Source organism: Streptomyces africanus, assembly GCF_030816955.1.
GTDB classification, from domain to species: domain Bacteria; phylum Actinomycetota; class Actinomycetes; order Streptomycetales; family Streptomycetaceae; genus Streptomyces; species Streptomyces africanus.
In genome coordinates this window covers 7,049,876-7,107,546 of sequence record NZ_JAUSYP010000001.1, presented here as the reverse complement: position 1 = coordinate 7,107,546, position 57,671 = coordinate 7,049,876, and the positions used below count along the sequence as shown (strand labels likewise).

Below are 57,671 nucleotides of genomic sequence, written 5' to 3'. Positions count from 1 at the left end.
GCCCTGGGCCAGATCTGGAAGCTCACCGGGAACGGCTCCTCCTGGGCCGTGAAGGAGCTGCTCTTCGGCTGCGACGAGGCGCAGGTCCGCCGCGAGGCCGCGCTCCGGGACTCCGCGGCGGACCTGGGCATCGCCTCGCCCCGGCTCCACCCGAACCGGGAGGGCGCGCACGTCTCCCGGCTCGGCCCGGGCGAGTCGTACGTGAAGCTGTACGACTGGGTCGACGGCACCCGCGCGGACGCGTCCGACCCGGACGTCCTGGACTGGTTCGGCCGGACCATGGCGCTGCTGCACCGGGCCGGTGAGGGCGCCGCCGAGACGCCCGGCGACTGGTACGAGCGGTGCCCCGACGACGCCGACTGGGAGGACGTCCTCAAGAAGGTGCGGGACGCCCGCCTGCCGTGGTCGCAGGAGCTGGGCCGGTTCGTCGCCACGTCCGCGCCCCGGCTGGCGTACTGGGTGACGCCGTCGGACCCCGGCGGCCTCGTGACCTCGCACCTAGACCTGCAGCCCCAGAACGTCCTGGTCGGTCCCGGCGGGCCGGTCCTCCTCGACTGGGACAACGCCGGGCCGGTCTCGGCGGAACGGGAGTTCGCGCGCGCCCTGTACGTGTGGTCGGGCCGGGGCGAGGTGGACATCGCGGCCGCCCGGCGGCTGGCCCGGGCCTACCGCGAGGCCGGGGGCGGGGCCCGGGTCACCGGCCCGGAGTCGTTCTCGATGCTCTTCGCCACGGACCTGAACTACATCCGTGTGCAGGCCGAGTGCGCCGTCGATCCGGCGGTGACCGCGGCGCAGCGCGAGTTCGCGGGCCGGCAGGTCGTCACCTGCCTGGGGAGCCTGCCGGACCTCGCTGCCGTGTCGCTGCTGGTCGCCGCGCTCGACACCTGACGCGGCGGCCTACCGCGGTGCGACCTGTCGGGCCACCTCCTCGTACGACGGTGTCGGCCCCGCCGGGGTCCGGCCGGCCCGGATCTCCGCCACCGCCTCCAGGGCCGCGCCCAGCGCCCGCCGGTACAGCAGCGAGCCGAGGCTGATCCGGCGTACGCCGGCGTCGGCGAGGTGGGAGACGGCGGGGCCGGCCGGTGAGTAGAGGATGTTGAGGGGTGCGTGCGTGTGGCGCACCAGGGCGGTGATCTGCCGCAGGTCGGTGAGGCCCGGGACGAACACGCCGTCCGCGCCCGCCTCCTGGTAGGCGTCGAGCCGGGCGAACGTGTCCGTGGCGTCGCCGTCGCCGAGCCAGTGGGTGTCGGTGCGGGCGTTGACGAAGAGGCCGGGCGGGTCGCCGCCGCGCCGTCGGGCAGTCCCGCGGCGGCGACGCCCAGGCTCGTCGTCCCGATCGCCCGGAACCGTTCCTGAAGACTGAGCAGGAGTGAGTCTGATCAGCCGCACGCCCCGAACGGTCTTGGGCGCACTGGTCCCCGGCGTACTCGACCCCAGGGCGGCGACACGCATCCTGTGCGTGGTCCGATCCTGGGAGGCCAGTTCCCTGCGCGACCTGGTCCGGTGGGTACGGCCAGTGGCGACGGGGAGGCCCCGAACCATCCTCTGGTGGAGCGGGGGCCCCGCACGCCGGCGCCGTACCCGACGTCCCAGATCGCACGATCACGTTAACCCGGTCGGCCCAGAGTGGCGCAAGCCAGCGAGCCGACCATCACACGATCGAGCTAACTCGACCTCCTGCACACTCGCCTGCGAGCAGCTACCAACCCCTGCCCGGCCAGGGCCCGCGCGGACGCGCAGTCCCAGGCGTTGGGCAGCAGGAGGGGCTCCGCGGCGTGGTGAAGGGCGGCGAAGGCGGAGAGTGCCCCCGCGGCCGGTGTCTGCTTCGGATCAACGGTCATGGGGCCACGCTAACGAGCGGTCAGGAAAGGATCTCGACGTACCCGTCGGTCCCGTGCACGCGGATCCGCTGCCCGTCCCGGATCAGCCGGGTGGCCTGGTCCACGCCCACCACGGCCGGCAAGCCGTACTCCCGGGCGATCACCGCGCCATGGGTCATCAGGCCGCCCACCTCCGTCACCAGGCCCGCGACGGAGACGAACAGCGGTGACCAACTGGGGTCCGTGTAGGTCGTGACCAGGATGTCGCCCTCCTGGAGATCCGCCTCCGCCATGTCGAGGATGACGCGGGCCCTCCCCTCGACGGTCCCGGCGGACACCGGCAGGCCGACCAGGGCACCGGCCGGCACGTCGTCGCGCCGGTACGCCCCCGTGACGGCCTCACCGTCCGAGGTCAGCACGCGGGGCGGTGTGAGCGCCTCGTACGACCGGAACGCCTCCTTGCGCTGCTGGACGAGCCGGTCGTCCACCTGGTGCGAGCGCACGACGTCGTGGAATTCCTGGAACGTGAGGTAGAAGATGTCCTCCTTCTCGGCGAGCACGCCCGCCCGCACGAGGCGCTCGGCCTCCCTCATCAGGGCCTGCTTGTAGACGAAGTAACGGCTGACGATGCCGTACTTCGGGTACTCCCGGTATCCGATGAAGGTTCGGACCCGGTCGATCATCCGCTTGGTCTCGTCGGCTTTGCGCTCCCCGTCCGGCAGGGCCCGCAAGCGTGACAGCACGTCCTGTTCCTGCTTGAGCGCTTTCTGCCGGCCTTCCTCGAAGCGGCGCTCGGCGGCGCCCGGCTCGAAGTGCCTGACGTTGTCGAGGATCACGGGCACGAGCGTGCTGGGGCGCTCGCGCCAGCGCGGCCTCGTGATGTCGATCTCGCCGACGCAGCGCATGCCGTACCGGTCGAGGTAGGTCTCGATGGCGTCGCGCGCTTCGGCCCCGCCCGGGAGCTTCACCAGCTCGTCCAGGAAGCCGTCGTCCTCGACGCCCTCCAGGAACGCCACCACCTCCGGATGAGGGCGGATCACGTCCGCGACGTCGAGCAGCGCCAGTCCCATCTCCGAGGTGATGTTGTCGGGGGCGGACAGGGTGAGCGTGTCAGCCGCGTTCTTCTCGCCCAGCCACTCCTGCAGCTTGTCGTTGAGCCACCACGTGGCCTCCATCCCCGCCATGATCACCTGCATGCTCAGCGGATCACCGAGGACGCGCTTGTGCTCCTCGAAGGCCTCCAGCAGGAAGTCGAACAGCGCCGGTCCGGCCTTCGTCCGGATGTCGCGCTCCAGGGCGGCGATGGACGCCCGGCTGCGCTCGATCAGCTCGGTGACGATGGCCGGATCGGTCTCGATCGGAGCGGGCGCGCGGCCGGGAGGCGGCCCGCCGGGGTCCGCGTCGGGGAGCGACGGGACGAAGTCGTCACGGTCGAGGACGGTTTCCAGCGCGTCCCTGACCAGCGGATCGCCTCGTCCCACGAGGTCGAGGAGACCGGCGCGGCTCGCGGGCGAGGCCAGGCGGCGGGTGACGTCGACGAACAGCCTCCCGCCGGCCTCGTGCATCGGGGCCATGGCCGTCAGCCGCCACATGGAGAGCCCCAGGGGCTTCATGGGGTCGGTCATCATCTGCTGATGACCGACGGAGACGTAGACGTGGTTCTCCTGGTCGCCGGTCTCGGGGACGGGGAACAGCGTCGTGATCGGCCGGCTCTGGACGATGTGGACGTCATCGCCGTCCAGGCACCATTCGATGTCCTGCGGGCGGCCGAAGTGCGCTTCGATCCGCCGCCCGAGCCGCACGAGCCGCACGACCTGCTCATCCGTCAGCGCCGGCTGCTCCTGCCGCTGCGCGTCGATCGCCACTTCCCGCGTACCGCCGCCCGGCAGGGCGTGAAGGGCACGCTGTTTGGCGGCGATCGTCCTGGCGACGACCTGGCCGTCGCGCACCGTGAAGACGTCCGGGTTCACCAGGCCGGAGACCAGGGCCTCGCCGAGGCCGAGGCCGGCGTCCACGGTGGCGACCTTCCGGTTGCCCGTGACGGGGTCGGCCGTGAACAGGACGCCGGCCGCCTGCGGGAAGACCATCTTCTGCACGACCACGGCCATGTGGACCGTACGGTGGTCGATGCCGCCGCGCCGGCGGTAGGTCACGGCCCGTTCGGTGAACAGCGAGGCCCAGCACCGGCTGACGTGCTGGAGGACCGCTGTCGGCCCCACGACGTTCAGGTAGGTGTCCTGCTGGCCGGCGAAGGAGGCCGTCGGCAGGTCCTCCGCCGTCGCGCTGGAGCGGACGGCGTAGGCGGCCTGTTCGCCGTGCCGGGCGAGGGCGCCGGTGATCGCCGCGGCGAGATCGCCCGGGATGGCGATCTCCTCGATGGTCCGGCGGATCCGCGCGCTGAGTGTGCGGACCGCCTCCCGGTCGTCCGGGTCCAGGCGTGACAACTGATCGAGCAGATCGTCCGTCGACGGCGCTTCCGCCAGGATCCGCCGGAAGGCCTCCGTCGTCACGCAGAAGCCGGCCGGCACGCGGACGCTCTCGATCCGCGAAAGCCCGCCCAGGTGCGCGCCCTTGCCGCCGACGATCGCGACCTGTGTCTCGTCGATCTCTTGAAGATCCCGCACGTAGTGCTCAGCCATCCGACGCGTTCCCCATTTCCGCAGTGTGTGGCACGGGTCGACGATTCTGCGCTGTGACCGGGGCCTTGCGGCAAGCCCCCCTGTGCGCTATACGTTGAGAGTGGCAAGGAGAGTTCTCTCCTTGCCTTTGCCATGTCGTCGGCGGTTTCGCCGGGTCAGCGCGTCACGTGAGCGGCGCTACCTCCGCTCCCGCGTCGTCCAGCCGGACCCGCGCCCCGTCCCCGTCCCCGTCGCTCCAGCGGACCTCGACCGCCCCCCTCTCGTCCACCCGCACGGAGACCAGTTCCGCCAGCGGGACCGGGTCCGGCTCCCCCGTGAGCCGGGCCAGGGCGACGAAGAGCGTGGCGCCCTCGCCGGTGACGCCGCTCAGGGTGTCGTCGAGACCCGCCGCGGGCAGGAGTTCGGCCCGCAGGCCCTCTCCTGCCGACCAGCCGGTGATCCGCACCGGTGTCCCGGGCTCCGTCCCTGTCACCCGATGCGCCCGCACCTCCGCCGCCCCGTGTGCCAGCACCACGCTCGTCACCCGGGCTCCCCCGCCCGCGGTGTGCCGCGAGGCCGCCCAGCCCTCGCCGACGCCCAGCGGTTCGATGCCGGTGCGGCTCGGGTCGTCGCCGAGGAGCACGCTGTTGTCGTAGGACGAGGACGACGAGGAGGGAGTCGTCACGGTCGAGTAGGCCAGGCGCGTATAGTACGGGTCGTAGCGGACGTCCTCGCTGCCGTGGTTGTGCAGGCGGACCACGCCGTCGGAACGGGTGGACTGCAGCAGCCAGTTGGGAGGCCCGACGGGGGTGACCGAGTCCGCGCGTTCGGCCGGGGCAGGTTCCTCCGCCGCCGTCCACACCTCGTGGTCGGGCGGCAGGAGCAGGCCGAGGAAGCCCTTGCTCGCCCAGTAGGGGGAGGCCGGGCCCGAGTAGCCCTGGAGGACCGACTCGTCGGGGCCGTGCCAGCCCAGGGACAGCAGGCCCCGGTCGTCGACCGCGCCCCGGTCGAGGAAGTAGCGCAGTGCTCCCGAGGCCAGGCGCCGGGTCTCGCCCGGGGAGAGCGGCGTACGGCCGGTCAGGGCGCCCAGCCACAGCGGTGCCGTCGTCGCGAAGCGGTACGTCAGGGAACGGCCCTGGTGCATGGGCGCGCCGTCACCGCCGAACAGGCGGGCGTAGTCGGAGAGGTGGCGTTCGAGACGCGTCCCGTACAGGTCCAGCAGGCGCTCGTCGCGCTCCAGCCAGGCGTGCAGCACCGGGTAGAGGTGCATCGCCCAGCCGTTGTAGTAGTCGAACTTGCGGCCGTCGCCGTCGGTGTACCAGCCGTCGCCCAGGTACCACTGCTCGATGCGCTCCAGGCCGCGGTCGATCGCCGCGCGGGACGCGTCCGGCTCGTGGCCGATCTCCGCCAGGAAGCCGCCCACCGTGACCGGGAACAGCTCCCAGTTGCACGGCCACGCCTCGGCGGTGAGCGCGTCGCCGAGCCAGGCCGCCGCCCGCTGGCGTACTCCGTCGTCCAGCCGGTCCCACAGCTGCTCCCGGGTCAGCCGCAGGGCGAGTGCGATCGACGCCGCCTCCACCAGGGGCTGGCTGCGGTGCTCGATGCGGGGCCAGACGCCCGAGACCCCGGCGGCCAGCCCGTCGGCGTAGCGCTCCAGGGCCTTCTCGTCGCGGCGGAAGGCGGCCAGCAGCAGCGTGCGGGCGTAGCCCTCCAGGCCGTCGGAGAGGCGGCCGGACCAGCTGGTGCGGTCGCCCGGCAGGTGGTAGAGCGCGCGGTCCTCGGTCGCGTACGGCTCGACGGCGGTGAGCAGGGCGTCGGCCGCCGCCTCCCAGTGGGCGCGGGTGTAGCCGGTGATCGAGGAGGCCGTGCGGTCGGCGGGAGGCAGCTGCATCGCGTCTCTTTCGTGCTGGGGCAGGTCGGAACCGGCGAACGGGCTGGACCTGGAGCGCCCCGGTTCCGGTCGGGGCGCCCCAGGGGTTCATCCCACCCGCACCTTGCCCTTCGGCACCAGATGCCGGGTGACGAGTTCGTCGCGGACCAGGCCCGCGTAGGCCGTCGCACCGCGCACGGAGGTGTGCGTGTTGTCCCGCTTCTCGTTGTAGAGGTAGAGGGCCTTGGAACCCTCCACGCCCAGGGACTCGACGAGCGCCTTCGTCTTGGCCGTGAGGTCGATCAGCGGCACGTCCTGCGCGGCGGCGACGGAGCGGGTGACCGCCGGGTGGTCGACGCCCAGGCCGTTGACCAGGAGTGCGGTTCCGTTGTTCAGCGTGCCGTCGGTGTTGAACCAGCGCCGCACGATGGGAGTGACAAGGACCGGCTGTCCGCCCCGCTCCCGGACTCCCGCCACCAGGGCCTCCAGGTTGGCCCGGTAGGTGGCCTCGTCCGTGGTCTTGTCGTTGTGGGCGAGCTGGACGAGGACCAGGTCGCCGGGGCGGATCAGGGGCCGTACGGTGGCCCACAGCCGCGGGTTCCCCAGATACGTGACCGTACTCTCGCCGGAATCGGCGTAGTTGGCGACGGACACGCCCTGGCGGAGGTACTGGGGCAGCTGCTGGCCCCAGCCGGAGTACGGGTCGCCGGGCTGGTCGCAGACGGTGGAGTCGCCGACCAGGAAGATCTGGCGGGCGTGCCGGGCCGGGGTGACCTCGATGCCGGCCAGGGCGGGGGCGGAACCGCCGATGCGCAGGTCGAGGCCGGGGGTTCCGTCGGGGCCGGTGGGCTCGCCCTCGGGGGTGCGGACGTTCACGGTGAAACTGCGGGTGACGCGCTCGCCCGCCGGTGCGGCCGTCTCCGGCAGCAGGGACCGGCGGGTCTCGCCGCTGACGCTGGTGGCGGACGCGGCCTTTCCGCCGAGCACGACCCGCACGTCGTACGTGCCGGGCGGGACGTCGAAGTGGCAGGCGTCGGCGGCGCAGTGCGCGAGGCCCGGCCGTCCGCCGGCCTCGCCCGCGTGGGCGGGTACGGCGGACAGGGCGGTGCTCAGCGTCACGGCCGCCAGCACGGCGATGTTGAAACGTCTCACTCGCAACTCCTCCGTCACGGTGACAAGACCTGGCGGCTGAACGTATCGCCTCTGGCAAGCGCTTTCTAGACCTCGGCCTGATTTCGCAAAGATGCTTCCCCCAGACATGTGAAAGCCCTTTCGCGAAATCGATTCAACTGTCACTCTCGCTCTCGCCCGCACCCCCCACCTCCCGAAGGAGGCACCCCCATGCCCGGATCTGCGAACAGACCGGTCGGCCGCCGCGCCTTCGTCCTCGGCGCCACCGCCGCCGCCGGCACGGCCCTGACCGGCACGGCACACGCAGCCGGCTTCGGCTGGAGCGACGACGGCTCGAACTACGTCGTCGACACCGGTGCCCAACTGGTCTTCAAGGTGAGCAAGTCCACCGGCGACCTGACCTCCCTGGTCTACCGGGGCACGGAGTACCAGGGCTACGGCGGCATGAACTCGCACATCGAGTCCGGCCTCGGCGCCTCAACCGTGAGCATCAGACAGTCCGGCTCGACGATCCTGGTCTCGGTCACGCACGGCACCCTCAGGCACTACTACGCGGCCCGCAGCGGCGAGAACAACGTCTACCTGTGGACCAACAAGGCCGACACGTCCGTCTCCGCGACCCGGTACATCGTGCGCGTGAAGAAGGGCGCGTTCCTCAACGACGAGCCCGACTCGTACACGTACGCGCCCACCACCATCGAGGCCTCGGACGTGTTCCGGAAGTCCGACGGGCAGACCCGCTCCAAGCACTACTCCAAGCGGCGCGTCATGGACTACGACCACATCGGCTGGTCCGCCGGCGGCGTCGGTCTGTGGATGGTGCGCAGCAACCACGAGAAGGCCTCCGGCGGGCCCTTCTACCGCTCGCTGCTGCGCCACCAGAGCGCGGACGGCGGCGGCCTGTACGAGATCCTCTACTACGGCCAGAACCAGACCGAGGACCAGCGGTTCGGCCTCCAGGGCCCGTACGTCATCGCCTTCACGGACGGCGGGGCACCCTCCTCGGCGCTGTTCCCGGGCACGCTGACGACGCCGTGGGCCGACTCGCTCGGCATCGCCGGGTACGTGCCGGCGAGCGGCCGGGGCAAGGTGGCGGGGGTGGGGATATCCGGGCGGAACACGGCGTACCCGTACACCGTCGGTCTTGCCAACGCGGCGGCGCAGTACTGGGGTTCGGCGCGTTCCTCGGACGGTTTCTTCTCCGTTCCGGGTGTGCTGCCGGGGACGTACACGCTGACCGTCTACAAGGGCGAGCTGGCGGTGTACACCACGTCGGTGAGCGTGTCGGCGGGCGGCACGACCACCCTGAACACGATCGCGATCCCGTCCTCCAACGACCCCTCCCACGCGAGCGCGATCTGGCGGATCGGCGACTGGAACGGCACGCCGGGCGGGTTCAAGAACGCGGATCTGATGACGTACGCGCATCCGTCCGACGTACGGGCCGCGTCCTGGACGGGGAACGTCGTCATCGGCGACGGCGAGACCGCGGCCTTCCCGTGCTACCTCTGGAAGGACGTCAACAGCGGCATCCTCGTGTACTTCAGGCTCACCGCCGCCCAGGCCGCCGCGGCCCACACCCTGCGCATCGGCGTGACGACGGCGTACGCGAACGGCCGGCCCCAGGTCACCGTCAACGACACCTGGACCTCGGCCGTCCCCTCCCCGCCCACCCAGCCGAACACCCGGTCACTGACCAACGGTTCGTACCGCGGCAACAACCACACGTTCACGTACAGCGTCCCGGCGTCCGCCTGGAAGACGGACCCGAGCCAGTACAACGTGCTCAGGATCGACGTGGTGAGCGGGTCGGGGACGACCGGCTTCCTCAGTGCCGGGACGGCTGTCGACGCGATCGACCTGCTGGCCTGAGCCGGGTCAGGTGCCGCGCGTCCACTGCTGGTTGGTGCCGCCGTTGCACGTGTACGTGATGAGCGCGGCGCCGTTGGCGGTGGACGCACCGTTCACGTCCAGGCACTCGCCTGACGCGCGGGACTTCACGTTGACGTACGAGCCGGTGGTGGTCAGCGACCACTGCTGGCTCGTCGCGGAGGAGCAGTTCTCCTGCGTGACCGTGCTCGCGTTCTCCTGCACGCACAGGGAGCTGTTCCTGACCATCAGCTGGTAGTAACCGCTTCCGACGGACTTGAACCAGTACTTCTGGTTGCTGCCGCCGTTGCAGTCGTACTGCTTGAGCTGGGCGCCCGCCCAGAGCGACTGGCTGGTGACGTCCGCGCACTTGGAGGAGTGGCGGGCGACGAGGGTGTTGTACGTGGCGCTCGTGCCGGAGACGGTCCCGGCGGCCGTGTCGACGGTGACCTCCGGTGACCAGTTCATGGCCATCGTGGTCGAGTTGGAGAAGGTCAGCGGCAGCCAGACGTACCGCGAGTCGTTGACGGTCCCGCCGAAGGAGTTGCCCCAGCGGTCGCCCAGGTAAAGGTACGAGGTGCCCGAACTGCCCTGTACCGGAAGGACGTAGGCGGTCTGCGAACCGAACGCCGTCGAGTCGCCGATGTTCTTCATGGCCGACCAGGGCCCGGCGAGGTTCGTGGCTGTGGCGTACTGCTGCTGGTTGGGGTTCCAGCCCGTGGCGCCCGAGGTCAGCATGAAGTACACGCCGTTCCGCTTGAACAGGGCCGGAGCCTCGCGGTGGCCGCCCGGCCAGGGGTTGGCGACCAGACTCGCGATACCGGTGTAGTCGGCGGTGAGGCGGTAGATCTGGAGGTCGTAGTTCTCGCGGGCGGCGGAGACCATGTACCCGGCGCCGTCGGTGTCGACGAAGACCGTGATGTCGCGGGACATGTGCTGGCCGAGCGGGCGGAAACTGCCCTTCCAGGTGTAGTTGCCGTCGACGGTGTCGGAGACGGCGACGGCGGCACGGGCCTCGCTGTAGTCGGTGCCGTTCTCCTTGTGCATCCACATCACGTACTTGCCGGTGGACGCGTTGTACATGACCTTCGGCCGCTCGATGTTGGCGGTCGCCAGCTCGGGGTCGCTGGCCTCGGTCAGGACGTGGTTGCGGAACTCCCAGTTCTTCAGGTCGGTCGAGCGGTAGGCGTCGACGTACCGGAAGGTGTTGTCGGCGTTGCGGTGCTCGCCGAACCAGTAGTAGTAGGAGCCGACCTTGAGGACCCCGCCGCCGTGCGCGTGGACGGGGTTGCCCGAGGTGTCCTTGAACTGGGTGCCGTTGGGGATGGTCTGGGGCGCGGCCTGGGCGGGGCCGGCGGTGGCGAGGGCGCCGAACACGCCCAGGCACAGGGCGAGGAGGACCGCGTACGCGCGTCTCATCTCACTCCCCCGCCTTCACGGTGTCGGCCACCGGGATGCCGAAGTCCGGGGTGCCGTCCGGCTTCCAGCCGAGCTTCTGGACGCGGGTGTGCCGGTTGGGGTCGTTCAGCGGGTCGCCGTTGATCTCCTTGTACTGGCGGGCGTGGTAGACGAGGACGTCGGTGCGGCCGTCCTCGGCGACGGTGAAGCAGTTGTGGCCGGGGCCGTACTGCTTGGTGGTGTCGTTGCTGGTGAAGACCGGGGTCGGCGACTTGGACCAGCTCATGGGGTCCAGGAGGTGGCTGTCGGCGTCGGCGGTCAGCAGGCCCATGCAGTAGTTGAAGTCGGTGGCGCTGGCCGAGTAGGTCATGAAGAGGCGGCCGTTGCGCTTGAGGACGTACGGGCCCTCGTTGACCTTGAAGCCGATGCACTCCCAGTCGTACTCCGGGGTGGAGAGCCGGACCTGAGGGCCCTTCAGGGTCCACGGGTTCGCCATCTCGGACAGGAAGATGCCGGTGTTGTTGTCCAGCCCGGGCTCGTGCTGCGCCCAGGCGAGGTAACGCTTGCCCCGGTGGGTGAAGGTGGTGGCGTCCAGGGAGAAGGTTTCCCAGGCCGTCTTCACCTGGCCCTTCTCCACCCAGGTGCCCTTGAAGGGGTTGGGATGGGCGTTCTCCAGCACCCATATGCGGATCGCCCACACGTCCTCGGCGGGCGCGGAGGCGAAGTAGATGTACCACTTGCCGCCGATGCGGTGCAGTTCGGGCGCCCAGATGTGCGCGCCCATGTTGCCGGTGGGGTGGGCGCGCCAGATCACGGACTCGGCGGCCGTGCCCAGGCCGTTCAGGGTCCGGGAGCGGCGCAGGATGATGCGGTCGTACTCGGGGGCGGTGGCGGTGAAGTAGTAGAAGCCGTCCTTGTGCCGGTTGATGTGCGGGTCGGCGCGGTTGCGGACGAGCGGGTTCACGAAGGGAGCCGGCTTCGGCCTGGCCGGGGTGGCGGCCTGGGCCACACCGGGGACGGCGGCCAGGGCACCGGCGGCTGCGGCGCCCTTCAGCAGCAGTCTGCGGCTGGGGGGTTCGGGCAGAGCGTGGTCGCGGTCGCGGCTCATGCGGAGGGGCCTGCCTCTCACTGGGGGACACACGGCGTCGTCCGATCCGTCGTCTGACATTTCGAACGCCATCTGTCATTACGAACGCCGAAAAGGTAAGGGTGTGCCACCAGGAGGTCAACGGGTCTGACGGGACGACTCACCGGCAACCTTTCCGGTCCCGGCGACGACTGGTGGGGTGAAAGCGCGCATCCTCCTGAACTCCTGGACTTCTGAACTCCCGAACCACGTAAGGACTCACCCGTGGCAGCCCGTTCTCACCGCCGTCCCCTGCGCAAGCGACGCAGTGCCCTCGTCTTTGCCGTCGGCGTGGCGGCGGTGGGACTTCTGCTGTCCCTGGTGATGGTGCTTCGCCCCGACGGCGAGCCGGACACCGTGCGATCCGCTGCCGAGCCCGCCGCCGGCCCCCGGTCGAGCGCCACGCCCACGACTCCGGCACGGAAGCCCGAACCGAAGCCGAAGCAGAAGCAGAAGCCCAAACCGTCCAAGGCGTCCCCGCCACCGAGCGCGACCACCCCGTCGGCGCGGCCCTCGCCCGCCGGCACCCCGCGCTCCTCACCGCGGCCGGTGTCCGGCACGGCACCGCTGGCGGGACGTATCCAGCCCCAGGTCACCTACGAGGGGGTCGCCACCCACTACGACGCCGCGGACGGCGACGGCGCCTGCCTGTACGGCCCGAGCCCCGATCTCATGGTCGCGGCGATGAACCACACCGACTACGAGACGTCCAAGGCGTGCGGGGCGTACATCCTGGTCCGGGCGGGGAACGGCGCCTCCGTCACGGTCCGGATCACCAACGAATGCCCGCTGCCCTGCGCCCCCGGGCAGCTCGACCTCAGCAAGGAGGCCTTCGCCAAGCTCGCCGGCCTCTCCGCCGGCCGGATCCCGGTGACCTGGAGCCTGCTGAGCCCCGGCACGTCCGACACCGTCTCCCTCCGCTACAAGACCGGCTCCAGCAGCCACTGGTGCGGCATCCAGGCGCTCGGCCACCGCAACCCGCTGGCCCGGCTGGAGGTCAGGACCGGCAGCGGATGGAGCCGGCTGACCCGGACCGAGTACAACTACTTCCTCTCCCCCGACGGCACCGGCTGCGGCGGCCCCCTGAGGCTCACCGACATCTACGGCGAACAACTCACCGTCGAGGGCATCGCGGTCCGCCCGGACGTCAAACAGGCGACCCGGGTGCAGTTCGCGCGGCACTGAGCGGTCGCGCGGTGAGACAGCCGGACGCGGTCCTCGGGGAAGCGAGGACTCATGCCGGGTCCGGCAGGTCCATCCGCGCGAGCTCGGCCGGGTCGATCACGACCGTGATGCCGGTGATCCGGCCGTCGACGACGGTGAACGCGAGGACCGAGAGCGGGGTGCCGTCCTCGTGCCAGGAAACGAACCCCGGGAGGCCGTCGACGAGCACGGCCCGCCCCTGTGCGGCCGCGCCGGCGGACAGTTGCGCGCCGGCTGCGACCTTGGTGGCCCCGAGGGTGACGACCACCCCGGACGGGGTGTCGACGGTCAGTTCCACCTCGGGGTGGAGCACCCGCAGCAACTCCTCGAAGTCGCCGCGGCGAGCCGCCGCCAGGAAGGCCCGGACCACCTCTCGCTGTTCCCGTCCGACACCGGCCGGCCGCTTCGTCGCCCGCACCTTCCTGCGGGCGCGGCTGGCGAGCATCTTGGCGGCGGCGGTGGACTTGCCGAGGATCTGGCCGATCTCGTCGAACGGCACCGCGAACAGGTCGTGCAGCACGAACGCCAGCCGCTCGCTCGGCCCGAGCGACTCCAGGACGACGAGCAGCGCGAGCCCGACCGAGTCGGCGAGCACCGCGTCGTCCTCGGGAGCGGGCCCGTCGTCGAGCGTCACCACGAGCTCGGACGCGCTGTCGTCGTAGAACGCCTCCGGGCGGGCCTGGCGCGACCGCAGGACGTCGAGGCTGATCCGGCCGACCACCGTGGTCAGCCAGCCGCCGAGGTTGTGGATGGTCGCCGCGTCCTGGCGGGAGAGACGCAGCCAGGCCTCCTGGACCACGTCCTCGGCGTCGGCACGCGATCCGAGCATGCGGTAGGCGACCGCGCGCAGCCGGTCACGCTGGGCCTCGAACGCCTCGGCCATCGGGTCCGCCGGACTGGTGTCGGACATGTTGTTACCTTCCTCGGCTCTGCTCCGTCACGGACATGACGGGCCCGAACGGGCTCAGGTAACCGATGAAGGAGCAGCATCGATGGAAGCACGCGTGAACGGAACGCCGAACCCCGACATGATCACGGGGATCCGGCACCTCTACAAGGCGATTCACGCCGGGGGCGTCGACCAGCGCCTGCTGTCACTGGTCCATCTGCGGACCAGCCAGATCAACGGCTGCAGCCCCTGCGTCTTCGCCTCGGTCGCGTCGGCGAAGAAGGCGGGCGAGACGGACGAGCGGCTGCACCACGTGGCCGCGTGGCGTGAGACGCCCTTCTACACCGAGGAGGAGCGGGCGGCCCTCGCCCTGACCGAGGCCGCCACCCGGCTCCAGGACGGCGCACCGGGTGTGACCGACGAGATCTGGGACGCCGCCGCCGGCCACTTCGGCGAGGAGCCGCTGAACGCGATCATCCTGGAGATCGCGATGACCAACTTCTTCAACCGCATCAACCGCACGATCCGGGAGCAGGCCGGCAAGACCTGGTGAGCCGGGCGGGGCACGGGCGGCCTGCGGCAGTGACCGTCGTATCACCGGAACCGTCGTATCACCGGAAAACGGCAACCGCCGATTTTCTGTTATCGGCCGACCGCCGCCCGCGTCTCCCCTCCCGTGCGCAGTCTCACCCACACCACAGCAGCGGCCGCCGGAGTCCTCGCGGCGGTCGCCTCGCTCCTCGCCGCTCCCCCGGCGGTGGCGGCCGGCCCCCGGGACGTCACCGCCGACGTACTGGCCGACCGGGACGTGACACTCACAGGCGACACGGTCGTCACCGTCCCGCCGGGGACGACGACGTACGACGGCGTGTTCCGCGGCGAGGGCACGCTCACCGTGCGCGGCAGCGGGACCCTGGTCCTCACCCGGGACAGCGACTTCACGCTCCCCGAGTCCCGGCGGCGGCAGCGGGTGCGGACGGCGGGCGGGAACCACCCGTACGTCACCGTCACCCGCCCCGACCCGCCGGCGGTCACGGTGGAGCGCGGCGCGACGCTCCAGTACGGCGACGGCGGTACGACGGGACTGATCGGCCGCTTCCCGTACAACACCCCGGCGTTCCGCCTCAACCAGGACAACATCCGGGTGGACGGCACGCTGCGGCTGTCGCTGACGAGCGCGTACAACCTGGGCACCATCAGCGGCTCCGGGCTGATCACCCAGCCGAGGTTCCTCTGGGGCACCTGGGACCTGTCGGGCACGCACTCCTTCTCCGGGGTGATCGACAACGGCACGCAGCTCAACGCCGGCCGCCCGGAGTACGCGACCTCGCTCCCGAACGTCCGCAAGGTCCTCAACCAGGGCACCTGGACCGTCGACACGCCGCTCGGCCGGACCGTCACGATGGGCATGGACTTCTACCAGCGCGAGTACGGCAGCGACATCAACGTCCAGTCGCGGCCCGGCGGCAAGGTGGTCCTCACCGGCCAGTACAGCTGGTCGGACCGGGGCGGCGACAGGGACCCGTCAATCAGCGACCCGGCCCTCAACTGGACGCCCGCCCGCAAGAACGTCAACAAACGCGGCACCAACATCAAGGGCGCGAACGTCCAGTGGGGCGACGGCACGACGAACGCGATCTTCATGCCGGGCACCGCCGAGACGGTCTACATCAACCTCCTGGCCGCCCGCTCCCGTTCCCGCCTCACCTTCGACTACAACGGCCCGGTGACGCTCGGCGCCCCCATCGGCGGCGGCAGATTCCACGACACCCTCTCGGCCCCCGGCGCCGGCGACATCGTCATCGCCGGCACGCCCGGCAACGACGTGACCTTCGCGGCCGTCCAGTACTACGACGGCTCCACGACGGTGGAGAAGGGGGCGGTGCTGCGCCTGGGCAGCGGGAAGCGCGGCGGCGACGGCGGACTGTACACGGCAGGGGCCCGCTCCAGGGTCGTCAGCGACGGCTCACTCGTCCTGCGCAACACGGAACGGCCTCTCACCCTCTCCCGCATCGGCGGCAGCGGCTCGCTCACCCAGTCGGGAGCCGCCACGACGACCCTGACGGGGCCCGCGGTCACGTACACCGGGACGACCACCGTCTCCAAAGGCACGCTGGCCCTGCGCAAGGGCGCCACGCTCACGCACAGCAGGGCCGTACGGCTCACGGCGGCCGGGACCCGGCTGGACGCGGGCCCGGCGGGCCTGCGCGTCGCGACCGCGCTCACCGGCAAGGGCACGGTCGCGGGAGCGGTGAGGAACGACGGTGCCGTCACGACCGGCCTCACGGTGCACGGCGCCTACACGCAGGGTCCGAAGGGGGCACTGGTGCTGAGGGACGGTCCGTTGAAGGTGACGGGGGGCGTGCGGCTGGCCGGGGACCTCGACGTGTCGGCGGCAGGAGGCCCGGGCCGGGCCGCTCGCGAGATCAGCGTCCTCGATCACCAGGGCGACGGCAGGATCTCGGGAACGTTCGAGGGGCTGCGGCAGGGCGCCCGTCTGAAGCTCGGCGACACCACCTACCACATCGACTACCGGGCCGGGGACGGGAACGACGTCGCCCTGAAGGCCGGAACCACCCCGAGCCCCTCCCCCACCGCGCCCGGGGCGTCCGCGTCCGGGGCCGTGGCGCCCCGGAGCGCCGGCGCGTCGGAGGACGTCGGCTTCGGCTGGTGGCCGTACGCGCTCGGGCTGGCCCTCGTCGTCAGCCTCGCCGTGCCGATGGCGACGCGACGCGGCCGGCGCCACCGCGGCGGCGGCCGGCATGCGGCCCGCCTACGGCAGTGAGGCTCACAGCTCGGACTCGCCCCACGACCTGACGACCGCGTCGTCGCCGACGGACACCCTGCCGGGCCGCAGCACGGCGAACTTCGCGCCGAAGGCGACGCCGCCCTCGGAGGCCCGCCGGTACCCGGCGAGGGTGCGCAGGGGTTCCGGGCCCGCCCTGGTCCCGGACTCCTGCTCGACCAGGGTGACGGCGCAGCGGATGGCGAGCTTGGCATAGCCCAGTTCGGTGTCGCCGATGCGGAGGTGGCGGACGCGGTCCTCGGTGTGCGGTTCGTCCCAGCCGTGGCGGTCGTCCCCGCCGTCGAGTGCGTCCCCGCCGTCGAGCACGATGTTGGGGCGGAAGCGGTTCATGGGCAGCGGGCTCCCACCGCGTTCGCTCAGTTTCCGGTTGAACAGGTCCAGGGTGGAGCGCGAGATGATGTGCAGCGCGCAGCTGTCGGCGTAGCCGGAGGTGCCGCGGGTCATGCCGTCGGTCACCCGGTCGTGTTCCGGCGGTACGCGCACCAGCCGGCTCGGGGTGCGCAGGACCTCCGAGAGCCAGTCGGCTGCCGGGTCGCCCTGGTCGATGCCCTGGTAAGCGGTTCCGAACAGGTCCACTTTCCGTCGGGTGCCGGTGGTGTCCACCCGGAGGTGCAGGTCCTCCGTTCCCGGCGCGCTGAGCGTGAGGCGCTCGCCGTCGGCGGTGACGGCGGGCCGGATGACGGCCAGCCCGGGGTCCCGGCGCTGGGTCCGGTACACGCCCTCCTCGCTGACGACCATGAAGCTGCGGTCGTGCGCCAGTCCGGTGGGGGTCAGCAGTGCCTCGGTCGCCGATGTCCCGGCGCATCCCTTGACGGGGTAGTACGACAACTCGACGACGCGGGCCATGCTCTTCCCTTCTCGCGACGGTGCGTTTCGGCGTCCGGTGTCAGCTGCCGCTCGGTGCCTTGGGAAAGCCCAGCTGGGGCGCCAGCAGCCGGGCCTCGGCCGCCCAGTCGGCGAGGAAGGCGAGGACCAGGCCGCGTTCGCGGTAACGGAGTTCAGCGGGGACGGAGCCCCGGCCGCCGTAGGCCGGCTGCTCGTCGTCCGCCCGGGCGAGCATCAGCGCCGTGAGCCAGTCGTACTTCACGGCGGAGGCGCACACGCCGAGCCGGACGAGCCGTTCGTCGCCGCGCCAGCCGCTCTCGCGCAGGCCGTGCAGGTAGGCGTCGTACGCCTCCTTGGCCAGGCCGGGCAGGTCGGCGGCGGGGACGAACAGGTCGAAGACGGAGTCGGGGAGGTAGTTGCCGAGATCCTCGCCGAGCGCGCCGTCCCCGGCGAACGCCCAGTCGAGGACGACACTGCCGCGGCCGTCGGAGCGGACGTTGGCCGGCCACTGGTCGAGGTGGCAGAAGGCGCGCGGCAGGGACTCCATGACGGTGAGGAACCACTCGCGGTCGTGGTGGAGGCGGACCATGTCCGCGCGCAGGCCCGCCGGGAAGTGCTCCCGGACCAGGGGGTGTTGCCAGGCCTCGTCGTCGTCGAGCAGGTCCTGGCCCGTCGTCTTGCCGGCCGTGTAGTCGCGCAGGAAGCGCTGCGACAGCCACGGCCGGTCCTCTCCCGCCCCCACCGCGCCCTGCGCGGCCCCGAGCCGGTGCGCGTGCTCGACGTGCCGGGCGAGCGGCCAGGCCGTCGCCGGTTCGCCCGGCACGTCTTCCAGCCACAACGCCAGGTCACCGTCGGGGCGTTCGGCGCAGGCCAGCAGCCGGGGCGCGCGCAGGCCCTGCGGCTGCCAGACCTGGGCGAGCCCCGACTGGTAGACGTACGCCTCGCGGCGCCAGAAGTTCCAGTGCCGGGGGTCGTTGGAGGCGGCCCAGGTGACGCTCGTCTCCTTGGTCCGCGTCAGCACCTTCAGTACGGCCGAACGTCCGTCGGCGGTGACCCGCCACACCCCGGCCGTGACGCCGTTCCACGGGTTGTGCGTGAGCGGCTCGAACACCGCCTTGTTCGCCGGGACTCCCAGGACCTCACGTACTTCGGCATCAGCGACAGCGACCTCGGGCATGCCCCGATGCTATGCCGCCGCCTCCGCCTTGTCCGTCGCCTCCGCCTTGTCCTTGCGTCCCCGCAGCCACACGTACACCGGGATCCCGGCGAAGAGGAACAGCACGCCCTGGTAGACGGCCGCGTATCCGGCGCCCGCGATCAGCCAGAACGAGAAGCCGAAGGAGAGGACGGCGACGATCAGGTCGCGGACCAGCCCGGCGGGGCGATGGGGGTCCCTCCCGCTCGAGCGCAGCCGAGAGTGGGGGAGGTCGCGGGTGCCGCGGGCCAGCCAGTACAGCTGGGCCGCCGCCGACAGCAGGTACGGCACGCAGCCGGTGAACGTGGTGATCAGGACGAGGACGCGGAACGTCGTGTCCGGGCCCGCCGTGTAGTTGAGGGCGATGAGGAGCGTGCCGAGGACCGCGCAGGCCCAGACGCCGAAGCCGGGGACGCCGCCCTTGCCGACCCGGGCGAAGGGCGCGGGGAAGAGACCGTCGCGCGCGGCGGCGTACGGCATCTGCGCGGCCATGAGGATCCAGCCGTTGAGGCAGCCGGTGATCGAGACGACGGCGACCAGGGCGATGGCCGTGCCGCCCCAGGAGCTGCCGGTGAGGGCGTTGACCGCGTCGGCGAACGGGGCGCCCGAGTCGGCGAGCCGGCCGTGCGGGACGAGGCCGAACACGGCGACCGTGCCCAGGATGTAGACCAGGGCCGAGGCCAGCGTGCCGAGGACGCTCGCCCGGGCGACGGTGCGCTCGGGGTCGCGGACCTCGCCCGCGCTGACCGCGGCCGACTCGACCCCGAGGAAGCTGTACAGCAGCAGCGCGGCGGAGGCGGCCAGCGCGCCGGAGACGCTCTGGCCGGAGGCGTTGAACGGGCCGAAGTTGTCCGCGTCGACGAAGAACAGGCCGATGGTGGCGAGCAGGAGCAGCGGCACGAACTTCAGGACGGTGGAGACGACCTGCACCGCGCCGACCCAGCGGGTGCCCGCGAAGTTGGCGGCGGCGGGCAGCCAGAGAGCGGCCATGGCGACGGCGGCCTGGAGGACGTGGTTGCCGTGCAGGGGTATCAGGACGTCGACGTAGCCGACGACGGCGACGGCCAGGGCGGCGATGCTGACCCAGCACATCGTCCAGTACGACCAGGCCGACAGGAACCCGGCGAAATCGCCGAACGCGTCCCTCGGGTACACGTACAGCCCGCCCGTGACCGGGCTGCGCCGCGCCAGCTTGCCGAAGAGCAGCGCGAGGGCGACCGCGCCGACCGAGAGCACGACGAAGGCGAGCAGGCTGATCGTGCCGTAGGGGGCGACGGTGGCGGGCAGGGCGAAGATGCCGCCGCCGATGATGTTGCCCATGACCAGGGCCGTGGCGGCGGCCAGGCCGAAGGTGCGGCGGGGCGGGGGCGCCGGGGCCGGCTCGGCGGGTTCGGCGGTCTCGGCGGGGCTGGGGACGGTCATGGGCGTTCCTGACGAGCGGAGGGGGGAGGGTCGTGATCGTAACCCGCTGTCCCACATGTTGGGCGACCTGTTCATGGACTGGACACAATCGGCTGGGGTCCGCCGCCGGGTCTCGACTACGGTCGTCCCTATGACCAGCACCCTCACCCTCGCCGAAGCCCTCACCGCCGGGACGGTCGTCCTCGACGGCGGCCTGTCCAACCAGCTCGAGTCGGCCGGGCACGACCTGAGCGACGAGCTGTGGTCGGCGCGGCTTCTGGAGGAACAGCCGGAGGCGATCACCGAGGCGCACCTCGCGTACTTCCGGGCGGGCGCGGACGTGGCGATCACGGCCAGCTACCAGGCCACGTTCGAGGGCTTCGCCAAGCGCGGCACCGACCACGACCGGGCGGCCGAACTCATGGCGCTCAGCGTCGAGTTGGCGCGGGACGCGGCCCGGCTCGCCCGCGTCTCCCGCCCGCTGTGGGTGGCGGCCTCGGCCGGCCCGTACGGGGCGATGCTCGCGGACGGCTCCGAGTACCGGGGGCGCTACGGCCTCACGGTCGACGAGCTGGAGCGCTTCCACCGTCCCCGCCTGGAGGTGCTGGCCGCCGCCCGTCCCGACGTCCTCGCCCTGGAGACGGTCCCCGACGCCGAGGAGGCCACGGCCCTGCTGCGGGCGGTGCGCGGGCTCGGGGTGCCGGCCTGGCTGACGTACTCCGTCGCCGGTGGCCGCACGCGCGCCGGACAGCCGTTGGAGGAGGCCTTCGCCCTGGCCGCCGGCGCGGACGAGGTGATCGCGGTCGGCGTGAACTGCTGCGCGCCCGAGGACGCGGACACCGCGGCCGCGATCGCTGCCCGGGTCACCGGCAAGCCGGTCGTCGTCTACCCCAACAGCGGTGAGACCTGGGACGCCGACGCCCGCGCCTGGACCGGCCGCGCCACCTTCACCGCCGGCCAGGTGAAGGGCTGGCAGCAGTCCGGCGCCCGTCTGATCGGAGGCTGCTGCCGGGTCGGCCCGGAGGCGATCGCGGGCATCGCGGGGACGCTGGGGGCGGCATAGGAGCGAGGTGCTCCCCACCGGGCCACCGGTCCGCCCGACCACGGGGTCACCAGTCCGCGCACACCCCTCCTCGCCTCCCCTCCCCACTGCTAGCCTCCGTCGGGGAACCGGTTGCCATGGCGTTGCCGCAGTTCCCGAGGGGTGGGCGCGGACCGGCGCCCGGGAGAGACGAGGCAGTCATGACGAGGAAGAGCGGGGACGCGAGCCGCAGCACCATCCGGGACGTGGCGGCTCGCGCGGGGGTTTCGGCGTCGACGGTGTCCCGGGTGCTCGGCGGTGTGTACCCGGTGAGCGCGGCGACGCGCGGGCGTGTGATGCGGGCGGTCCGCGAACTGGACTACGTCGCGGACGCGCGGGCGAAGGCGGTCGCGGGCGTCGGCACGCCCACGCTGGCGTTCGTGCTGGAGGACATCACCGGCCCGTCGTTCGCGCACATGGCCCACGGCGTCGAGCGCGAGGCGACCCGCCTCGGCCATCTCTGCCTGGTGTGCAGCACGGAGGGGGACGTGCAGCACGAGCTGGAGTTCGTCGAGATGATGCGCGCCCAGCGCGCCGCCGCCGTGATCCTGGTCGGCGGCACCGCCGACACCCCCGAGTACCGCGAACGCACCCACCGCATGGCCGACTCCCTCGCCTCGGCCGGCTCCCGCCTGGTCCTGTGCGGCAGGCCGCCGCTGGACCCCGGCGCCCCGGTGACGGTCATCGAGTACGACAACGAGGGCGGCGCCTACACCCTGGTCTCCCACGTCCTCACCCAGGGCCACCGCCGGGTGCTGTTCCTCGGCGGCCGGGCGGACCACACCACGGCCCTGGGCCGTGAACGCGGCTATCTCGCCGCCCACCGGGCCCGGGGCCTCACCCCGGACCCGGCCCTCCTCCTGCACGGCGACTTCACCCGCGACGCGGGCCACCGCCTGATGCGGCAAGCCCTCAAGGACGACCTCGACTTCACGGCCGTCGTAGCCGCCACCGACATGGTCGCGGCCGGCGCCCTCACCGCCCTGCACGAGGCGGGCCTGACCGTCCCCGGCGACGTCTCCCTCGCCGGCTACGACGACATCCCCTTCGCCCGCGACCTGCACCCCGCCCTGACGACGGTCCACGTCCCCTACGAGGAACTCGGCCGCCTCGCCGTCCGCACGGCCCTGGACCACACGCCGGGCGCGCCGGACGAACACCTGCTGCTGGGCACGCATGTGGTGGTGCGGGACTCGGTGGGGGCGCCGCCGTCCCGGTAGGCGCTGACGCCGCCGTAGGGGATCCGGCCAATCTGCCTCTCACACCTCCCGCGGCCCGCCGTTCCGCTTCACAGGATCTTCACAGGTCACCTGGTGGTGCGCTCTTCCTCCGGATGCCCGGGCGAGCAGGGCTCGTTATTTGCCATGCCCAGATCAAGCCATGTTGCTGGTGATCGCATTGTGCCTAGAGTGACCGGGCGCTCGGGGCGGATTGGGCCAGACCACCCAGTTCCACAGCCCCTCAGCCGTGATTTCGGGGACCGCGTCCACGTCAGCACGCGGATTCACTCAATCGTCGTTGCCTGCTGAACCGACCTTCGCTGCCTGCTGAACCGGACACGGCAGGTTCAGCGGGCTGCCATCAGTCATCAAACGGGAGGAATGAAGTGATACGAAGTCAGCTGTCCGCTGTTCTTCTGGCCACCGCCACCGGCACAGCGCTCCTGGTCGCCGCCCCGACAGCGTCCGCCGCCCCCACGCATCGCTGCTACGACCGGATGGCGTGCTTCTACTACAACTCCAATCAGCAGGGGGCGCTCGCCACGATCGGCGACGGCGGCTACAACCTCGACGCCCAGGTCTTCAAACCCGGCTCCGGCCCCGGCGCGGGGCAGAAGCTCGAAGACCAGGCCGCGTCCTGGGACTCCCGCACCCGCAGTACCGGGTACTGCGTCCACCGCGACCGCTGGTGGAAGGGTCCGTTCAACTCCCTCAAGCCGCAGGCCCGCAAGAACCTCACCTCCGCGCTGAAGAACAAGAACTCCTCCACGAACTGGTACCCCCGCCACGAGGGCGGCGGGGGCCACTGACCCCGGAAGGACCCCCCATGCGTTTGTTCAAAACCGCACCGATAGCCGCCGCCCTCGCCGTGGGAGCGCTCGCACTGTCCGCTTGCTCGAGCCAGGGCGCCGGCCCTTCCGCGGAGCCGGCCACAACGGCCGGCGACCGGGTCCAGGGCGCTCCCACCCGCGTCGTGGCCGCGATGAGTCTCCCCTTGGACGCCTACCAGCTCAGCCCCGAGGACTACGAGAGAAGTCAGCAGGCCCTGTGGAAGCTGACCACCGCCTGTATGCAGGGCGTCGGCTTCACTTCCTTCAACTTCGCCCCGTCGACCGGCACCTCGGAGGAGATCGAAGAGCACGAAGACCTCCGTTACGGCACGTACGACCAGCAGGACGCCGAGCGCCTCGGCTACCGCCCCGACTTCGGCCGGCACGCTCGGGTGGCCGCCATCGGCGGCGAAGAGCCTCACTTCACCCCGGAAGAGGAAGCCGCGCTCGACGGCGAACCGAAGAAGGTCCGCACTGCCCGCGCCGGGGAGCCCGTCCCGGAGGACGGCTGCTACGGGCAGGCGCTCGACCAGCTCACCGGTGGGCAGAGCGAGACGTACCTCGACGACACGCTGGTCGAGGAACTCGACGGCCTCTCCTACGAGAAGTCCTTGCAGGACCCGAAGGTCGCGGCGGTGTTCGCCCGCTGGTCGGCGTGCATGGCCGCCAAGAACTTCGCGTACAAGTCCCCGATCGACGCGAACAATGACGCCTCCTTCACCGGGGACACCGCCGGCGCCAAGGAGAAGCAGGTCGCGGTCGCGGACACCCAGTGCAAGGGCAGCACCAACCTGGTCTCCGTGTGGCACGACGCCGAGGCCGCCACCCAGCGCACCCTGATCAGCGAACACGGGCCGGAACTCGCCAAGACCCAAGCCCTCATCGCGACGATCCGGGCGAAGAGCGACGCCGTCCTCGGCTGAGCACCCCGGACAGGCCCTCGGCTGAGCGATCAGGCCGCCGCAGCCGTTTTCGCCGTCCCGTCGGGGCGGCGGCTGTGGCGGCCTTCCGCTGCCGTACATCTCCGCCGGTCTGCCGGCGTACATCTGGTACTCGGTCTGGGACGCCGGGCGGGTGAACGACCAGCGCCGGGAAACGGCCCTGTCCTCGATCCTCCGGCAAGCCCGCCGTACGGCGCCGGGCACGGCCCGAGCGCTCGACGCCGGCGGTGCCGCCGGTACCGATGCGCTGACCGGCGTGGTCTGGCAGCACACCCGGGCTCCCGTGATCACGTACGACCCGTCTCGGCGCGCATTCACCGCCCTCGTCTCCCGGTCCGCCGTGTACGACGAGAAGGGCCTGTTTCCGGGCGGTGGCCCCGTGAAGGTGGACCGCTGCCTCAGTTACACCTATTCCCGCCTCCCCGGACCGGAGTGGACGTCGAAGGTGACCGTGCGGGACCGCGACGTATGCCGTCCGGGCCTCCAGATCAGCAAGCGGGTCGCGCTGGCGCGCCTGCGCATCAAGAATCTGTACGCCGAGGACCTGACCCGCCCAGGGGTGCGGCGGGCTCTCGACCCCACCGGGCACCTGCGGTATTTCGAGGTCGAGGACGCCGTGCGGAGAGGCCGGACGGTCACGGTCACTGTCCTCGTCCGCGCCGGGCTGGAGGCCTCTGCGCCGACCGGGCAGTGCTACCGGTTCACACGGCGCGTCGAGCCGGACGGTGCCGAGCGTTCCGTCACCGCCGTTCCCGTGGCGGCCTCACGCTGCCGGGCGGCGTGAGCGTCGTCAGTACCTGCGGAGTGCCCCGGCGCGGCGGAGTCGCCGTACGGCTGACCGCAGTTCCGTGCTGCGGGTGGACGGACCGTCGGCAGGGGACGGCTCGGGGGTGGGTTCCTCCGGCGTGATCGCGGCGTCGGTCGCCCAGAGGGCGAGTTCGCGGTCGCGGGGGCCCGACGCCGTGTAGGACAGGCCGTTCTCGGCGTCCGGTGCGCGGTCTCCGAAGACGCGCACCGGGTGGGTCTCGTCCCAGCGTTCCCAGCCCGGGTCGCCGTCCGTGGCGAAGCGCACCCAGGCGGCGTGCATCGCGTCGGCCAGTTCCTGCGGGGCGCCTTCCCCGGCCAGTTTGCGGGCCTCAGGGACCTCCCCGGTGTCGAAGACGAAGCCGAGCTCCAGCGCGTGGCAGGAGCCGAGGTCGGGGAGGTTGGAGGGCCAGGCGAACTCGTAGACGTACGACGGTTCCGTACGGGCGTCGGCCAGGTGGTGCAGGGGGATGCGCAGGAGGTGGTCGGTGACCAGCTGGCCGACGATCTCCGCCGTGCCCGCCTCGGGGTGCAGGGCGCGGTAGCCGCGCGGGACCTCGCTGCCGCAGTGGCAGCGGGCCATGGCTCCCGCGAAGGCGACGGCTCCGAGGCGGTCGACGCGCTCCAGCAGGCCGCCCGGGACCAGCCACAGCCGGTACTCGTCGCGGGTCCAGCCCATCAGCAGTTCGACGCCCGCGGCGGCGCCGCCCTCGGTGAGGGCCTCCAGGGGGTCGCGCGGGACGGTGTCGCCGTCGATGACGACGCCGAAGGCGGGCCCGCCGACCACGGGGCTGCTGAGCTTGCCCACCTCGGCCTGGGTGTGCAGCAGCAGGTCGCGGTCGACGGCGGCGAAGGCCTCGGCGGTGGCGGGGATCTTCAGCCGGGACGCCATGCGGCGCACCATCCGCCGTACCTTGGCCCGCTCGGACGCCTCGGGCGGCCCGCTCTGCAGGACCGCCCGCCGGACCAGCCCCTGCGTCTGCGGGGCGGCGATGAGGGCGCCGATGCTGATCGCCCCGGCGGACTGGCCGAAGAGGGTGATGCGGCCGGGGTCGCCGCCGAAGGCCTCGATGGCCTCGTGCACCCAGGTCAGGGCGGCGATCTGGTCGCGCAGGCCGGGGTTCGGGGGCGTGTCCGGGAACAGTCCGTAGCCTTCGACGCCCAGCCGGTAGTTGACCGAGACGCAGACCACGCCGTCGCGGGCGAAGGCGTGGCCGTCGTAGACGGGGACGGCGGAGGAGCCCCTGGTCAGGGCGCCGCCGTGCAGCCAGACCAGGACGGGGAGCCGGGCTTCGGGGTCCGGATCGGGGGTCCAGACGTTGAGGTTGAGGCAGTCGTCGCCCGGCACGACCGGGTCGGAGAGGTAGTGCGCGAAGGCCTCGGAGTACGGGGGTTTCGGCGGGGTGGGGCCGAAGTCGACGGCATCGCGGACGCCGTCCCAGGGCGGGAGGGGCACGGGCGGGCGGAAGCGGCGAGGGCCGAAGGGGGGCGCCGCGTACGGGATGCCGCGGAACACGGCGACTCCCCGCTCGTACCTGCCGCGTACGGCCCCGAACGGGCTCCTGGCCACGGGATCCGTCCGGCCTGCCGTCATACGCCCACCAGCCCTTCGCCGCGCTCGTGCACCGGAATCACCAGAGCACCACATCACTCATCGGTATTCCGGTGCACGAGTCGGCTTGACCGCTATTTGGCGGAGTCTTGGGCAGCGGACACGCTATTTGGCGTACATGAGCGTGCCGAACCCGAGCTGGTCGAAACCGCCGCTGGTGGTGCCGTAGTCGCCTCCTCCCCCTTCGGGGGCGACGGAGAAGCACATCTGGGCGATGTACTTGTCGTCGAGGAGCAGGCGCCGGCCGTAGTGGTAGTGGAGCATCGCCCACACGGGGCGGACCTGGCCGCGCGATCCGGAGCCGATCACGGTCTGTGACTGCTGGGAGCAGGTCTGGCCGCTGCCCCAGGTGTAGGTGGTGTAGGGGACGTTCATGTTGAGGTTGTACTTGGCGACGTACTGGGCGGCCTTCATGAAGCGGCGGCCGTCGTAGGAGTACAGGTCGTCGCCCTGGTTCCAGGCCATCTCGCACAGGGCGCCCATCTGGCCCATGCCCATGACGGTGTGGCCCTGGTCGCGGCCGGACTCCTGCCACTGGCCGAGGTCGTAGCCCTCGACGTTGGGGTAGAGGAACGGCACCGCCCGCTGGATCTGGCCGTTGCCGCCGCCGCTCTTGAAGTAGGTGACGGCCTGGTCGTACTTGGCGCCGTCGTCGCACAGGATCCCGATGGCCATGATCGAGGCCATGTTGCACAGGTCCCAGTTGGCCCAGTAGTTGGTGATGCAGGCGTCGTTGTGCTCGCGGAGGAACCGGTCGTTCAGCGGGTAGAAGACGTTGAGCATCATCGTCTTGAACCGGCCCAGGTCGAACCCGGCGTAGCCGCGCATGAGTTCGGCGACGTTGGCGAACTGCCAGCCGTAGAGGCCGGCGGCCAGGTACCGGTCGGCGTTTCCGGTGATCTCGGTGAGGGTGGACGACCAGGCGTTGAGGATGCGCACGGCGCAGTCGGCGTTGGCGGCGGTGCCACCCACGTGCCAGCGCAGCGCGTTCTGGTAGGCGGCGTGGATGTCGTTGTAGAGCTGGGGGTAGTTCTCGCCGGTGCCGCCGCGGATGATCGTGGCGGTGGGGCGGGGCGTCCAGGTGGACGCCGAGTGGGAGTTGGCGGTCAGTCTGCGCCAGCCGGAGGCCCAGGGGTCGTCGCCCGCGGCGACCCTGACCTTGGCGCGGTTGATGTCGCCGGCGTTGTGCAGCATGCCGGGGTGGGTGAAGGTCGCCGGGGCCGCGTCCGCCGTGGTGGCGGTGGCGGTGGCGCCGAGGGCGAGGGCCGCGGTGAGGCCGCCGGCGGTCTTGAGCAGACCGCGGCGGCTCACCTGGCCGCCCTCGTGGTGCGTGTGGGGGGACGTGCGGCTCATATGGGGGTTTCTCCCATCCGTGGAGGGATTACATGGGGGTGATGCTCACCTCGTCGAACTCGGTGGTGCTGCGGGCCAGGGGGTCGCGGGAGCAGACCACGAGGCCCACGTAGTAGGGGGCGTCACCGAAGCCGGGGATGTCTCCCTCGGCGAGGGGGGTCCAGGTGGCGCCGTCGTCGGACGAGACGGATGCGGTGAAGTGCGTCCCGGTGCGCTTCAGCCGCAGCAGGCAGGGGGCGGTGACCGCCGCGTTGCCCGTGAACGTGGACTTGCCGGCGACGGTCGGGCGCAGCATCAGCTGGGCGCTCGTGCCGCCGGTGACGATCGTCCCGGCCGCCTGGTCGAACGGCGACAGGGACTTGACCATGAGCAGGCCGGCCCGGTCGCCGGTGGCTCCGGCGCGGGAGACCAGGCGGGCGGTGACCTCGCAGTCGCCGGTGACGGGCCGCCGTACGAACTGGCCGGTCATGCCCTGGTTGTTGACGGTGAGGTCGGTCCCGGCGCCCCGCACCACGAAGGTCCCGTCCTCGTGGGCGGTGCTGCCGGGGGTGCGGACGGCGACCACGCCGAGGGTGCCGTAGGCGCGGTCGTCGAGGACGACGTCGCCGAGGTCGCCGTAGGTCCAGGGCGCGGGCGGCGGGGTGCCGACCGTGAGGGTGAGGGTGCCGGTGGTGTCTCCGGCGGCGTTGCCCGCGGTGGTGGTGACCTCGAACTCGCCCTTCTGTGTGGGTGTTCCGGAGATCAGGCCGGTCCGCTTGTCGACGCGCAGGCCGTCGGGCAGCCCGTCCGCTCCGAACCGTATGGGTTCGTGCGAGGCGCGCAGGAGGTGCTGGAAGGGCACGCCCTTGTTGGCGAACGCCGTGGTGGCGGAGGTGAGGTTCGGCGTGGACGGTGTCGGCATCGTTGCCGGGGCGGACTCCGACAAGGGGCCGCGTCCGGCGCAGTTGGTCTTGGCGACGGCGTAGTGGTACGTCGTGCCGGGTGTGCCGGTGGCGTCGGCGTACCGGACGCGGGTGCCGAAGCCGACCGCGCCGATGCCGGTGGCGATCGTCTCGTAGGGTCCGCCGGCCGCGGTGGCGCGCAGCACCTTGTAGCGGGCGGAGAGGTCCGGGTCGGTCCAGGCCAGTTCGACCGCGTCGGCGCCCGCGGTGGCCCGCAGGTCGCCGGCGGCGGTGGCCGGGCGGGGCACGGACCAGACCTCGTCGGCGGTCCGGGAGACGACGCTGACGTTGTCGAAGGCGCCGGTGCCGGTCTCGGCGTAGTCCTCGTCGACGCCGAGGCAGGAGGTGAGGGTGAGACCGACATACGCGGTGCTGCCGAGGTCGACGTCGGTGGAGCCGACGTCGGTCCAGCGGATGCCGTCCGGGGAGATGGCGCCGGTGCAGCGGTCGCCCCGGCGGGTCACGCGGACCCAGTACGGCATGCGCAGCCGGTAGCCGTCGCCCGCGCCCTCGACGTACGGGGCTTGAAGCGGGGTCGCCGACTCGGGCAGGGTGCCGAGGGAGGAGATCGGGAAGGCGGCGCCGGTGGTGATCGTCTGCTGCTGGGAGGGCGGCACGGGTGTGCTGCCGGTGCCCTTGACGGCGGCTCCCGCCTTGGCCCGTACGGACCACACGCCGCTCCAGGTGTGCAGCGGCAGGCCCTGGATCAGCATGGCGGCGTGGGCGGCGTCCGCGTCCAGGCCGGCCCGTACGGTGACGCCGATCCTGGAGTACTGGGAGCTGAGCGGATACACGATCCGCGCGGTGATCGTGCCGTCGCCGCGCAGCGGCAGGTAGGCCAGGCGGTGGGTGTCGGCGGTGCCGGACGCCTCCAGCACGAACCGTTCGCCGTCGAACACGGCCGAGCCGGGTATCCGCACGTCCCCGACGTCCCGCGTCGCCCAGGGGTCGGGCAGCCCGGGGACCGCCGCCGCCCAGGCGGAACGTGCGCTGCTGCCCTGGGAGTTGGCGGCCGTGACCGTGTAGTAGGAGGGCCTGCCCGGGCGGGCGTCCCGGTCGGTGTACTCCGGGGTGCCGAGGCCGGTCGCGATCGTCTCGTACGGCCCGTCGGCGGCGGTGGCCCGCAGGACCGTGTACGACTCGGCCCACGCGGACGGCAGCCAGGCCACGGTGACGGACTTGTCACCGCCCACCGCCGTGACACCGGCCGGAGCCGTGGGCTCGGCCGGGGCCGGGGCCTTGGTGCCGGCGAAGGTGAGGGTGCCCCAGCTCGGCAGGTCGTCGTTGCTGCCCTCGACGACCCGGGCGCCGCCCGTGCCGCGGAAGACGGCCGCCTTGGTGAAGGGGGTGTCGAGGCCCCGGACACCGGCGTAGTGCGCGTAGGCCATCTCGTAGATCGGGGGCAGGTTTCCGCGCCCGACGGCGGAGACGGACGTCTTGATGTACTTGCCGGTGCGGTCCAGGTCGGGGACGAACGGCACGTCCCCGCCGAGGTTGTAGCGGGCGGCGTACTCGACGTTCTTCAGCAGCCGGTTGCCGTCGAAGGCGTACAGGTCGACGCCCTGGTTCCAGGCGACCTGTGCGGCGTCCGCGAGCAGGCCGACGGCGAGCTGCTCGTGGCCCTGGTCGCGGCCGGACTCCTGGCCCTGTCCCGCGTCGGTGACGATGCGGTGCGGGACACTGCCGTTGCCCGCGCCGGCGGCGGCGAAGCGCAGCGCGTCCTCGAAGAGGGTGGGCTCCTCGCAGAACACGCCGATGGCCAGGATGGACTGAATGGACGTCAGGTCCCAGTTGCCGTTGGCGTAGAGCATGTAGCCGGATACGGCCGGATACCAGACGCGCAGGAAGGACTCCTCGCAGCGCGCGATGTCCTCCTTCGCCCAGCCGTCGTAGCCGCTGTGCCGCAGCAGTTCGGCGGCGTTGACGAACTTGAAGACCTGGAGGCCGGCGCCGAGCGGCCCGTCGGCGCCGGTGACGGCGGTCAGGGACGCCGACCAGGTGTTGAGGATGTCGCGGGACTTGTCGGCGTAGGCCCGGTCGCCCGTGACGCACCACATCAGCGCGGTCTGGTAGGCGGCGGCCGAGTCGGCGACGGCCTGGTTCTGGAAGTTGGTGGGGCCGCGGCCCCAGGAGGTGATCTGGCCGGTGTTCTGGATGGCGTACGTGGCCTTCGAGCGCGCGTGGGCGGCGAGGGCGAGGTAGCCGTCGTAGACCGGGGACTCCTTCGCGGCGACCGCGGCCTTCATGCGGGCGAGGTCGTCGGCGCTGTGCAGCAGTCCGGGGTGGGTGAAGGCGCGGAGCCGGGTCTTGTCGTCCTGGGCCCACGCCGCCGCGGCGGAGGCGGACAGCAGTCCGCCTCCGGCCGCGACCACGAGCCCTGCCGCGCCGAGGAAGGACCGTCGGCTGAGAGGAAGCACGGGTGACTCCATGGTTCTCAAGGGGGCCGCGTCACGCGTGCTGGACGGTGAGCGTGAGGGTCTGCGTCGCGGTGCCCACGCTGTTGGTGGCCGAGACGGTGACCGTGAACGTGCCGACGTTGTCCCGCACGGTCCCGGAGATCAGACCGGTGGCGGTGTCGACGTCCAGCCCCTTCGGCAACCCGTCGGCGTTGAACGACGTGGGCAGACCGGTGGCCGTGATGAGGTGGTTGAAGACCTGGTTCTTGGTGGCCGTCGCCTGGTCCGGGCTGGTGAGCCCGGGCTTGTCGGTGGACGTGGCCTCGGTGGAGTTCAGGAACCGCATGTTCAGCACGTGCTCGTTGGCGTACGCCGGCATCATGTCGGTGAACTTGTACCAGCCGGGCTTCTTCATCCCGTTGGCGATGGCCTTGCCGTTGATGACGAGGTTCTGGAAGGTGACGTTCTGGATGGCGTGGTCCGCATCGTAGCCGACCATGACGGACGGGTTGGCGTGCGTCCCGGTGTAGGTCAGGTCCCGGATGTACACCCCGTCGATGCCCCGCCCGACGGAGGTGTTGTACGACTTGTTGAACATGACCCGCATGTTGATCAGCTGGCCCCAGCGGAAGTCCTCCACCCGGATGTTCTGGGCGCGGACGTTCTTCAGCAGGTTGCTGTCACCGGGGTTGAGCGCGATGCAGCCCTGGTAGTCCATCTGCGGTTCGCGGTGGTCCAGGACGTCGATGTTGCTGAAGACGAGGTTCTCGATGGTCTCCGGCTTGTCGGTGTTGCCGTGCGTGCCGACGTTGATCGGGTGCGCCACGTCCGCCCAGAGGGTGGAGTTGCGGACGGTGATGTTGCGGCAGTCGCCGTAGTAGTCCCAGCGGTGGGCGTAGATCGCGATGCAGTCGTCGGAGTTGCGCATCCAGACGCCGTCGATGAGGACGTCCTCGCTGGAGAAGACGTCGATGCCGTCACCCCACTGGCCGTGGCTGTAGGAGTGCAGGTTGCGGACGGTGACCTGCTTCGACTGGCCGACGGTGACCGAGTAGCCGCTGCTCGGGTTGAGCACCGTGATGCCGTCGATCTCGATGTTCTTCGCGTACTCGACCAGGATGCCGTTCGCCGTGTTGTACAGCACGCCGCGGCCGATGATCCGGGCGTTCTCCACCTCGTGGAACTCCACCCGGGACGTCAGCACCGCGCCGCCGGCCAGGTAGAGCGTCTTGCCGCTGGGCACCTTCACCACGTTGTCGGTGGTCTTGTGCAGGCCGGGGCCGAAGTAGATGACGTCGGGGTCGTCGGGGTCGGGCGCGTTCGACTCGATCGGGTTGGCGTGCAGCTGCAGGTTGTTGAAGAGGTCGCCGTCGATCTCGATGGAGAGGTTGCGCGGCTCGGTGAGGGTGAAGGTCACCGTGGCGCCGTCCACCGTGAACGGGGTGTCGTAGGACAGCGGGCGGATGCGCGCGGTGCCGATGGTGCCCTTGGAGGAGGTGACGGCGACCTCGACGGTGCCCTTGAAGTCGAACGTGGCGACGGAGGAGTTGAAGACCGGGCCGCTGCCCGTGTTCGCGTCGATCTGCTTCGCTCTGGCGCGGTAGACGGGCACCGTCTGCCATGTGCCGCCCAGCGTACGGGCCTTGACGGAGTAGCTCGAGTTGGTCGGGACCCCGCTCGGGATGGGGTACACCACCAGCTTGTTCGTCGATGCGGGCTCGTCCGCCGCTCGCGCGGCGCCGGCTGCCGCTCCGATCAGTGAGTAGGCGGCGACCGTGGCACCCGCGGCCTGGAGAACGGTGCGCCGGGACAGGCCGGTGCTCTGGGCGTCGTTCATGGAGAAGGTCCTTCAGCAAGAGAGAGGTGAGAGACGGAAGGTCACTTGAGGCCGGTGGTGGACATCCCCGCGACGAATCCGCGCTGGGCGACGAGGAAGATCAGCAGGATGGGCACGACGTACATCACGGAGCCGGCCGCCAGGAGGTTGTTCACGGGCAGTCCGCCCGGCGTGACGTAGGAGGTCATGATGGCGACGGAGAGAGTGGTGCGGTCGCTGGACAGCAGCAGCATCGGGGCGATGAAGTCGCCCCACGACCAGGTGAAGGCGATCACGAAGCTCGCGGCCAGCACCGGCCAGGACTGCGGCAGGAAGATCTGCCGGAAGATCCGGGGGTAGCTCGCCCCGTCGACGATCGCGGCCTCCTCCAGCTCCCGGGGCATCCCGGCGAAGAACTGCCGGAACAGGAAGACCAGATAGGGCGCGGCGGCCAGTCCCCACAGCACCCAGGGCCAGTAGGTGTCGACCATGCCGAGCTTCGCGAAGATGAGGTACGTCGGGAAGAGCGTGATCATCTGCGGCAGCATCATCGAGCCGAGCAGCACCCCGAACAGCACCTTCTTGCCGGGGGCGTCGAGCCGGGCGAACCCGAAACCGACCCAGGCGGAACTGAGGGTGACGAGGGTGGCGTAGATCAGGGAGACGATGAGCGAGTTGCGGGCGTAGCCGAGGAAGTCGATCTGGGTGAAGGCGTCGGCGAAGTTGTGCCACTGGATCGCGTCGGGCAGCCAGTGCACCGGGGACGCGGCCAGTTCGGGCGTGGTCTTCAGGCCGGTGACGACCAGCCAGCCGAACGGCCCGAGCATCAGGCCGGTGACCACGACGAGGACGGTGTAGAGGACGAGGCGGGAGGCGCGCACCCGCACACGGGCCTCGGCGCCGGGGGGCTCCGGGGTCACGGGGGCCTTCGGGGTCACGGTGGTGGCGGTCACTTCTTCGCCTCCGGGTCGACGTTGTAGAACACCACGCCGGACGTGGCCTTGAAGATGAGTCCGGTCACGATGAGGATCAGGACGAAGAGGATCCACAGCAGCGCGGAGGCGTAGCCGTAGCGGCCCAGAGCGAAGTACTCCGCGAACACGTGCATCATGTACATGTAGTTGGTCTGCGGGATCGCGGTGACACCCTTCGGGGTGGGGTCGGAGGCGATCAGCAGCGGCATGATCGTCTGGACCGAGGCGATCATCCCGGTCACGGCCTGGAAGAGCAGAACCGGCGAGAGCAGCGGCACGGTGATGCTGCGGAAGGTCCGCCAGGGGCTCGCCCCGTCGATCCGGGCCGCCTCGTGGAGTTCACGGGGTACGTCCTGAAGACCGGCGAGCGAGATGATCATGATGTTCCCGGCGCCCCACAGCACCGCCATCAGGATCACGTAGCGGGCGTAGGGGTCGTCGAGCCAGGCGACGGCGTCGATGCCGAAGATGTTCAGCACACCGTTGGCGGCACCCGAGTCGCGGTTGAAGAGCTGTTTGAAGATGAGCCCGGCGCCCACCGGCGGTACCACGGCCGGCAGATAGAGCAGCGTGCGGAACAGACCGCGGGCCTTCAGGGGGCGGTTGACCAGGACCGCGAGAGCGAGTCCCGCGACGATCGACAGCGGTACGGAGGTCAGGGCGAACACGCCCGCGCGGCTGAGCGAGTCCCAGGTCACCGGGTCGGACAGCAGCTCGCGGTAGTTGTCGAGCCCGACGTAGCGCCACTTGGGCGAGATGCCGTCGTAGGTGGTGAAGCTCAGCCACAGCGCGTACGCCATGGGCCCGACGGTCAGCAGCAGGAAGCCGATGATCCAGGGCGAGGTGAACAGGTAGAACGCCCGGTGCCGGCGGGCCGTCATGGAGGTGCGCGGCAGGCTCACGGAGGGCGCGGCGCCGGAGCGCGCGGCGGCACGGGGGCCCGGGGCGACTTCGGGGATCTGGCTGACGGTCATCCCACCTGCTCCTTACCGCGCTTCATCTGGTCGTTGACCGCCGAGTTGAGGCGTCCCGCGAGAGTGTCGACGGAGATCCGGCCCTTCATCGCGGCGGGAATGACCTGGTTGATGAGGGCTTCCAGCGCGTCCCACTTGATGTAGGGGGTGAAGGGCGTCACCGAGAAGTGCTTCAACTCGGCCCGCTGCACCTTCAGGACGCGCTGCTGGTAGTCCTCCTTGTGCGGCATCAGCGGCTGGAGCGACTTCAGACTCGGGATGCCCCACCCGCCCTCCGCGCGGGCCTTGGCCGGGCCCTCGCCGAAGAACCACTCGAAGACCCGCCAGGCGGCGTCCTTGTTGCGGGCCTTCTTCGGCATCCACATGCCGGTGGCGCCCTGGCAGGAGCTGATCCGCGGGCCGCCCTCGAAGACGGGGGCGGGGGCGAGCCGGGACGTCTTCGCGAGCTTCGGCTCGGCGTTGATCATGCCGCCGAGCCAGTAGCCGTTGCCGGACATGGCCATGCGGTTCGCGACGTAGGTGGGCCCGTCCCAGGCGTCGGGGTTGGGCTGGACGAGGCTCGGTCCGACCCTGGTCCTGGCGTAGTCCACGTACCAGGTCAGGGCCCTGCGGGCCTCGGGGGTGGTGAAGTCGACGCGGCTGAAGTCCTCGGAGAAGAGGCTGCCGCCGGCGGCGGCGGTGAGGTTGGTGAAGAGGATGCCGAGGCCGAGGCCGTTGTAACTGCCGCCGTAGACGGTGGTCTGGCCGTTCTTGCGCCGGACCAGCCGTTTGGCGTCGTCGAGCCACTGCTCGAAGGTGATCGGCTCCGTCTCGGAGGGGTAGTCGAGGCCGGCCTGGTCGTAGTGCGCGGTGTTGTACCAGAACATCGCGTCCTGGGAGAAGTCCTTCGCCATGCCGTAGCGGGGGCCCTTGCCCTGGGTCTTCCCGTCGTACCGCCACAGGTCGTTGGCCGGGTCCAGGTCGTCGACCTTGAGGACGGTGGACCTCGCGAAGTACGGGTCGAGGTTCTCGGCCACGCCCCGGGCGGCGAAGAACGGCGCGTCGAGGGCGCCGACGCCGCGTACCAGGTCCGGCGGGTTGCCGTTGGTGAGCATCGCGATCAGCCGGGTGATGTCGTTCGCCACCACGGTGATCCTGATGCCGAGTTCCTTCTGGGCCTGCTTGACCAGCGCCGGCGGGACGTCGTCGAGGTTGACCATCATCGTGACGCTCTCGCCGCCGCCGGTCGCTGCGCCGGCCACCTGCAGGGCGCAGCCGCTCAGCGCCGTGGCGCCGACCGCGGCGCCCGACGCGGACAGGGCGAGGAAACGGCGGCGGCTCAGGGAAGCACCAGCATGTGGGTGCATGAACGCACCACCTCCTTGCTTTTCCGGCCTGCTGTGGCAACCGGTTGTTGTGCGTGGGGCAGAGCTTCTTGCGGTCGGGATGGCGCGTCAAGAGCCTTGACGAATTTTCGAAAAGACTGTGTAACCTCGACGTCATCAGCCACAGCGCCGGTGAGACCTGTTTCGCGCGCCGCGCACCAGCCGCCGACGGGTGGCCGTGCGGCCCTGACCAGGGGCGCCGGGGATCTCGTCTCGGCAACAAGAATGGGAACCGGTTGCTGAACCGGTCAGCCGGGTATGCAGGGGCCGACGGCGGCGCAGCCGGTCCCCACGGTCGCTCACTGAAACAGTGGTAATCGATTTCTACAAGCTGCTCGCGTCGAGCCGCAGCGAGGCGTGACCACTCGCGACCTTCCGTCACAGCCGCACACTCCCCTACGACCCCTGTTCGCTCCGCTCCGCCTGTGCCTCTCACCGCACAACGTGGGAAAACCAAGGCCGTTGCCCGGGAAACCGGCACCGCCGGCCATCACCTCGGCCCTGTCGATTGACCGCCGCTTACCGGCGGATCTACGGTAGAAGGCGCTTTCTGAAACTGTTTCCGTCCTCTGCTCCAGGAGAGTCATGCCCAGCCCTCAGCTGCCGCGGGCCGTGTTCGCGATGGACCCGGTGCACCTCCCGCTGCTCTTTCCTCCGCCGCTGATGGAGCGGCTGAGGTGCACGGCCGACATCGACCCCGGGTTGGTCGTGCGGGACTTCACCGATCCGGCCGCGGCCGACGCCCTGGCCTCCGCCGAGGTGCTGATCACCGGCTGGGGCTGCCCGCATCTGGACACCGGTGCCCTCACGGCGGCCCCGAAGCTGCACGCCGTCCTGCACGCGGCGGGCTCCGTGCGCTCCCTGGTCGGTGACGCCCTGTGGGAGCGCGGCGTGAAGGTCTCCAGCGCGGTGACGGGCAACGCCGTGCCCGTCGCGGAGTACACGCTCGCGATGATCCTGCTCGTGGGCAAGGACGCCTTCGACCACCGCGAGCGCTTCCGCCGCACGCACACCTACCCGGGCCCCGCGCAGACCGCGGCGACGGGCAACCTCGGCCGCCGGGTCGGGGTCATCGGCGCGTCCCGGGTGGGCCGCCGACTGCTGGAGCTGCTGCGGCCGTTCGACCTCACCGTCCTGCTGCACGACCCGTACGTGAGCCCGGCCGAGGCGGCCGCCCTCGGTGCGGAGTCGCTGTCGCTGGAGGACCTGCTCAGACACAGCGACATCGTGAGTCTGCACGCCCCCGACATCCCCGAGACCCACCACATGCTCGACCGCGGCCGGCTCGCCCTGGTGCGGGACGGCGGCGTGCTCATCAACACCGCCCGCGGCGCGCTGGTCGACCACGAGGCCCTCGCCGACGAGCTGGTCTCCGGCCGGCTCAGCGCGGTCCTCGACGTCACGGACCCGGAGCCGCTGCCGGCCGCATCCCCGCTGTACAACCTGCCCAACGTGTTCCTCACGCCGCACATCGCCGGCTCACTGGGCAACGAACTGGAGCGGCTCGGCCGCATCGTCGTCGAGGAACTGGAGCGCCTGGTGGCGGGCCTGCCACCGGCCCACGAGGTGCGGCACGCGGACCTCTCGCGGGTGGCGTGACGGCGGCGGCACGGGAGGGCAGGGCAGGGCCCTGGGAACGCCTGCGCGGCGGGGTGTCCTGTCGCGGAGGGGCGTTCCGGTCCGCGTCACGGCGGTGCGTTCCGGTCCGCGTCACGGCGGCGCGCCCGGTCCGGGGCGCTGCGCCGAGGGCGGCCGCCTCGGCCGGGCTCACGTACGGTCGTGCAACCCGCACGGCAAAGGACACGACAGCGCCTCCGGCGCCCTGCACGGCGGCGAGCCCGGACCGCGCATCACAGCAACCCCGCCCAGCCCGGGACACGGCACCACCGGCCCGCAGCACGTCGCGCAGCCGCCTGCGGTCCGCCGTCCACAAGCCCTCCAGCCTGGGAGTAACGATGGGATACGGTTTCCGCACGGGTGGGGGCAGCGCCCCGGCGCCGGATCGGGACGCAACGGTGAAGGAGCCGCAAGGGTGAGTCAGCGCAAGGCGACGAGCGACGCCGGACGGGCGACCATCCGCGACGTCGCGGAGCGGGCCGGCGTCTCGGTGGCCAGCGTCTCGCGGGTGCTGTCGGGCAACTACCCGGTGTCGGAGGAGCTGCGCCGCCGGGTGATGAAGGTGGTCCGGGACCTGGACTACGTCACCAACGCCCATGCCCGTTCACTCGCCGGCGGCGGCACACCGACGGTGGCGATCCTCATCAACAACATCACCGGCGCCGCGTTCGCGCATGTCGCGAAGGGCGTCGAGGGCGCCGCCACGCTGCGCGGCTGGCTCTCCCTGGTCGGCACGACCGGCGACGACCCGGAGCGGGAGCTGGCCCTGGTGAACCTGATGCGCCAGCAGGGCGTGGCCGCCGTGATCCTGCTCGGCGGTGCGTACGACTACGACGAGTACCAGCTGCGCATGGCCCGCTTCGCCCGCTCCCTGGACGCGGCCGGCTCGCATCTGGTCCTGGTGGGCAGGCCCCCGCTGGAGGGCGACGTCCCGGCGACGACCGTCGACTACGACAACGAAGGCGGCGCCTACGCGATGGCCAGCCATCTGCTGTCGGCCGGTCACCGGCGCGTCCTGGTCCTGCCGGGCCACGCCGAACTGACCACCGCGCAGGGCCGGTTGAGCGGAGCGCAGCGGGCCTTCGAGGCGTACGGCGTGCCGTTCGACCCGGGTATGGTCCGGCACGGCCCGTACGACTACGAGCACGGGTACGAGGCCGTGGAGGCGGCCCTGCACGAGACGCCGGACTTCACCGCCGTGCTGGCGGGGACGGACGTGGTCGCGGCGGGCGGCATGCAGGCGCTGCGCGCGGCGGGCCTGCGGGTGCCCGAGGACGTCTCGATCGTCGGTTACGACGACATCCCGCTCGCGTCCCAGCTCACTCCGCAACTCACCACCGTGCACGTGCCGTACGAGGAGATGGGCCGCGTCGCGCTGCGCGCGGTGGCCGACCGGCGCGAGGGCGGCGCGGGGCGCCGCAAGAGCGCCGACGGCGACCATCTGGTGCTGGGCACGCATGTCGTGGTCCGCAACTCGGTGCAGCCGCCGGGTCAGCGCGGATAGCGGCCAGACAGCGTTACGTAACCGTTTTCCCGAGTCTTTGCGGCCCGTTCGAGGTTGCGGTCGGCGGACCCGCCGAGGACTCGGACCGGCCTGTCCGGCACCGCAGTGACCTGCGGGTATGCGAGCCCGCGCACGGGCGCCCGCCGCGCGCCCGGAGATAACCCGGCGGACAATCCGCCGTAACAAATTTCCGCGCACCTCTTGCTAAGAGCCGAGCCCGCCGCCTACCGTCCCAGCAACCGCTTACTACAGCTTCTGCTTCCGCTTGGCCGAACCCCCCGCAACCGCGAGCCGACGGTTTCCGGCCGCCGTTCCTGGCCAGCACAACCGAGCCGCTGCCGTCCTCTCGTTCTGAGAACGCCTATTCCGAAGGATCACGGTCAGATGAACTTCACCAGCCCCCGGAGAAGGTTCGCCTCCGCCGCTGTCGCGGGTATCGCGCTGACAGGTCTGCTCTCCGCCTGCGGCGGATCCGGCTCGGGCGACGACGCCGCGTCGAAGTCCGGCCCGGTCACCCTCCCCTTCTGGGGCTGGGCCAACGGCCAGGAGGCGGTCGTCAAGGCGTTCAACGCCTCGCACAAGGACATCCAGCTGAAGTACACCAAGGTCACCGACCAGCTGACCATGCAGAAGCAGCTGACCAACGCGGTGAAGGCCGGTAACGCCCCCTGCCTGGTGCAGAACACCGCCGAGTACGTGACCAGCTGGGTCTCGCAGGGCGCGCTCGCCGACATCACGAGTTACGTCGGGGGCGAGAAGGACAAGTTCAACACCGGCGCCTGGGCGAGCGCGCAGGTGCAGGGCAAGCTGTACGGCGTGCCGACCAGCTCGGCGCCCCAGTTCACGATCTACCGCACGGACATCTTCAAGAAGTACGGCCTGAAGCCCCCGGCGACCTGGGACGACTTCATCGCCGCGGGCAAGGAGCTGAAGAAGCACAACATCAAGATCACCAACTACGCCGGTGAGGACCCGAGCACCCTGGAGGTGCTCGCCATGCAGGCCGGTGCGCACTGGTACGCGATCGACGGCAACGCCTGGAAGGTGAACTTCCAGGACGAGGGCACCCTCAAGGCCGCGAAGGTGATCCAGGAGATCATCGACAACGACCTGAACGCCAAGCTGTCCTTCGCCGACTACGCGGCCGTGCAGCGCAGCTACGACACCGGCGCCACCGCGACCCGGCAGATCTCCACCTGGCAGATGGCCGGCATGGTGCAGAACTTCACCAAGTCCTTCGGCGACTGGGCCCTTGCCCCGTGGCCGACGTACCAGGGCGAGGCGCCCAAGACGCCGGCGGGTACCAACCTGACCGGCAGCGTGACCCTGGTGACCAAGCAGTGCAAGAACCAGGAGCAGGCGGCGCGGGCCGCGCTGTGGATGTCGACGAACCAGGACGCGGTCAAGACGATGGCCAGCCCGGAGACGGGCAACGGCGTGATGCCGGCACTGGCCGACAGCAAGGCCTACGTCGGGGAGTCGATCTCGCAGAAGCTGCTCGGCAAGAACTACGAGCCGGCGCAGAAGGTCGTGACGGACAGCCTGGGCACCGTCACCACCGACTGGACCTTCGGGCCCAACTGGACCGCGATGTTCACCGAGCTGCAGGCGGGCTGGGCCAAGGTCGTCAACAAGGAGCAGACGGTCACCGACCTGCTCGCGCACATGCAGCAGTGGACGGTCAAGGACCTGAAGTCCCGCGGTATCAGCGTCAAGGGCTGAGGCATTCGATGATTCGCTCCATGCGCTGGAAGGGTGCCGCGTTCACGGTGCCCTTCCAGCTCGGCTTCGTCTTCCTGTATCTCCTCCCGATCGGCTACGCCGTCTACGAGTCGCTGTTCACGGAGAAGCAGTCCGGGCTGGGCCTCGGCGGCGCCACCACGGAGTTCGTCGGGCTCGACAACTACACGCAGGGCCTGACCGACTCGGCGTTCATGAACTCCATCCTGCGGGTGGTGCTCTTCGCCTGTGTGCAGATCCCGTTCATGTTGCTGATCAGCCTGCTGCTGGCGCTGTTCCTGGACGCGGTCACCTCCAGGGTGGCGAGCCGGTTCCGGATCCTGCTGCTGGTGCCGTACATGATCCCGGGCGTGGTCGCGGCGATCGTGTGGGTCAACCTCTACAGCCCGGACGTCGGCCCGCTGACCCCGATCGGCAAGGCCTTCGGGCTCGACTGGAACTTCTTCGCGCCGTCGATGGTGTGGCCGTCCATCGGCAACCTGCTGACCTGGCACGGCATCGGCTACAACATGGTGATCATCTACTCGGCGCTCCAGGGCGTGCCCCGCGAGCTGTTCGAGGCGGCCCGGCTCGACGGCGCCTCCGAGCTGCGGATCGCGCGCAGCATCAAGATCCCGTACGTGCGCGGGGCGCTGGTGCTGACGGGTCTGCTGTCGATCATCCAGATGCTCCAGATCTTCAACGAGCCGGCGCTGTTCCGGAACATCACCCCGCAGACGGTCAGCGACAGCTTCACCCCGATCATGATCATCTACAACCAGGCGTTCAACGCGGGCAACTACAACTACGCGGCGGCCCTGTCCGTGCTGCTCGCCCTGATCCTGGGCGTGGCCTCCTTCCTCTTCTACCGGCTCACCTCGAAGGAGGCCGACTGATGGTGCTGACCGAGCACTCCACGAAGCGGCCCCCCGTCCGCAGCGTCCGGCGCCTCCCCCGCCCCGACGCCGCCTCCCGCGGGCGGGGTGGTCAGCGCTTCCTGCTGGTCGGGCTGATCCTGGCCAGCGTCTACAGCCTGTTCCCGGTGTGGTGGCTGATCGTCGCCGCGACCAAGGACCGCACGGCGCTGTACCAGAGCAACGGCCTGTGGTTCTCCGGCTGGCACCTGTGGGACAACCTGCACCAGGTGTTCACCTACCAGGACGGGATCTTCCTGCGGTGGACGGCCAACTCGTTCCTGTACGCGGGGGTCGGCTCGCTCGGCGGCACGCTGATCGCGCTCGCAACCGGTTACGGGCTGGCCCGCTTCGACTTCCCCGGCCGCGACGCGATCTTCGCGTGTGTCGTGGGCTCGTTCCTGATCCCGATCGCCCTGCTCACGCTCCCGCTGTACCTGCTGTTCTCGGCGCTCGGCATGGTGGACACCCCGTGGGCGATGCTGATCCCCTGTCTGATCAACCCGTTCAGCGTGTATCTGGCCAAGGTGTACACCGAGGCGACGGTCCCCTACGAGCTGCTGGAGGCGGCCCGGATCGACGGCGCCGGCGAGCTGCGGATCTTCTTCAGCATCGTGCTGCGGATGATGACGACGGGCGGCGCGACGGTGTTCCTGCTGGCCTTCGTCAACACCTGGAACGCGTTCTTCCTCCCGCTGACCGTGCTGCGCGGCAAGGAGAACTGGACGCTCAACCTGGGCCTGTACAACTGGACCGGCACGCGGCTGGAGTCCGGCATCGACCTGACGGGCCTGGTGCTGACCGGCGCGCTGCTGTCCATCGTCCCCATGGCGATCATGATGGTCGCGATGCGCCGCTACTGGCGGTCGGGCGTGACGCTCGGCGCCCTCAAGTGACCGGTGCCCTCAAATGACCGGCGCCCCCCAAGTGACGCGCTCTCAAGTGATCTCCCTCGCCTCCGACTGACTCCGGGGGCCGCAGGTGACCCTGACTCCCTGCGGTCCCCGGGCGCCCACCCCTCCCGGAGCCCTCACGTGACCGTTCTGCACAACCCCGTCCTGCGCGGTTTCGCCCCCGACCCCTCCCTGATCCGGGTCGGCGACTGGTACTACGTGGCGACCAGCTCCTTCGAGTGGTTCCCGACGATCCCGGTCCACCGCTCCCGCGACCTGGCCCACTGGGAGTACGCGGGGCACGTCCGGGGCGCGGCCCCCGGCGGTTCGCTGGCCGGGGTGCCCGACTCCGGGGGCATCTGGGCGCCGTCGCTGAGCTGGGACGGGGAACGGTTCTGGGTGACGTACACCGTCGTGCGCTCGGTCGGCACGCCGTACTTCGACCTGGACACATACGTGTCGACGGCGACCGAGGTGAGCGGCGAGTGGAGTGCGCCGCGCCGGGTCGCGAGCCACGGCTTCGACCCGGCCCTGTTCCACGAGGACGGCAGACTGTGGCTGCTGAACCTCCAGAACGACCACCGGCCGGGCGGCCGGAGGTTCGCCGGGATCGTCGTCACGGAGCTGGACCGGGACACGCTCGCCCCCATCGGGCAGACACGTCTGCTGCTCCAGCACGACCGGCTGATCGAGGGACCGAAGCTGCTGCGGCGCGGCGGCTGGTACTACCTGGTGCTCGCGGAGGGCGGCACGGGCTGGGAGCACGGAGTGCGGGTGGCCCGCAGCCGGGAGGTGACCGGGCCGTACGAACTCGACGAACGGCCCCTGCTGACCACCCGGGACGACCCGGACGTGCCGTTGCAGAAGGCTGGGCACGGCGAGCTGGTCGAGACAGCGGACGGGCAGTGGCTGCTCGGTCATCTGACGGCCCGTCCGCTGCACACGCCGCAGGGCCGCCGCTGCCCGCTCGGCCGGGAGACCGCGATCCAGGCGGTGACCTGGGACGCGGAGGGCTGGCCCCGGCTGCGGCAGGGCGGTTGGCACCCGGCGGTCGAGGTCGAGGTGCCGACGCGGCCGCACCCGCTGCCTCCCGCCGCCCCGCCCGAGGACCTGTCCTGGCCGTGGAGCTCCCTGCGCGAGCCGCCGGAGGCGTCCTGGGCCGACACGACGGCCCGGCCCGGCTGGATCCGGCTGCGCGGCCGGCACGGGCCGGAGTCCCGCTGGGCGAGCAGCCTGCTGGCCCAGCGCGTCACCGAGCACCGCGCTCAGGCCGAGGTCACCGTCGAGGCGCGGCCGGTCACCTTCACCCAGGCCGCCGGGCTGGTGCTCTGGTACAACCCCGAGGCGTATCTCAGTCTGGACCTGACCTGGGCGGAGCCCGAGGGCGAGCCGCAGCGCGGCCAGCAGTGGCGGGGCACGCCCGGTGCGGGGGGCCGTACGGTGCTCAGCCTCGTGGAGCGCGACGAGGAGGGCATCCGGCAGGTGGCCGTCGTGGAGGTGCCGGCGGCGGCGCCCGTGACGCTGGGGGTCACGATCGAGGGTGCCGAGGCGCGTTTCTGGCACGTCCGGGACGGGGTGCGGGCGGCGATCGGCCCGGCCCTGGACTTCAGCCGGCTCTCCGACGACCACGGATCCCGGCTGCGCTTCACCGGTGCGATGGCGGGCATCCATGCCCGGGACCTCGTCGACGCGGCGTTCACAGCGGACTTCACGGGGTTCCGGCTGACCTGCTCCGGCTGACCCGTACACCCGACTGATCGCGTTGTTCGGGGTTTCGAAAGTTTTGACCGACGAGAACCCGTGAATTCACCTGTCTTCCCGCCGCCCTGCGCCGCACCTACAGTAGGAAGCGCTTTCTGCCCGGTCGGATTCCGGATGTGCGGTGAGCAGCGCTGGTCGAAACTTTCCACGGCCCTCGGGCGGGCCGGAGAGGTGGGTTCCCGATGGTCCGTACGGCGAGTGCGAGCGTGGCGGCCGGTCCGACGCTGGCGGTCGTGGCCCGCGAGGCGGGGGTGTCGGTGCCGACCGCGTCGAAGGTGGTCAACGGCCGGGAGGACGTGGCGCCCGAGACGCGCCGCCGTGTCACCGAGGCGCTCGACCGGCTCGGCTATGTGCGCAGACCCCGGTTCGACGCGTCGAAGGCGCCGCGGCTGGTGGACCTGGTCGTGCACTCGCTGGACAGCTCCTGGTCGGGCGCGGTGCTGCACGGGGTGGAGGAGGCGGCGCACGACGCGGGCCTGGAGGTCGTGGTGTCGGCGGCCCTGACCCGTACCCGGGCCGGCCGCCCCGAGCGCGGCTGGCTGGACAAGCTGGTCGCCCGGGGCTCCTCCGGGGTCCTGTTCAACCTGGCCGAGCTGAGCGATTCCCAGTACGCCTGGCTGGAGCAGCACCGCATCCCGTTCGTGATGATCGACCCGGTCCAGGAACCACCGGACGGCGTGGCGTCGGTGGGCGCGGCGAACTGGCGGGGCGGTCTGACGGCCACGGAGCATCTGCTGTCCCTGGGGCACGAGCGCATCGCCGTCATCGCCGGTCACCGGCGCACGATGTGCAGCAGCGCCCGGGTCGCCGGGTACCGCTCGGCGCTCGCGTCGGCCGGGGTCCGCAACCGCGCCGAGTACGTCCGGCACGCGAACTTCGACGAGAGCCTGGCTCGCCGCCGCATGCGCGAACTGCTCGACCTGCCCGAGCCGCCGACGGCCGTCTTCGTCTGCTCGGACCGGATGGCGCTGGGGGTGTACCAGGCCCTGGCCGAGCGGGGGTTGAGCGTCCCGGACGACGTCAGCGTGGTCGGTTTCGACGACCTGCCCGAGGCGCGCTGGGCCTCCCCCGCGCTGACCACGGTCCGCCAGCCGCTGTCGGAGATGGCCGCGACGGCCCTGCGGTCGCTGCTGCGCCTGATGGACGGCCACCACCCGGAGAGCACGCGGACGGAGCTGTCGACGCGGCTGGTGGAACGGGCGAGCACCGCCGCGCCGCGCTCCTAGGGAGCGTCCCGCGGGCGCGGACGGTTGATCGTGCGTCCCGGTTGTACGCAAATCAACGCATTGACCTGAGGCCGGTGGGGGCCGTTGCATGAGGGCGGGCCCCTTGCCGCGGGGGCAGGGGGACGTGTCCACCTGGGGGAAGAATGCGTTCTGCGTTACGCGCGGCCGTCGCCGCCGTGGCATCGCTGTGCGCGGTGGCGCCGGCCGTGCCCGCCGAGGCGTCCGGGCCGAGACCGGGGCTGGAGTTCGTCGATGTCACGGCCGACGGCGTGAAGGGGAACGGTGCGTCGTCGTATCCCGTGGTCAGCGCCGACGGCAGGCATGTGGCCTTCCTGTCGTGGGCCACGAACCTGGCGCCCGGGGACACCGACACCACTGCCGACGTCTATGTGAAGGACCTGCGGACCGGGAAGCTCCGCTGGGTCAGTGACGTCCCCGGCGGCCAGGGCGAGGAGGTGGCCTTCGGGACGCCGTCGATCAGCGCCGACGGCACACGGGTGGCGTTCGCCGGGCTGGCACCCGACACCTGGCCGCCACCGCGCGACGTGCAGCTCCCCGCCTATGTGCACGACACCCGGACCGGCCGCACCGAGCGGATCGACGAGACGACCGACCCGGCCTTCCGCACGGTGTCGGCACCGGTCCTCAGCGGGAACGGACGGTATGTGGCCTTCGCCGGCCGGCCGACCGGAACCGGCAACCGGCTCAGGATCCATGTGCGAGACCTCCGGCGCGGTACGGGTTCATGGATCGACCACCCGCTGCCCGGTGGCGAACAGAGCCTCGGCTCCCCCACGCTGAGCCATGACGGCAGCCGGGTCGCCTACGTCGCGTGGGACGCGGCCACCGGTCCCGGCGCGGACCACGAGGGCGTCCACGTCCTCGACCGGCGAACGGGCGAGCGGATCCGTGCGGACGCCGACTGCGCCGGGGATCCCGCGGACAACGGAGTCAGTGCTCCCGCGATCAGCGCCGACGGGCGGCACGTCGCGTTCCGCTGGAAGTGCCTCACACTGCCGTCCGGAGGCACCAGCGACACGGGGGACGTCTTCGTACGGGATCTGCGGCGGGGAACCCTGCGCCATGTCCTGGGTCCGCGGCCGCAGTACGCCACGCACAGCGGCCGGCCGAGCGCGGACGCCCACCGGATCGTTTTCGCCGCGTACGAGTCGGAGGTCGGTCAGCGGCCCCGCCAGGTGGTCTACCTGCGTGATCTGCGCACCGGCAGGGTGGACCTGGTCAGCGCCCGCCCCGACGGCACGGTGAACCAGCGGCCCGCGGCCCATCCGACCATCGACGCCCGGGGCCGCGTCGTGGCCTTCGACGGGGAGCGGCTCGACCTCCAAGGCGAGGACGGCGTCAGCGAGCGACAGGCGTTCGTCACGCGCGTGCGCTGAACTGCCCTCGGTCGATCGCCGCCCGCGGCCTCGCACGCATGCCGCGCATGGGCCCCGACGGCCGATCCACTACGGGACGGCGTAGTTCTAGGTGTACTCGATGTCGAGGCTGTCGGAATGTCCGGCCCAGGAGAGGGAGAACGTCCAGCATCCCGGCTTCGGCATGTCGATGAGGGACGGGCCGGGCCCCCGGCGACCGAGCGGTTCACCACTTCGTTCGTGCCGGCGAGGCGGGCCTTGATGGTCAACCGGTCGTCAGGCCCCATGGCGGCGGCCCCCTCGGCGTCCTTCGCCACCCAGAGGATCTTGTTCTCCCGGCCATCGGCCGCCGGCGCGTGGTAGGGGTATCCGAAGAGCACCGCGGCGATGTGGCCCTGGTCGCCGATGACGTGGCGCTGTGCCACGTCCCGCGGGAATCCCTTCCGCGCCCACGGGGGAAGGGACCCCTGCTTCACCGCGGGGCGGCAACTCGCTGCCGCGTCCGACCCGGCGACGTGGCGCGTGGATGTCGTCGCCCGTGCCGTGTCCGGGTTGCTCTCGCTCCCGCTGCACCCGCTGGCCAGGAGCAGCGCGACGGCCGCCAGAGCGACGAACGCACCAGGCGCGGCGGAGCCGTCCGGGCGCCGCGCGATCTGTGGACTCAGGTGTGCGGGCATCCCGGCTCCGATGTATTGCGGCAGCTCATCTGGTTGACAACCGGCGAGTCGAAAGTTGCACGTCACATGACAAGGGGTCACAGTTCCACGGGTTCGGCTGGACGGGGAACCCGCTTTCCGGCCAGCTCCGGATATCCGGCCGGCCCCGGATGTCTCATGAGCGTTCCATCAGCCGCTTGAGGGCGGTGAGGTCGGCGGTCACCGCCTCCGCGTCGCGGTGGAACTCCTCGTCGCTCATCCAGGGCTGCCGGCGCAGGGTGAACACCACCTCGCAGCCGGGGCCGTCGGCGAGCACCCGCATCGGATTGTGGACGGTCTCCCCCGAGGGCAGGGTGACGTCGTGGTCGAGCACGCCGAAGTCGTTCCTGGGCGTGAAGTCCACCACGACCCGCCCCATGGGCGACTCCCCCACCCACCGGCCGTCCACCAGCTCGATGGAACGGGCCAGTCCCGGAGCCCAGCCGGGGACGTTGACGGGATCCGAGACGTAGTCGTAGACCTCCTGTGCGGGTCGGTCGATGGAGATGCCGAGGTGTCGGGACTGCCGTGTCGTGGTCGTCATGGCGGCGACGTTACGGCCCTGCCCGGAGGGCCGTCTTGAACGGAACGGACACCCCGCGCGACCGGTGTCCGATTCCTTCAAGACGGGCGTCGCGGGCCTGCCTACGGTGAGCCCATGACTGCACGATTCGATGCCATCGGCCTGGTGGTCTCCGACATGGCCGCCTCCGTCGCCTTCTACCGCCGGCTCGGGTTCGCCTTCCCCGAGGGCGCCGAGAAGCAGCCGCACGCCGAGGCCGGACTGCCCGGCGGACTGCGGCTGATGCTCGACACCGAGGAGACGGTCCGCTCGTTCCGGCCCGAGTGGCGGCCCCCGACGGACGGCGGCCGGACCTCGCCGGCCCTGCGCTGCGACGGGCCGCAGGAAGTGGACGCGCTGTACGCGGAGTTGGTGGGCGCCGGGTACCACGGTGAGCTGAAGCCCTGGGACGCCTTCTGGGGGCAGCGGTACGCCGTCGTGCTCGATCCGGACGGCAACGGGGTGGACCTGTTCGCTCCGCTAGCCGCGAGCGGCGAGTAGCTCCCCCAGCGGCAGGCCCGCCAACTCCCTGACGTCGCGGGCGAGATGGGCCTGGTCGGCGTAACCGGCCCGGGCGGCCGTGTCCGCGAAGGGCACACCGCGCCGGGCCAGCGCGAGGGCGCGGCGCAGCCGCAGGACCCGGGCCAGGGTCTTGGGCCCGTAGCCGAACGCGGTCAGCGAACGGCGGTGCAACTGGCGTGCTCCGAGGCCGAGTTCGTCGGCGATGGCGGCGACGGGCCGACCCGCGCCGAGGGCGGTCACGACCTGCCGCAGCAGCGGATCCGGCGGATCGGCACCGGCCGCCTGCCGCAGGGCGAGGTCCTCCAGTCCGCTCACCGGGTCGGGGGCCGCGTTCACCCGTGCCGCCAGTCGCCGTACCTCCGGGGCAGGCCACAGATCCGCGAGCTCGAGACGGCGGTCGCGCAGCTCGTGCGCCGGCACGCCGAGCAGGGCCGGGGCCGTGCCCGGGTAGAAGCGGACGCCGGCCCAGGTGCCGTCCTCGCCGTCCGTGAGGTACGCATGCGTGTCGGGTCCGGCGACCAGCAGCCGCCCCTCGTGCCACATCAGGTCCATGCACCCGTCGGGCAGCACGCGCGCCGCCCCGTCCCGCTCCGGGGCATTCCTCCACACGACCGCTCCCGCCAGCCGTGACGCCCGCTCCACGTACACGTGAGCCAGGCTACGCCGCGGGCGGCGAGACTGCCGCGCGCGTCCGGGCCGGGCTCCCGATTACGTCGCTGACCAGGGCACCGTCGCGTTCCCGGGCCCCTACGCCGCCCGCCCCCGGTACTCCGCCGGGCTCACCCCGTACACCCGCTTGAACGCCGTCGACAAGGCGAACGCGCTGCCGTACCCCACCCGGTGGGCCACCGCGTCGAGCGTGTCCTCGGAGTCGCGCAGGCGGTCGGCCGCGAGGGCGAGGCGCCAGCCGGTGAGGTACGTCATCGGGGGCTCGCCGACCAGGGCGGTGAAGCGGCGGGCGAGTGCGGCGCGGGACACCCCGGCCTTGGCGGCGAGCGCGGCGACGGTCCACGGGTGGGCGGGGTCGTCCTGGAGCAGGCGCAGGACACCGCCGACGACCGGGTCGGCGAGGGCCCGGTACCAGGCGGGCGCCTCCGCCTCCGGGCGGGCGAACCACGCGCGCAGCGCGGCGATGACCAGCAGGTCCAGCAGCCGGTCCAGGACGACCTCCTGGCCCGGCTCGTCCCGCACGATCTCCTCGGAGACGTACGGCGTGAGCGGGCAGTCCCACACGTCGGACGTGAGGGCGAGCAGCGGCGGCAGCGCGTCCAGCAGCCGGCCGCTGATCCCGCCCTGCACCGGGTACGTGCCGATCAGCATCACCGTGGCACCGTCGAGCCGGTCGCCCCAGGTGCGCACGCCCAGGTCCATGGAGCCGTCGAGGGGGCGTCCGTCGGGGTAGCGGCACTCCTGGCCGGGCAGGATCAGCGCCTGCGGTGCCGTGCCGGGGGCGTCCGCGCAGGTGTACGGGTCCGGGCCGCGGGCGATGGCCAGCTCCCCGGCCCGCAGCCGGATCCGCTCGCCCCGGTCGGGCAGGACCCAGGCCTCACCGCGCGCGACGAGCATCACGGTGAGCGGCGCCCGGTCCTCCACGCGTACCGCCCACGGCGGGTCGAAGCACGCCCTGATCATGAACGCGCCCCGGGCACGGGGGCCCTCCAGCAACCCTGCGAGGGGATCCCCCCGCGTGAGCGTGTTCGAGCGTGGGGGCGCGTCCATGGGATCAGCGTAGACGCGGCCGTATGGGAATGAGCCGTTCAGCGATGGTTCCGTGCGCCGTACGGCAGTTGACTCGACGGCATGACGAACACGACACGGGACACGCAGGGCAGGACGGTTGTGGTGACGGGCGCCTCGGGCCGGACGGGGAGCCGGGTGGCACGGGCCGCGGAGGCCGCCGGGCTCACGGTACGGGCGGCGTCGCGGGCGACCGGTTTCGACTGGTGGGACCGCTCGACCTGGGCGGACACCCTGCGCGGCGCCGACGCGGCGTACCTCGCCCACCCCTCGGACGTCGGCGCGCCGGGCGCCGCGGAAGCGGTCGGGGACCTCGCGCGGGAGGCGGTCCGGCTCGGGGTGCGACGGCTGGTGCTGCTGTCCGGGCGCGGGGAGGACCAGGCCCTGCCCACCGAGGAGGCATTGCACGGGTCCGGGGCGGACTGGACGGTCCTGCGAGCCGCGTGGTTCGCGCAGAACTTCAGCGAGGGGCCGCTGGTGGCGGAGCTGCGGGAGCGCGGGGAGCTGGTGTTCCCGGCCGGCGAGGTGCGCGAGCCGTTCCTCGACGTACGGGACATCGCGGACGTGACGGTGACCGCGCTGACGTCCGGCGACCGGTACGTGGGCCGGACGATCACCCTCTCCGGGCCACGCCTGCTCACCTTCGGCGAGGCGGTGGCGGAAATCGCCGAGTCGACGGGCCGCCCGCTCACCTACCGGGCGGTGTCGACACAGGATTACGGCGAGAGGCTTCTCGACTTCGGCCTACCACCGCAGGAGGTCACGGCCCTGACCGAAATCTTCGACACCGTCCTCGACGGCCGCAACGCACACCTCTCCCACGGCGTCCAAGAGGTCCTGGGCCGCGCGCCCAGGGACTTCACGGACTTCGTACGGGAGGAGACGGCGGCGGGAACGTGGAAGCCATGACGCCGGCGAACCGCCGGCCGGGCGGTGACTTTCGTGGGCAGGCCGCGGAGGCCAGTTACGGTGCTCCGCCTGCCGGCCGCGGCGGCCGGCAGGACGGACACCGGAAGGGCCACGCGGCCAAGCCGGACCCCAGAGAGTGAGCGCCGGTACATCGCCTGCCGACGGGTGGCGCCGACCGTCGGCAGGCGGGACCCGGACGACGGCTGCCCGTCGGACGACGCCCCGGGCCACGGCCAGGCAGGACGCGAATGACGCGACGCCGACAGGCCGCCTGCCGGCGCGGGCCACGGCCGGGCCAGGACCCAAGAGCGAGTGATGGCCCGTCGCCTGCCGACAGGCAAGGCCGGCCGCCGGCAGGCCGGGCCCCGAAGGCATGACGACGGCGAGCCGCCCGCCGCACAGGCGTGCGCGTCGTGGGCAGGACACAGCCGAACCGCACCGGCAGCAATGCGGCGGGCCGCAGTCCCGGCCTGCCCACGGCCGTTGTGGCGCCGGCGGGCAGGGCGGAGCGCGTGTCCGTTACTTGTCGGCGGGCGGTGGTGGCTGCTCCCCGTTGGAGTGGCCGGGGCCCTTCGTGTGGGTGCTCTTCACGTGTGTGCGCAGGCGGGCCGTGACGTCCTCCGGGGGGAGGAAGCGGGACCAGCGTTCCGGGAACTCGGAGGGCATGTCGGGGTCGGACTCGCCCGCGGCGGCGGCGCGGGCGACGTACTCGGCGACCTGGGCCTGCCGCAGGCGTTCGTTGGCCTCGCGGGCCGCGGCCGTCGCGGCGGCCGGCCAGACCCGGTCGATCGCGGCGTTGACCGCGGCCCCGACGAGCACGGCGAACGCGGACACACCGATCCACAGCAGCACGGCGACGGGCGCGGCCAGGGAGCCGTAGATCGTCGGGCCCTCGACCGTGCTGGTCAGGTAGATCCGCAGCAGGAAACTGCCGAGGACCCACATGCCGAGGGCGACGAGCGCACCGGGCACGTCCTCGATCCACGGGGAGCGGACGGGGACGGACACGTGGTAGAGCGTGGTCAGGAAGGCGATCGACAGGAGGATGACGACCGGCCAGTACAGGACCTGCACCACCGTCGTCGACCACGGCACGATCCGTACGACCGCGTCCGGCCCGGCCACCATCAACGGCAGCGCGATCGAGCCGATCAGCAGGGCGACGATGAACAGCGCGAAGGCCATCAGGCGGGTCTTCACGATGCCCCGGACGCCGTCGAGGCCGTACATGACGGTGATGGTGTCTATGAAGACGTTCACGGCACGGGAGCCGGACCACAGGGCGAACAGGAAGCCGATGGAGATGACGTCGGGCCGGCCGCCCTTTATCACGTCGTGCAGGATCGGCTCGGCGATCTGACGCACGCCCCGGTCGGACAGCACCGTGCGGGCCGCCTCCAGCAGGTTGGCCTCGAGACTCTTGATCGTGTCGGCGCCGGTCCAGGCGTCGACGTAGCCGAGCAGTCCGATCATGCTCAGCAGCAGCGGCGGCACCGACAGCAGCGTGAAGAACGCGGCTTCCGCCGCCAGGCCCAGGATGCGGTACTCGATGCAGGAGTTGACGGTGTCCTTGAGCAACAGCCAGGCGGTCCTGCGCTTGGAGACGTTCCGGTAGAGAGCACGCGCCCGGTGGAGGCGCCCGGAGGGTGTGTCGGGGGTTTCACTTGCTGGCTGCACCCCCTAACGGTATCCGCCGTGCCTGACCGTACTCACGCACAGGTTGGTCTCCGGCGTCCGGCCCCGCCCCCTGGGTGACCGAGGTGCCGCCCCGGGGTACGTTCGCAGCATGGCTGGCAGCACCCACTCCGTGAACAACCAGGTCCCGCCGTTGGTCGGGTACGACGTCTTCTCGGCCGACCGGGCCCTCACGGGCGCGGTCGAACGGCACCTGGATCCCGGCCTGCGCGACGAGGTGCTCGGCGAGCTCTCGGCGCTCGGGCGAACCTCCGGTTCGGCCCAGGTGCAGGAGTGGGGTGCGCAGGCCAACGAGAACCCGCCCCGGCTGCGCACCCACGACCGGTACGGCCACCGGATCGACGAGGTCGAGTTCCATCCGTCCTGGCACCGGCTGCTCGGCAAGGGCGTCTCGGCCGGTCTGACCGCGGCCTGGGACCGGCCGGCCGGGCATCTGCGGCGGGCCGCCGCCTTCCTGGTGTGGACGCAGGTCGAGGCGGGCAACGGCTGCCCGCTGTCGATGACGCACGCGGCGGTGCCCGCCCTGCGCACCGACCCGGACCTGGCCGCCGAGTGGGAGCCGCGGCTGACGTCCATGGTCTACGACCGTGGGTTCAGGCCCGCCCGCCTCAAGGCCGGGGCGCTGTTCGGGATGGGCATGACGGAGAAGCAGGGCGGCAGCGACGTACGGGCGGGCACGACCTCCGCGCGGCCGCTCGCCGAGGACGGGACGTACGAACTGACCGGGCACAAGTGGTTCTGCTCGGCGCCGATGTCCGACGGTTTCCTGGTGCTGGCGCAGGCTCCGGGCGGGCTCACCTGCTTCCTGGTGCCGCGGGTGCTGGCGGACGGCACGCGCAACGTGTTCCTGCTCCAGCGGCTCAAGGACAAGCTCGGCAACCGGTCGAACGCCTCGGCCGAGGTGGAGTTCGACGGGACCTGGGCGCGCCGGGTCGGCGAGGAGGGGCGCGGGGTGCGCACCATCATCGAGATGGTGGCGGCGACCCGGCTCGACTGTGTGCTGGGCTCGGCGGGGCTGATGCGGCAGGCCGTGGCGCAGGCGGTGCATCACTGCACGTACCGGGAGGCGTTCGGCGGGAAGCTCGCCGACAAACCGCTGATGCGCAACGTCCTCGCCGATCTCGCCCTGGAGTCGGAGGCCGCGACGACGCTGGCGCTGCGGCTCGCGGCGGCCTACGACGACGGCGGCGAGCAGGAGCGGGCGCTGCTGCGGATCGCGGTGCCGGCGGCCAAGTACTGGGTGACGAAGCGGTGCCCGCCGGTGGCGGTGGAGGCGGCCGAGTGCCTGGGCGGCAACGGTTACGTCGAGGAGTCGGGCCTGCCCCGGCTGGTGCGCGAGTCGCCGCTCAACTCGATCTGGGAGGGCGCGGGCAACGTCCAGGCCCTCGACGTGCTGCGGGCGTTGCAGCGGGAGCCGGGGGCGCTCGACGCGTATCTGCGCGAGGTCGGGCAGGCGCGCGGCGCCGATCACCGGCTCGACGGGGCCATCAAGAACCTGCTGACCGAACTCGCCGACCTGGAGGGCGTGGAGGGCAGGGCGCGGCGGCTGGCGGAGCGGCTGGCGCTGGTGCTGCAGGGGTCGCTGCTGGTCCGTTTCGCTCCACCGCAGGTCGCCGACGCGTTCTGCGCGGCCCGGCTGGGCGGCGACGGGGGTGCGGCGTTCGGGACGCTCCCGCACACGCTCGATCTGGCGTCGGTGGTGGAGCGGGCCCGGCCGGTGAGCTGATCCGGGCAGCCGAAGCGGGGGTGGTGCTGCGCCGACACGGCACCACCCCCGCCGCACTGGCCCGTTCGAGCCACTGAACGCCGCTCGGGACGGCGCCGCTCAAGTTTCGGACACGGCCGGGCTGTCCACCAGGGTTGCAAGGGGTTGCAACTTGCTGCTGACTGTGGAGCGGACTGTCCGCGCCCCTGCCGGGCAGACGGCACTATGAGACGGACAGTCAAAAGACTCCCGGCAGACAGTCGGTCACACGACTTCGACGGGTAGTCAGAAGACACCGGGGGGCACACGCCTATGGACGTCACGCAGCTCGCCGCCGGGGACACCACGCGTGCGGCCCGGGTGCTCAGCGAGGTCCGTTCGGCCCGGCTGTCCGGGCGGCCCGCGCCCGTGGCGCCGCGCCGGGTGATCGAGCAGTCCTGGGAGCGGATGCTGCGCAGCGGTGTGGATCCGGACCACGACTTCCGGGCGGATCTGCTCTCCCGCGAGGAGGTGCAGCGGCGGCGCGAGAGGTCGGCGCTGCGTCATGTGCTGCCGGTGCTGCGGGAGGGGCTGCTGGGGTTCGCGGACGTCGCCCACCACATCATGGTGGTCGCCGACGAGGAGGGCCGGGTGCTGTGGCGCGAGGGCAGCGCGCCGGTGCTGCGCAAGGCCGACGGGCTCGGCTTCGAACTCGGCGCGGACTGGCGTGAGGACGTCGTCGGGACGAACGGCCTGGGCACCCCGGCGGTGGTGCGCCGGCCCGTACAGGTCTTCGCCTCCGAGCACTTCGTGCGCTCCCAGGCCGTCTGGACCTGTGCCGGCGCTCCGCTGACGGATCCGCGAGACGGCCGACTGCTGGGCGTGGTGGACGTGAGCGGCCCGCTGGAGACGATGCATCCGGCCACGCTCGCCTGGGTCGACTCGGTGGCCAAACTCGCCGAGGCCCGGCTGCGGGAGAGGCACCTGGAGTCGCTGGAGGAGCTGCGCGCGGTGGCCTCGCCGGTGCTGGCCCGGCTCGACGGGCGCGCCCTGGTCGTCGACCGGGACGGCTGGACCGCCGCGGTCAGCCGGATGCCGTACACGCGGCGGGTGGCCCTGCCCAAGTCCCTGGCGCCGGGTCCGCGGTGGGTGCCGGCGCTCGGACTGTGCTCGGTGGAGCCGCTGGCCGGGGGCTGGCTGCTGCGGGCGGCCGCCGACGAACCGGAGCCGCGGGGGGCGGCCGGCATCGTGCTGGACCTCAGACAGGCCCGCAGCTGGACGGTGGCGGTCTCCGGCGGCGCGGGCTCGTGGACCCGCGAACTGAGTCCCCGGCATGCCGAGTTGCTGTACCTCCTCGCCGTCCACCGCGCCGGCCGCAGCGCCTCGGACCTGGCCGGTGACGTGTTCGGCGATCCGTCCCGCACGGTGACGGTACGCGCCGAGATGTCGCGGGTACGGCGCTACCTCGGCGCGTTCCTGGAACACCGGCCGTACCGCTTCGCCGAGGACACCGAGGTCGAGGTGCTCCTCCCGGACGACCCGAACGACCTGCTGCCGCACTCGACGGCACCGTCGGTGGGGAGGCTGCGCGGCTGCGCACCGGCCCTCTGAGGTTCACGGAACGTGCCGTCCTGCCGCCCCGAGGGGTGCATCTTGCGCATATTTGCAAGGTCTTCGCCCCCCGCCCCGCCCACCTGCCGTAGCATCCCCTACGGGCCACCCCACCTGCTCCTCCGTCAACGTACGGACCACAAGGCGCAGTTGGCCCGCCTCGGGAGGACGTTATGAAGCATCGCGGCAGACACCGGCGGCGCAGGCGGGGCAGGGTACTGCGTGGCACCCTGGCCGGGACGGCTCTCGCGCTCACCGCCGCCGCCACCCTGATCAGCGCCTCGCAGGCGTCGGGTCCCGGCGCGCCCGGGGCTCTGAAGCCCATCTCCGCGTCCGCCGGGGCCGGGCGGCTGCCGCTGGCCGAGCACCGGGTGCCCGGGCGGTGGCTCGACCGGCTCGCCTCGACGATGGGCCGGCCCGTCGGTGCCGGCACGGTGCTGGAGAGCGCCGACCACACACTGCGCAACGCGGACGGCTGCCCGGCCGCCGAGAAGCACACCCTGCCGGTCGAGCCGGCCGCCACGCGCGCGTACTGCTTCGGCGGCGCCGACACCCGGGGCTGGCGGCCCGGCGCGGTCACCACCTCGGGCGACGCGGACGACGACGGCCGCTGGGGCCACCACCGCGTGATCCTCTCCGGCTGGACCCGCGGCGGTGCCGGGGGCGGCTCCCTGGACGGCCCGGACCCCGAGCGGGGACTGGCCAAGGTCGCCTTCGTCGACGCGAACGACCCCGACCGGCTGCGCTACACCTGGGCGCTGCTGGCCGTCCCGGTGGACGGCGGGCGGG

Annotated in this window: 43 protein-coding genes and 1 pseudogene (2 of these 44 running past the window's edge); 23 read left to right on the top strand and 21 right to left on the bottom strand. The window is 71.5% G+C overall.

What is annotated here, in order from left to right:
• A protein-coding gene (locus QF034_RS32695) for a phosphotransferase enzyme family protein (protein WP_307178295.1) crosses the window boundary here: on the top strand, positions 1-888 show its 3' portion. 81 nt of this gene lie to the left of the window's left edge; 888 of the gene's 969 nt are visible here — the last part of the coding sequence; its start codon lies off the left edge, out of view; its stop codon occupies positions 886-888.
• 9 nt (positions 889-897) lie between these two features.
• Here QF034_RS32695 and QF034_RS32690 read toward each other — a convergent pair.
• The 4 genes and pseudogenes from QF034_RS32690 to QF034_RS32670 form a co-directional block, all read right to left on the bottom strand.
• A pseudogene (locus QF034_RS32690) lies at positions 898-1,275 on the bottom strand (isocitrate lyase/phosphoenolpyruvate mutase family protein); the annotation flags it as partial.
• 586 nt (positions 1,276-1,861) lie between these two features.
• The gene (gene rph / locus QF034_RS32680) at positions 1,862-4,459 is read right to left on the bottom strand and encodes a rifamycin-inactivating phosphotransferase (RefSeq protein WP_307178294.1); all 2,598 of its coding nucleotides are present in this window, start codon (positions 4,457-4,459) and stop codon (positions 1,862-1,864) included.
• A gap of 163 nt (positions 4,460-4,622) precedes the next feature.
• Complete coding sequence (locus QF034_RS32675; RefSeq protein ID WP_307178293.1) at positions 4,623-6,329, bottom strand: DUF2264 domain-containing protein; 1,707 nt, start codon at positions 6,327-6,329, stop codon at positions 4,623-4,625.
• An 87-nt stretch (positions 6,330-6,416) separates the two neighbouring features.
• Complete coding sequence (locus tag QF034_RS32670; RefSeq protein WP_307178292.1) at positions 6,417-7,460, bottom strand: rhamnogalacturonan acetylesterase; 1,044 nt, start codon at positions 7,458-7,460, stop codon at positions 6,417-6,419.
• A gap of 189 nt (positions 7,461-7,649) precedes the next feature.
• Here QF034_RS32670 and QF034_RS32665 point away from each other — a divergent pair, with 189 nt between their 5' ends.
• Complete coding sequence (locus QF034_RS32665) at positions 7,650-9,311, top strand: rhamnogalacturonan lyase B N-terminal domain-containing protein (RefSeq protein WP_307178291.1); 1,662 nt, start codon at positions 7,650-7,652, stop codon at positions 9,309-9,311.
• 6 nt (positions 9,312-9,317) lie between these two features.
• Here QF034_RS32665 and QF034_RS32660 read toward each other — a convergent pair whose 3' ends face one another.
• Both QF034_RS32660 and QF034_RS32655 read right to left on the bottom strand, forming a co-directional pair.
• Complete coding sequence (locus tag QF034_RS32660) at positions 9,318-10,727, bottom strand: RICIN domain-containing protein (protein WP_307178290.1); 1,410 nt, start codon at positions 10,725-10,727, stop codon at positions 9,318-9,320.
• 1 nt (position 10,728) lies between these two features.
• Positions 10,729-11,814: a glycoside hydrolase family 43 protein gene (locus QF034_RS32655; protein ID WP_307178288.1), complete on the bottom strand. Its 1,086-nt coding sequence runs from the start codon at positions 11,812-11,814 to the stop codon at positions 10,729-10,731.
• A 243-nt stretch (positions 11,815-12,057) separates the two neighbouring features.
• Between QF034_RS32655 and QF034_RS32650 the strand changes: the two genes are divergently transcribed.
• The gene (locus QF034_RS32650) at positions 12,058-13,017 is read left to right on the top strand and encodes an expansin EXLX1 family cellulose-binding protein (protein WP_307178286.1); all 960 of its coding nucleotides are present in this window, start codon (positions 12,058-12,060) and stop codon (positions 13,015-13,017) included.
• Between the two features lie 49 nt (positions 13,018-13,066).
• Here the strand turns inward: QF034_RS32650 and QF034_RS32645 are convergent, their stop codons facing one another.
• Complete coding sequence (locus QF034_RS32645; protein ID WP_307178285.1) at positions 13,067-13,945, bottom strand: sigma-70 family RNA polymerase sigma factor; 879 nt, start codon at positions 13,943-13,945, stop codon at positions 13,067-13,069.
• Positions 13,946-14,027: 82 nt separating this feature from the next.
• On the opposite strand from QF034_RS32645, the gene QF034_RS32640 reads away from it, so the two are divergent.
• Together QF034_RS32640 and QF034_RS32635 are read left to right on the top strand one after the other, a co-directional pair.
• Complete coding sequence (locus QF034_RS32640) at positions 14,028-14,477, top strand: carboxymuconolactone decarboxylase family protein (protein WP_307178284.1); 450 nt, start codon at positions 14,028-14,030, stop codon at positions 14,475-14,477.
• A 123-nt stretch (positions 14,478-14,600) separates the two neighbouring features.
• Positions 14,601-16,709: an autotransporter-associated beta strand repeat-containing protein gene (locus tag QF034_RS32635; protein ID WP_307178283.1), complete on the top strand. Its 2,109-nt coding sequence runs from the start codon at positions 14,601-14,603 to the stop codon at positions 16,707-16,709.
• Between the two features lie 3 nt (positions 16,710-16,712).
• Here QF034_RS32635 and QF034_RS32630 read toward each other — a convergent pair whose 3' ends face one another.
• Genes QF034_RS32630 through QF034_RS32620 form a run of 3 tightly spaced genes read right to left on the bottom strand, consistent with a single transcriptional unit; the run spans position 16,713 to position 20,172 of the window.
• Positions 16,713-17,576, bottom strand: coding sequence for an MOSC domain-containing protein (locus tag QF034_RS32630; RefSeq protein ID WP_307178281.1), 864 nt, complete (start codon positions 17,574-17,576; stop codon positions 16,713-16,715).
• A gap of 40 nt (positions 17,577-17,616) precedes the next feature.
• A complete protein-coding gene (locus QF034_RS32625) occupies positions 17,617-18,732 on the bottom strand; it encodes an aminoglycoside phosphotransferase family protein (RefSeq protein WP_307178280.1) in 1,116 nt (371 codons plus the stop codon).
• A 9-nt stretch (positions 18,733-18,741) separates the two neighbouring features.
• Positions 18,742-20,172, bottom strand: coding sequence for an amino acid permease (locus QF034_RS32620; protein ID WP_307178279.1), 1,431 nt, complete (start codon positions 20,170-20,172; stop codon positions 18,742-18,744).
• Positions 20,173-20,302: 130 nt separating this feature from the next.
• Here QF034_RS32620 and mmuM point away from each other — a divergent pair, with 130 nt between their 5' ends.
• The 5 genes from mmuM to QF034_RS32595 all read left to right on the top strand — a co-directional run bounded on the left by mmuM (position 20,303) and on the right by QF034_RS32595 (position 25,007).
• On the top strand, positions 20,303-21,214 hold the full coding sequence (mmuM, locus tag QF034_RS32615) for a homocysteine S-methyltransferase (RefSeq protein WP_307178278.1): 912 nt from the start codon (positions 20,303-20,305) through the stop codon (positions 21,212-21,214).
• A gap of 179 nt (positions 21,215-21,393) precedes the next feature.
• Positions 21,394-22,452, top strand: coding sequence for a LacI family DNA-binding transcriptional regulator (locus tag QF034_RS32610; RefSeq protein WP_307178277.1), 1,059 nt, complete (start codon positions 21,394-21,396; stop codon positions 22,450-22,452).
• A gap of 386 nt (positions 22,453-22,838) precedes the next feature.
• Entirely contained in the window at positions 22,839-23,261 is a 423-nt protein-coding gene (locus QF034_RS32605; RefSeq protein ID WP_307178276.1) for a hypothetical protein, read from the top strand.
• A 17-nt stretch (positions 23,262-23,278) separates the two neighbouring features.
• Positions 23,279-24,205, top strand: coding sequence for a hypothetical protein (locus QF034_RS32600; protein ID WP_307178275.1), 927 nt, complete (start codon positions 23,279-23,281; stop codon positions 24,203-24,205).
• Between the two features lie 151 nt (positions 24,206-24,356).
• Positions 24,357-25,007, top strand: coding sequence for a hypothetical protein (locus tag QF034_RS32595; protein ID WP_307178274.1), 651 nt, complete (start codon positions 24,357-24,359; stop codon positions 25,005-25,007).
• 6 nt (positions 25,008-25,013) lie between these two features.
• Here QF034_RS32595 and QF034_RS32590 read toward each other — a convergent pair whose 3' ends face one another.
• From QF034_RS32590 to QF034_RS32560, 7 genes are all read right to left on the bottom strand, one after another.
• Positions 25,014-26,621 (bottom strand): carboxylesterase/lipase family protein, encoded by a 1,608-nt coding sequence (locus tag QF034_RS32590; protein ID WP_307178273.1) that lies wholly within the window; start codon positions 26,619-26,621, stop codon positions 25,014-25,016.
• A gap of 123 nt (positions 26,622-26,744) precedes the next feature.
• Positions 26,745-27,992: an alginate lyase family protein gene (locus tag QF034_RS32585; RefSeq protein ID WP_307178272.1), complete on the bottom strand. Its 1,248-nt coding sequence runs from the start codon at positions 27,990-27,992 to the stop codon at positions 26,745-26,747.
• Between the two features lie 28 nt (positions 27,993-28,020).
• A complete protein-coding gene (locus QF034_RS32580) occupies positions 28,021-31,362 on the bottom strand; it encodes an alginate lyase family protein (protein ID WP_307178271.1) in 3,342 nt (1,113 codons plus the stop codon).
• 19 nt (positions 31,363-31,381) lie between these two features.
• The gene (locus QF034_RS32575) at positions 31,382-33,166 is read right to left on the bottom strand and encodes a glycosyl hydrolase family 28 protein (protein WP_307178270.1); all 1,785 of its coding nucleotides are present in this window, start codon (positions 33,164-33,166) and stop codon (positions 31,382-31,384) included.
• Between the two features lie 41 nt (positions 33,167-33,207).
• The gene (locus tag QF034_RS32570; RefSeq protein WP_307178269.1) at positions 33,208-34,098 is read right to left on the bottom strand and encodes a carbohydrate ABC transporter permease; all 891 of its coding nucleotides are present in this window, start codon (positions 34,096-34,098) and stop codon (positions 33,208-33,210) included.
• On the bottom strand, positions 34,095-35,093 hold the full coding sequence (locus QF034_RS32565; RefSeq protein ID WP_307178268.1) for a carbohydrate ABC transporter permease: 999 nt from the start codon (positions 35,091-35,093) through the stop codon (positions 34,095-34,097). Before QF034_RS32565 ends, QF034_RS32570 begins: the two co-directional genes overlap by 4 nt.
• Entirely contained in the window at positions 35,090-36,439 is a 1,350-nt protein-coding gene (locus tag QF034_RS32560; protein WP_307178267.1) for an extracellular solute-binding protein, read from the bottom strand. The genes QF034_RS32565 and QF034_RS32560 overlap by 4 nt, the downstream gene beginning before the upstream one ends.
• Positions 36,440-37,042: 603 nt before the next feature.
• On the opposite strand from QF034_RS32560, the gene QF034_RS32555 reads away from it, so the two are divergent.
• The 8 genes from QF034_RS32555 to QF034_RS32520 all read left to right on the top strand — a co-directional run bounded on the left by QF034_RS32555 (position 37,043) and on the right by QF034_RS32520 (position 47,488).
• Positions 37,043-38,056: a hydroxyacid dehydrogenase gene (locus tag QF034_RS32555; protein WP_307178266.1), complete on the top strand. Its 1,014-nt coding sequence runs from the start codon at positions 37,043-37,045 to the stop codon at positions 38,054-38,056.
• A gap of 433 nt (positions 38,057-38,489) precedes the next feature.
• Positions 38,490-39,578 carry a LacI family DNA-binding transcriptional regulator gene (locus tag QF034_RS32550; RefSeq protein ID WP_307178265.1) on the top strand — a complete coding sequence of 363 codons (1,089 nt, stop codon included), beginning with the start codon at positions 38,490-38,492 and terminating at the stop codon, positions 39,576-39,578.
• A 384-nt stretch (positions 39,579-39,962) separates the two neighbouring features.
• Positions 39,963-41,300 carry an ABC transporter substrate-binding protein gene (locus QF034_RS32545; protein WP_307178264.1) on the top strand — a complete coding sequence of 446 codons (1,338 nt, stop codon included), beginning with the start codon at positions 39,963-39,965 and terminating at the stop codon, positions 41,298-41,300.
• Positions 41,301-41,308: 8 nt separating this feature from the next.
• Entirely contained in the window at positions 41,309-42,193 is an 885-nt protein-coding gene (locus QF034_RS32540; RefSeq protein ID WP_307178263.1) for a carbohydrate ABC transporter permease, read from the top strand.
• Positions 42,193-43,107, top strand: coding sequence for a carbohydrate ABC transporter permease (locus QF034_RS32535; RefSeq protein ID WP_307178262.1), 915 nt, complete (start codon positions 42,193-42,195; stop codon positions 43,105-43,107). Before QF034_RS32540 ends, QF034_RS32535 begins: the two co-directional genes overlap by 1 nt.
• 138 nt (positions 43,108-43,245) lie before the next feature.
• Positions 43,246-44,844 carry a glycoside hydrolase family 43 protein gene (locus tag QF034_RS32530; protein ID WP_307178261.1) on the top strand — a complete coding sequence of 533 codons (1,599 nt, stop codon included), beginning with the start codon at positions 43,246-43,248 and terminating at the stop codon, positions 44,842-44,844.
• 203 nt (positions 44,845-45,047) lie between these two features.
• On the top strand, positions 45,048-46,091 hold the full coding sequence (locus tag QF034_RS32525) for a LacI family DNA-binding transcriptional regulator (protein ID WP_307178260.1): 1,044 nt from the start codon (positions 45,048-45,050) through the stop codon (positions 46,089-46,091).
• Between the two features lie 143 nt (positions 46,092-46,234).
• Positions 46,235-47,488 (top strand): TolB family protein, encoded by a 1,254-nt coding sequence (locus tag QF034_RS32520; RefSeq protein ID WP_307178259.1) that lies wholly within the window; start codon positions 46,235-46,237, stop codon positions 47,486-47,488.
• A gap of 810 nt (positions 47,489-48,298) precedes the next feature.
• On the opposite strand, the gene QF034_RS32515 is transcribed toward QF034_RS32520, so the two are convergent.
• Positions 48,299-48,706: an SRPBCC family protein gene (locus QF034_RS32515; RefSeq protein ID WP_307178258.1), complete on the bottom strand. Its 408-nt coding sequence runs from the start codon at positions 48,704-48,706 to the stop codon at positions 48,299-48,301.
• A gap of 114 nt (positions 48,707-48,820) precedes the next feature.
• On the opposite strand from QF034_RS32515, the gene QF034_RS32510 reads away from it, so the two are divergent.
• Positions 48,821-49,225: a VOC family protein gene (locus tag QF034_RS32510; RefSeq protein ID WP_307178257.1), complete on the top strand. Its 405-nt coding sequence runs from the start codon at positions 48,821-48,823 to the stop codon at positions 49,223-49,225.
• Here QF034_RS32510 and QF034_RS32505 read toward each other — a convergent pair.
• Entirely contained in the window at positions 49,205-49,894 is a 690-nt protein-coding gene (locus QF034_RS32505; RefSeq protein ID WP_307178256.1) for a DUF6597 domain-containing transcriptional factor, read from the bottom strand. The genes QF034_RS32510 and QF034_RS32505 overlap by 21 nt on opposite strands.
• A gap of 99 nt (positions 49,895-49,993) precedes the next feature.
• Complete coding sequence (locus tag QF034_RS32500; protein ID WP_307178255.1) at positions 49,994-50,965, bottom strand: helix-turn-helix transcriptional regulator; 972 nt, start codon at positions 50,963-50,965, stop codon at positions 49,994-49,996.
• A gap of 81 nt (positions 50,966-51,046) precedes the next feature.
• On the opposite strand from QF034_RS32500, the gene QF034_RS32495 reads away from it, so the two are divergent.
• On the top strand, positions 51,047-51,892 hold the full coding sequence (locus tag QF034_RS32495) for a Rossmann-fold NAD(P)-binding domain-containing protein (protein ID WP_307178254.1): 846 nt from the start codon (positions 51,047-51,049) through the stop codon (positions 51,890-51,892).
• A gap of 519 nt (positions 51,893-52,411) precedes the next feature.
• Here the strand turns inward: QF034_RS32495 and QF034_RS32490 are convergent.
• Positions 52,412-53,569, bottom strand: a complete 1,158-nt coding sequence (locus QF034_RS32490; RefSeq protein ID WP_307178253.1) for a YihY/virulence factor BrkB family protein — start codon at positions 53,567-53,569, stop codon at positions 52,412-52,414.
• A 109-nt stretch (positions 53,570-53,678) separates the two neighbouring features.
• On the opposite strand from QF034_RS32490, the gene QF034_RS32485 reads away from it, so the two are divergent.
• From QF034_RS32485 to QF034_RS32475, 3 genes are all read left to right on the top strand, one after another.
• Positions 53,679-55,313: an acyl-CoA dehydrogenase family protein gene (locus QF034_RS32485; protein ID WP_307178252.1), complete on the top strand. Its 1,635-nt coding sequence runs from the start codon at positions 53,679-53,681 to the stop codon at positions 55,311-55,313.
• A 291-nt stretch (positions 55,314-55,604) separates the two neighbouring features.
• Positions 55,605-56,882 (top strand): GAF domain-containing protein, encoded by a 1,278-nt coding sequence (locus QF034_RS32480; protein ID WP_307178251.1) that lies wholly within the window; start codon positions 55,605-55,607, stop codon positions 56,880-56,882.
• 173 nt (positions 56,883-57,055) lie between these two features.
• Positions 57,056-57,671: the 5' portion of a hypothetical protein gene (locus QF034_RS32475; protein ID WP_307178250.1), read on the top strand. It continues 713 nt past the right edge of the window; 616 of the gene's 1,329 nt are visible here — the first part of the coding sequence; the start codon lies at positions 57,056-57,058; the stop codon falls past the right edge of the window.

What these genes read in the sequence shown, in the direction of transcription:
- QF034_RS32575 (WP_307178270.1), bottom strand. Translation starts at nt 33,166, where the DNA reads ATGAACGACGCCCAGAGCACCGGCCTGTCCCGGCGCACCGTTCTCCAG.
- QF034_RS32545 (WP_307178264.1), top strand. Translation starts at nt 39,963, where the DNA reads ATGAACTTCACCAGCCCCCGGAGAAGGTTCGCCTCCGCCGCTGTCGCG.
- QF034_RS32645 (WP_307178285.1), bottom strand. Translation starts at nt 13,945, where the DNA reads ATGTCCGACACCAGTCCGGCGGACCCGATGGCCGAGGCGTTCGAGGCC.
- QF034_RS32515 (WP_307178258.1), bottom strand. Translation starts at nt 48,706, where the DNA reads ATGACGACCACGACACGGCAGTCCCGACACCTCGGCATCTCCATCGAC.
- QF034_RS32535 (WP_307178262.1), top strand. Translation starts at nt 42,193, where the DNA reads ATGGTGCTGACCGAGCACTCCACGAAGCGGCCCCCCGTCCGCAGCGTC.
- QF034_RS32520 (WP_307178259.1), top strand. Translation starts at nt 46,235, where the DNA reads ATGCGTTCTGCGTTACGCGCGGCCGTCGCCGCCGTGGCATCGCTGTGC.
- rph (WP_307178294.1), bottom strand. Translation starts at nt 4,459, where the DNA reads ATGGCTGAGCACTACGTGCGGGATCTTCAAGAGATCGACGAGACACAG.
- QF034_RS32590 (WP_307178273.1), bottom strand. Translation starts at nt 26,621, where the DNA reads ATGACGGCAGGCCGGACGGATCCCGTGGCCAGGAGCCCGTTCGGGGCC.
- QF034_RS32585 (WP_307178272.1), bottom strand. Translation starts at nt 27,992, where the DNA reads ATGAGCCGCACGTCCCCCCACACGCACCACGAGGGCGGCCAGGTGAGC.
- QF034_RS32540 (WP_307178263.1), top strand. Translation starts at nt 41,309, where the DNA reads ATGATTCGCTCCATGCGCTGGAAGGGTGCCGCGTTCACGGTGCCCTTC.
- QF034_RS32675 (WP_307178293.1), bottom strand. Translation starts at nt 6,329, where the DNA reads ATGCAGCTGCCTCCCGCCGACCGCACGGCCTCCTCGATCACCGGCTAC.
- QF034_RS32485 (WP_307178252.1), top strand. Translation starts at nt 53,679, where the DNA reads ATGGCTGGCAGCACCCACTCCGTGAACAACCAGGTCCCGCCGTTGGTC.
- QF034_RS32510 (WP_307178257.1), top strand. Translation starts at nt 48,821, where the DNA reads ATGACTGCACGATTCGATGCCATCGGCCTGGTGGTCTCCGACATGGCC.
- QF034_RS32495 (WP_307178254.1), top strand. Translation starts at nt 51,047, where the DNA reads ATGACGAACACGACACGGGACACGCAGGGCAGGACGGTTGTGGTGACG.
- QF034_RS32560 (WP_307178267.1), bottom strand. Translation starts at nt 36,439, where the DNA reads ATGCACCCACATGCTGGTGCTTCCCTGAGCCGCCGCCGTTTCCTCGCC.
- QF034_RS32655 (WP_307178288.1), bottom strand. Translation starts at nt 11,814, where the DNA reads ATGAGCCGCGACCGCGACCACGCTCTGCCCGAACCCCCCAGCCGCAGA.
- QF034_RS32610 (WP_307178277.1), top strand. Translation starts at nt 21,394, where the DNA reads ATGACGAGGAAGAGCGGGGACGCGAGCCGCAGCACCATCCGGGACGTG.
- QF034_RS32565 (WP_307178268.1), bottom strand. Translation starts at nt 35,093, where the DNA reads ATGACCGTCAGCCAGATCCCCGAAGTCGCCCCGGGCCCCCGTGCCGCC.
- QF034_RS32580 (WP_307178271.1), bottom strand. Translation starts at nt 31,362, where the DNA reads ATGGAGTCACCCGTGCTTCCTCTCAGCCGACGGTCCTTCCTCGGCGCG.
- QF034_RS32480 (WP_307178251.1), top strand. Translation starts at nt 55,605, where the DNA reads ATGGACGTCACGCAGCTCGCCGCCGGGGACACCACGCGTGCGGCCCGG.
- mmuM (WP_307178278.1), top strand. Translation starts at nt 20,303, where the DNA reads ATGACCAGCACCCTCACCCTCGCCGAAGCCCTCACCGCCGGGACGGTC.
- QF034_RS32600 (WP_307178275.1), top strand. Translation starts at nt 23,279, where the DNA reads ATGCGTTTGTTCAAAACCGCACCGATAGCCGCCGCCCTCGCCGTGGGA.
- QF034_RS32660 (WP_307178290.1), bottom strand. Translation starts at nt 10,727, where the DNA reads ATGAGACGCGCGTACGCGGTCCTCCTCGCCCTGTGCCTGGGCGTGTTC.
- QF034_RS32525 (WP_307178260.1), top strand. Translation starts at nt 45,048, where the DNA reads ATGGTCCGTACGGCGAGTGCGAGCGTGGCGGCCGGTCCGACGCTGGCG.
- QF034_RS32625 (WP_307178280.1), bottom strand. Translation starts at nt 18,732, where the DNA reads ATGCCCGAGGTCGCTGTCGCTGATGCCGAAGTACGTGAGGTCCTGGGA.
- QF034_RS32620 (WP_307178279.1), bottom strand. Translation starts at nt 20,172, where the DNA reads ATGACCGTCCCCAGCCCCGCCGAGACCGCCGAACCCGCCGAGCCGGCC.
- QF034_RS32555 (WP_307178266.1), top strand. Translation starts at nt 37,043, where the DNA reads ATGCCCAGCCCTCAGCTGCCGCGGGCCGTGTTCGCGATGGACCCGGTG.
- QF034_RS32640 (WP_307178284.1), top strand. Translation starts at nt 14,028, where the DNA reads ATGGAAGCACGCGTGAACGGAACGCCGAACCCCGACATGATCACGGGG.
- QF034_RS32665 (WP_307178291.1), top strand. Translation starts at nt 7,650, where the DNA reads ATGCCCGGATCTGCGAACAGACCGGTCGGCCGCCGCGCCTTCGTCCTC.
- QF034_RS32630 (WP_307178281.1), bottom strand. Translation starts at nt 17,576, where the DNA reads ATGGCCCGCGTCGTCGAGTTGTCGTACTACCCCGTCAAGGGATGCGCC.
- QF034_RS32500 (WP_307178255.1), bottom strand. Translation starts at nt 50,965, where the DNA reads ATGGACGCGCCCCCACGCTCGAACACGCTCACGCGGGGGGATCCCCTC.